General features: G+C 53.9%; 50 protein-coding genes, 1 tRNA gene and 1 pseudogene (1 of these 52 cut by a window edge). 30 read left to right on the forward strand and 22 right to left on the reverse strand.

What is annotated here, in order from left to right:
* Positions 1 to 1480: the 5' portion of a two-component system sensor histidine kinase AtoS gene (gene atoS / locus KE671_RS19270; protein ID WP_206164185.1), read on the reverse strand. Its footprint begins 347 nt before the window's first position; only the first 1480 of its 1827 coding nucleotides appear in the window; it begins with the start codon at positions 1478 to 1480; its stop codon lies beyond the left edge, outside the window.
* Between the two features lie 172 nt (positions 1481 to 1652).
* On the opposite strand from atoS, the gene rcsC reads away from it, so the two are divergent.
* Positions 1653 to 4499 (forward strand): two-component system sensor histidine kinase RcsC, encoded by a 2847-nt coding sequence (gene rcsC, locus KE671_RS19275; protein ID WP_206164186.1) that lies wholly within the window; start codon positions 1653 to 1655, stop codon positions 4497 to 4499.
* Between the two features lie 112 nt (positions 4500 to 4611).
* On the opposite strand, the gene rcsB is transcribed toward rcsC, so the two are convergent.
* The gene (rcsB, locus tag KE671_RS19280; RefSeq protein WP_001061917.1) at positions 4612 to 5262 is read right to left on the reverse strand and encodes a response regulator transcription factor RcsB; all 651 of its coding nucleotides are present in this window, start codon (positions 5260 to 5262) and stop codon (positions 4612 to 4614) included.
* A 15-nt stretch (positions 5263 to 5277) separates the two neighbouring features.
* The gene (rcsD, locus tag KE671_RS19285) at positions 5278 to 7947 is read right to left on the reverse strand and encodes a phosphotransferase RcsD (RefSeq protein WP_206164187.1); all 2670 of its coding nucleotides are present in this window, start codon (positions 7945 to 7947) and stop codon (positions 5278 to 5280) included.
* Positions 7948 to 8687: 740 nt separating this feature from the next.
* Between rcsD and KE671_RS19290 the strand changes: the two genes are divergently transcribed.
* The 6 genes from KE671_RS19290 (at position 8688) to mgtE (ending at position 16081) form a co-directional block, all read left to right on the forward strand.
* Positions 8688 to 9818: a porin OmpC gene (locus KE671_RS19290; RefSeq protein ID WP_206164188.1), complete on the forward strand. Its 1131-nt coding sequence runs from the start codon at positions 8688 to 8690 to the stop codon at positions 9816 to 9818.
* Positions 9819 to 9932: 114 nt separating this feature from the next.
* The gene (apbE, locus tag KE671_RS19295) at positions 9933 to 10988 is read left to right on the forward strand and encodes an FAD:protein FMN transferase ApbE (RefSeq protein ID WP_206164189.1); all 1056 of its coding nucleotides are present in this window, start codon (positions 9933 to 9935) and stop codon (positions 10986 to 10988) included.
* A gap of 83 nt (positions 10989 to 11071) precedes the next feature.
* Positions 11072 to 12136 (forward strand): bifunctional DNA-binding transcriptional regulator/O6-methylguanine-DNA methyltransferase Ada, encoded by a 1065-nt coding sequence (ada, locus tag KE671_RS19300; protein WP_206164190.1) that lies wholly within the window; start codon positions 11072 to 11074, stop codon positions 12134 to 12136.
* Positions 12136 to 12786 carry a DNA oxidative demethylase AlkB gene (alkB, locus tag KE671_RS19305; protein WP_206164191.1) on the forward strand — a complete coding sequence of 217 codons (651 nt, stop codon included), beginning with the start codon at positions 12136 to 12138 and terminating at the stop codon, positions 12784 to 12786. Before ada ends, alkB begins: the two co-directional genes overlap by 1 nt.
* A 75-nt stretch (positions 12787 to 12861) precedes the next feature.
* Positions 12862 to 14505 (forward strand): multidrug ABC transporter permease/ATP-binding protein, encoded by a 1644-nt coding sequence (locus KE671_RS19310; protein WP_206164192.1) that lies wholly within the window; start codon positions 12862 to 12864, stop codon positions 14503 to 14505.
* Positions 14506 to 14644: 139 nt separating this feature from the next.
* Positions 14645 to 16081 carry a magnesium transporter gene (gene mgtE, locus KE671_RS19315; RefSeq protein ID WP_206164193.1) on the forward strand — a complete coding sequence of 479 codons (1437 nt, stop codon included), beginning with the start codon at positions 14645 to 14647 and terminating at the stop codon, positions 16079 to 16081.
* Here the strand turns inward: mgtE and KE671_RS19320 are convergent.
* Positions 16044 to 17291 carry a SulP family inorganic anion transporter gene (locus KE671_RS19320; protein WP_206164194.1) on the reverse strand — a complete coding sequence of 416 codons (1248 nt, stop codon included), beginning with the start codon at positions 17289 to 17291 and terminating at the stop codon, positions 16044 to 16046. The genes mgtE and KE671_RS19320 overlap by 38 nt on opposite strands.
* Before the next feature lie 276 nt (positions 17292 to 17567).
* Between KE671_RS19320 and mqo the strand changes: the two genes are divergently transcribed.
* Positions 17568 to 19229 (forward strand): malate dehydrogenase (quinone), encoded by a 1662-nt coding sequence (mqo, locus tag KE671_RS19325; RefSeq protein WP_206164195.1) that lies wholly within the window; start codon positions 17568 to 17570, stop codon positions 19227 to 19229.
* Positions 19230 to 19322: 93 nt separating this feature from the next.
* Here the strand turns inward: mqo and eco are convergent, their stop codons facing one another.
* The gene (eco, locus tag KE671_RS19330) at positions 19323 to 19820 is read right to left on the reverse strand and encodes a serine protease inhibitor ecotin (protein WP_206164196.1); all 498 of its coding nucleotides are present in this window, start codon (positions 19818 to 19820) and stop codon (positions 19323 to 19325) included.
* 409 nt (positions 19821 to 20229) lie between these two features.
* On the opposite strand from eco, the gene napF reads away from it, so the two are divergent.
* The 15 genes from napF to KE671_RS19405 all read left to right on the forward strand — a co-directional run bounded on the left by napF (position 20230) and on the right by KE671_RS19405 (position 32438).
* Positions 20230 to 20721 carry a ferredoxin-type protein NapF gene (napF, locus tag KE671_RS19335; protein ID WP_206164197.1) on the forward strand — a complete coding sequence of 164 codons (492 nt, stop codon included), beginning with the start codon at positions 20230 to 20232 and terminating at the stop codon, positions 20719 to 20721.
* Positions 20711 to 20974, forward strand: coding sequence for a chaperone NapD (gene napD, locus KE671_RS19340; RefSeq protein ID WP_206164198.1), 264 nt, complete (start codon positions 20711 to 20713; stop codon positions 20972 to 20974). Before napF ends, napD begins: the two co-directional genes overlap by 11 nt.
* Positions 20971 to 23457, forward strand: coding sequence for a nitrate reductase catalytic subunit NapA (gene napA, locus KE671_RS19345; RefSeq protein ID WP_206164199.1), 2487 nt, complete (start codon positions 20971 to 20973; stop codon positions 23455 to 23457). The genes napD and napA overlap by 4 nt, the downstream gene beginning before the upstream one ends.
* A gap of 6 nt (positions 23458 to 23463) precedes the next feature.
* Positions 23464 to 24159, forward strand: a complete 696-nt coding sequence (gene napG, locus KE671_RS19350) for a ferredoxin-type protein NapG (protein WP_042317906.1) — start codon at positions 23464 to 23466, stop codon at positions 24157 to 24159.
* Positions 24146 to 25009 carry a quinol dehydrogenase ferredoxin subunit NapH gene (napH, locus tag KE671_RS19355; protein WP_206164200.1) on the forward strand — a complete coding sequence of 288 codons (864 nt, stop codon included), beginning with the start codon at positions 24146 to 24148 and terminating at the stop codon, positions 25007 to 25009. Before napG ends, napH begins: the two co-directional genes overlap by 14 nt.
* A complete protein-coding gene (gene napB / locus KE671_RS19360) occupies positions 25006 to 25455 on the forward strand; it encodes a nitrate reductase cytochrome c-type subunit (protein WP_061074749.1) in 450 nt (149 codons plus the stop codon). Before napH ends, napB begins: the two co-directional genes overlap by 4 nt.
* A 9-nt stretch (positions 25456 to 25464) precedes the next feature.
* Positions 25465 to 26067, forward strand: coding sequence for a cytochrome c-type protein NapC (gene napC, locus KE671_RS19365; protein ID WP_206164201.1), 603 nt, complete (start codon positions 25465 to 25467; stop codon positions 26065 to 26067).
* Positions 26068 to 26090: 23 nt separating this feature from the next.
* Positions 26091 to 26711, forward strand: a complete 621-nt coding sequence (gene ccmA / locus KE671_RS19370) for a cytochrome c biogenesis heme-transporting ATPase CcmA (RefSeq protein WP_206164202.1) — start codon at positions 26091 to 26093, stop codon at positions 26709 to 26711.
* Positions 26708 to 27367 (forward strand): heme exporter protein CcmB, encoded by a 660-nt coding sequence (gene ccmB / locus KE671_RS19375; RefSeq protein ID WP_042317911.1) that lies wholly within the window; start codon positions 26708 to 26710, stop codon positions 27365 to 27367. The genes ccmA and ccmB overlap by 4 nt, the downstream gene beginning before the upstream one ends.
* 105 nt (positions 27368 to 27472) lie before the next feature.
* Positions 27473 to 28210 (forward strand): heme ABC transporter permease, encoded by a 738-nt coding sequence (locus KE671_RS19380; protein ID WP_206164203.1) that lies wholly within the window; start codon positions 27473 to 27475, stop codon positions 28208 to 28210.
* Entirely contained in the window at positions 28207 to 28419 is a 213-nt protein-coding gene (ccmD, locus tag KE671_RS19385; protein ID WP_206164204.1) for a heme exporter protein CcmD, read from the forward strand. Before KE671_RS19380 ends, ccmD begins: the two co-directional genes overlap by 4 nt.
* On the forward strand, positions 28416 to 28895 hold the full coding sequence (gene ccmE, locus KE671_RS19390) for a cytochrome c maturation protein CcmE (RefSeq protein ID WP_061074747.1): 480 nt from the start codon (positions 28416 to 28418) through the stop codon (positions 28893 to 28895). Before ccmD ends, ccmE begins: the two co-directional genes overlap by 4 nt.
* Positions 28892 to 30835, forward strand: coding sequence for a heme lyase CcmF/NrfE family subunit (locus KE671_RS19395; protein WP_206164205.1), 1944 nt, complete (start codon positions 28892 to 28894; stop codon positions 30833 to 30835). The genes ccmE and KE671_RS19395 overlap by 4 nt, the downstream gene beginning before the upstream one ends.
* Positions 30832 to 31389: a thiol:disulfide interchange protein DsbE gene (dsbE, locus tag KE671_RS19400; RefSeq protein ID WP_206164206.1), complete on the forward strand. Its 558-nt coding sequence runs from the start codon at positions 30832 to 30834 to the stop codon at positions 31387 to 31389. The genes KE671_RS19395 and dsbE overlap by 4 nt, the downstream gene beginning before the upstream one ends.
* Entirely contained in the window at positions 31386 to 32438 is a 1053-nt protein-coding gene (locus KE671_RS19405) for a cytochrome c-type biogenesis protein CcmH (protein ID WP_206164207.1), read from the forward strand. The genes dsbE and KE671_RS19405 overlap by 4 nt, the downstream gene beginning before the upstream one ends.
* A 41-nt stretch (positions 32439 to 32479) precedes the next feature.
* Here KE671_RS19405 and narP read toward each other — a convergent pair whose 3' ends face one another.
* Positions 32480 to 33127, reverse strand: coding sequence for a nitrate/nitrite response regulator protein NarP (narP, locus tag KE671_RS19410; protein WP_206164208.1), 648 nt, complete (start codon positions 33125 to 33127; stop codon positions 32480 to 32482).
* Positions 33128 to 33298: 171 nt separating this feature from the next.
* Positions 33299 to 34297, reverse strand: a complete 999-nt coding sequence (locus KE671_RS19415; protein ID WP_283093125.1) for a DUF6056 family protein — start codon at positions 34295 to 34297, stop codon at positions 33299 to 33301.
* An 87-nt stretch (positions 34298 to 34384) separates the two neighbouring features.
* On the opposite strand from KE671_RS19415, the gene KE671_RS19420 reads away from it, so the two are divergent.
* Together KE671_RS19420 and KE671_RS19425 are read left to right on the forward strand one after the other, a co-directional pair.
* Positions 34385 to 34906: an anti-virulence regulator CigR family protein gene (locus KE671_RS19420; protein ID WP_206164210.1), complete on the forward strand. Its 522-nt coding sequence runs from the start codon at positions 34385 to 34387 to the stop codon at positions 34904 to 34906.
* Between the two features lie 98 nt (positions 34907 to 35004).
* A pseudogene (locus KE671_RS19425) lies at positions 35005 to 35286 on the forward strand (transposase domain-containing protein); the annotation flags it as partial.
* 310 nt (positions 35287 to 35596) lie between these two features.
* Here the strand turns inward: KE671_RS19425 and KE671_RS19430 are convergent.
* From KE671_RS19430 to KE671_RS19440, 3 genes are all read right to left on the reverse strand, one after another.
* Positions 35597 to 35673 (reverse strand) — tRNA-Pro (locus tag KE671_RS19430).
* A 73-nt stretch (positions 35674 to 35746) separates the two neighbouring features.
* Entirely contained in the window at positions 35747 to 37507 is a 1761-nt protein-coding gene (yejM, locus tag KE671_RS19435) for an LPS biosynthesis-modulating metalloenzyme YejM (protein WP_206164211.1), read from the reverse strand.
* Positions 37508 to 37538: 31 nt separating this feature from the next.
* The gene (locus KE671_RS19440) at positions 37539 to 37766 is read right to left on the reverse strand and encodes a YejL family protein (protein WP_042317936.1); all 228 of its coding nucleotides are present in this window, start codon (positions 37764 to 37766) and stop codon (positions 37539 to 37541) included.
* 180 nt (positions 37767 to 37946) lie between these two features.
* On the opposite strand from KE671_RS19440, the gene yejK reads away from it, so the two are divergent.
* Positions 37947 to 38954 carry a nucleoid-associated protein YejK gene (yejK, locus tag KE671_RS19445; protein ID WP_206164212.1) on the forward strand — a complete coding sequence of 336 codons (1008 nt, stop codon included), beginning with the start codon at positions 37947 to 37949 and terminating at the stop codon, positions 38952 to 38954.
* A gap of 51 nt (positions 38955 to 39005) precedes the next feature.
* On the opposite strand, the gene rplY is transcribed toward yejK, so the two are convergent.
* Together rplY and KE671_RS19455 are read right to left on the reverse strand one after the other, a co-directional pair.
* Positions 39006 to 39290 (reverse strand): 50S ribosomal protein L25, encoded by a 285-nt coding sequence (rplY, locus tag KE671_RS19450; protein WP_206164213.1) that lies wholly within the window; start codon positions 39288 to 39290, stop codon positions 39006 to 39008.
* 124 nt (positions 39291 to 39414) lie between these two features.
* Positions 39415 to 41175, reverse strand: a complete 1761-nt coding sequence (locus tag KE671_RS19455) for a DEAD/DEAH box helicase (RefSeq protein WP_206164214.1) — start codon at positions 41173 to 41175, stop codon at positions 39415 to 39417.
* A 151-nt stretch (positions 41176 to 41326) separates the two neighbouring features.
* Here KE671_RS19455 and rsuA point away from each other — a divergent pair, with 151 nt between their 5' ends.
* The 3 genes from rsuA to KE671_RS19470 all read left to right on the forward strand — a co-directional run bounded on the left by rsuA (position 41327) and on the right by KE671_RS19470 (position 43930).
* The gene (rsuA, locus tag KE671_RS19460; RefSeq protein ID WP_206164215.1) at positions 41327 to 42034 is read left to right on the forward strand and encodes a 16S rRNA pseudouridine(516) synthase RsuA; all 708 of its coding nucleotides are present in this window, start codon (positions 41327 to 41329) and stop codon (positions 42032 to 42034) included.
* Between the two features lie 15 nt (positions 42035 to 42049).
* Entirely contained in the window at positions 42050 to 43243 is a 1194-nt protein-coding gene (locus KE671_RS19465; RefSeq protein ID WP_206164216.1) for a Bcr/CflA family multidrug efflux MFS transporter, read from the forward strand.
* Positions 43244 to 43585: 342 nt separating this feature from the next.
* Positions 43586 to 43930, forward strand: a complete 345-nt coding sequence (locus KE671_RS19470) for a YejG family protein (protein WP_043000099.1) — start codon at positions 43586 to 43588, stop codon at positions 43928 to 43930.
* Positions 43931 to 43933: 3 nt separating this feature from the next.
* Here the strand turns inward: KE671_RS19470 and yejF are convergent, their stop codons facing one another.
* The 9 genes from yejF to KE671_RS19515 form a co-directional block, all read right to left on the reverse strand.
* On the reverse strand, positions 43934 to 45523 hold the full coding sequence (gene yejF, locus KE671_RS19475; protein WP_206164217.1) for a microcin C ABC transporter ATP-binding protein YejF: 1590 nt from the start codon (positions 45521 to 45523) through the stop codon (positions 43934 to 43936).
* 1 nt (position 45524) lies between these two features.
* The gene (locus tag KE671_RS19480; protein ID WP_206164218.1) at positions 45525 to 46550 is read right to left on the reverse strand and encodes an ABC transporter permease; all 1026 of its coding nucleotides are present in this window, start codon (positions 46548 to 46550) and stop codon (positions 45525 to 45527) included.
* Complete coding sequence (locus KE671_RS19485) at positions 46550 to 47644, reverse strand: microcin C ABC transporter permease YejB (RefSeq protein ID WP_206164219.1); 1095 nt, start codon at positions 47642 to 47644, stop codon at positions 46550 to 46552. The genes KE671_RS19480 and KE671_RS19485 overlap by 1 nt, the downstream gene beginning before the upstream one ends.
* A complete protein-coding gene (locus tag KE671_RS19490) occupies positions 47645 to 49459 on the reverse strand; it encodes an extracellular solute-binding protein (RefSeq protein ID WP_206164386.1) in 1815 nt (604 codons plus the stop codon).
* Between the two features lie 102 nt (positions 49460 to 49561).
* Positions 49562 to 51118 carry a cyclic di-GMP phosphodiesterase gene (locus KE671_RS19495; protein WP_206164220.1) on the reverse strand — a complete coding sequence of 519 codons (1557 nt, stop codon included), beginning with the start codon at positions 51116 to 51118 and terminating at the stop codon, positions 49562 to 49564.
* A 187-nt stretch (positions 51119 to 51305) separates the two neighbouring features.
* A complete protein-coding gene (gene mepS, locus KE671_RS19500; RefSeq protein WP_206164221.1) occupies positions 51306 to 51875 on the reverse strand; it encodes a bifunctional murein DD-endopeptidase/murein LD-carboxypeptidase in 570 nt (189 codons plus the stop codon).
* 412 nt (positions 51876 to 52287) lie between these two features.
* The gene (locus KE671_RS19505) at positions 52288 to 53001 is read right to left on the reverse strand and encodes a phosphatase PAP2 family protein (RefSeq protein WP_206164222.1); all 714 of its coding nucleotides are present in this window, start codon (positions 52999 to 53001) and stop codon (positions 52288 to 52290) included.
* Between the two features lie 38 nt (positions 53002 to 53039).
* On the reverse strand, positions 53040 to 54026 hold the full coding sequence (locus tag KE671_RS19510; protein WP_206164223.1) for a CobW family GTP-binding protein: 987 nt from the start codon (positions 54024 to 54026) through the stop codon (positions 53040 to 53042).
* 116 nt (positions 54027 to 54142) lie between these two features.
* Positions 54143 to 55609 carry a mannitol dehydrogenase family protein gene (locus KE671_RS19515; RefSeq protein WP_206164224.1) on the reverse strand — a complete coding sequence of 489 codons (1467 nt, stop codon included), beginning with the start codon at positions 55607 to 55609 and terminating at the stop codon, positions 54143 to 54145.
* A 205-nt stretch (positions 55610 to 55814) separates the two neighbouring features.
* On the opposite strand from KE671_RS19515, the gene uxuA reads away from it, so the two are divergent.
* Positions 55815 to 57005, forward strand: a complete 1191-nt coding sequence (gene uxuA / locus KE671_RS19520) for a mannonate dehydratase (protein WP_206164225.1) — start codon at positions 55815 to 55817, stop codon at positions 57003 to 57005.
* 59 nt (positions 57006 to 57064) lie between these two features.
* Here the strand turns inward: uxuA and yeiP are convergent, their stop codons facing one another.
* Positions 57065 to 57637, reverse strand: coding sequence for an elongation factor P-like protein YeiP (gene yeiP, locus KE671_RS19525; RefSeq protein WP_206164226.1), 573 nt, complete (start codon positions 57635 to 57637; stop codon positions 57065 to 57067).
* Positions 57638 to 57671 lie beyond the last annotated feature (34 nt).

Here is a 57671-nt window from a genome sequence, read left to right on the forward strand (position 1 = left end):
CGATGGCAGGCAATCCCTTATCCTGTTCAACGTTGAACGCGATCCGTGCCTGGACGCCGGAGGTTTGGACCAGAATCAGCGTCTCTTCAATCAGCGAATTAAGCAGCACTTGCTGCCACTGGCTTTGCCGTGGACGGGAGAAATCCAGCAACTGCTGAATGACTCTGTTAATGGAATCAATTTCTTTCAGTACCACGGACAGATATTCCTGATGTACCGGCAGGCTGGTTTGCTGACGGATGATCTGCACATAGCCGCGGATGGCGGTAAGTGGATTACGCACCTCATGCGCCACCCCGGCCATCAGTTCACCCAGCGTGGCGAGTCTCTCGGTTTGCGCCAGACGACGCTGCGTCTCTTTGCGCGCGGTCAGGTCGGAAAAAATCACCAGCGCGCCGATCAGTTCACCGTCAGGGTTATGGATCCGGCTGGTGGTGACGCTGAGTTCAATGGTGCGGTCACGCGCCGGGAAACTGACTTCCTGCGCAAGATGCTCCGTACCGTGCGCCAGGGTATCGAGAACCGGGCTGGCAAAATGAGGGTCGGAGAAGAGGGTGGCATAAGGCCGACCAACCAGTTCATTGAGCGTGTAGCCGGTAATCATTTCTGCGGCAGGGTTCATGGTCGTCACATCGCCCTGCCTGTCGATGGCGATCACGCCGTCAGCGGCGTTTTCAATAATCAGGTCGTTAAGGGTTTTGGTTTCACGTAGCGTTTGCGCCAGCGCATTCACGCTGCGGCTGATTTGCCCTAGTTCGCCAGGGAGATTGGGAAGCTGCGCCGGCGTTTTGTGTGCCAGCGTTGACAGACCGTCCGTGATGATGTCGATATTGGCGCTAAGGCGCCGTGAAAACAGTACGATCAACAGCAGACTACAGAGCAGACCCGCCGCCAGTACCGCAATGATGCGCACGTCCATCCTCCAGGCCTGACGCTGGATGTCTTCCGTTAATTCATTCGCCCAGATGTAGCCCAGCACGTCGCCATCCCGGGTGATGGGGATCATTGAGTTGAGAATATCGCCGCGCACCTGGCGACCGGAAAAAACCACCGGGGCATTGCTGCGCATCACTTCGCGTCCGGGGTGATCGGCAGCAATCGTCACGCCAACGTTATTTTGATACTGCGCGGAAGGGGCGTAGGTGACAATCGCATCCAGCGCTTTGTTATAGTAGCCCGCGCCAATACCCGGGAATGCCTGAGTGATCCGCTCGGTGATAGGGCCGAGTTCAGCATTCAGCGCGCGAATACGCTCATCCCTTGGCAGCGTTGTAAAATGGCTAAATCGATCGCCCAGCGCCTGGTCGAGCAGGTGTACGACGGCAGATAATTTTTTCTCTTTTTCAGATAAGACTGCTGACCGTCCTTCCGTTTCTACGATATAACCAATCGACAGCGTCGGCACGATGACCATCAGGATCGCCATCAGGATCATCTGATTGCGTAAGCGTCGCGGGTATAACCCTCTCAAAAAGCGCATGCTGGCATCCCTGTAGCCCTGTACAACAAATAATGATTATCGATGGTTGCGGCAATGGTTTCTCAGCGGTGTATCATATTCCCGCAAACGCAGGCGCGGGCATTGCGACGCCGCGCATTTACCGCTACCTTAACCACACTCCATTTATCGCCTGAGGCGGAGCTTCGCCCTTTTGAAATACCTTGCATCCTTTCGCACAACCCTGAAAATCTCGCGCTACCTGTTCAGAGCGTTGGCGCTGTTGATTTGGCTGCTCATTGCCTTTGCCTCGGTGTTCTACATCGTAAACGCCCTGCATCAACGGGAGTCTGAGATCCGCCAGGAGTTTAACCTCAGTTCCGATCAGGCTCAGCGTTACATTCAGCGCACGTCTGATGTGATGAAAGAGCTTAAGTACATCGCTGAGAATCGCCTGACGGCGGAGAACGGCGTGTTGTCTTCGCGGTCGCGTGACGATAAAACCGAGGTGCCGACCTTTCAGCCGCTGTTTACCGATTCCGACTGTGCGGCAATGGGTACCGCCTGGCGCGGATCGCTTGAGTCGCTGGCGTGGTTCATGCGCTACTGGCGTGACAACTTTTCCGCTGCGTACGATCTGAATCGCGTTTTTCTCATCGGCAGCGATAACCTCTGTATGGCCAATTTCGGCCTGCGCGATATGCCCGTTGAGCGTGATAACGCGCTGAAAACGCTGCACGAACGGATTATGAAGTACCGCAATGCGCCGAAGGATGAGTCCGGGAACAATCTCTACTGGGTTGGCCAGGGGCCACGTCCGGGGATCGGTTATTTCTACGCGTTGACCCCGGTCTATCTGGCAAACCGCCTGCAGGCGCTGCTGGGGGTGGAGCAGTCCATTCGGATGGAAAACTTCTTTACGCCGGGCAGCCTGCCGATGGGGGTGACGATTCTGGATGAAAATGGGCATGCGCTGATTTCACTGACCGGGCCGGAAGGCACCATCAAGGCGGAACCCCGCTGGATGCAGGAGCGCTCCTGGTTTGGCTATACGCCAGGCTTTCGTGAGCTGGTGCTGAAGAAAAACCTGCCGCCGTCTTCGCTGAGCATTGTCTATTCCGTTCCGGTCGATCTGGTGCTGGAACGGATCCGGATGCTGATTCTGAATGCCATTCTGTTGAACGTGCTGGTGGGGGCGGCGCTGTTTACCCTCGCGCGGATGTATGAAAGACGGATCTTTATCCCGGCGGAAAGCGACGCCCAACGGCTGGAAGAGCATGAACAATTTAACCGTAAGATTGTCGCGTCCGCACCGGTCGGGATCTGTATTCTGCGCACCGTTGACGGTATTAACATCCTCAGTAACGAGCTGGCGCACACCTACCTGAACATGCTCACCCATGAAGATCGACAGCGGCTGACGCAAATCATCTGCGGACAGCAGGTGAATTTTGTCGATGTGCTGACCAGTAATAATACCAATTTGCAGATTAGCTTCGTCCATTCCCGCTATCGCAATGAAAACGTGGCGATCTGCGTGCTGGTGGATGTCTCCGCCCGCGTCAAAATGGAGGAGTCATTGCAGGAGATGGCGCAGGCAGCGGAGCAGGCGAGCCAGTCGAAATCGATGTTCCTCGCGACCGTCAGCCATGAGCTGCGCACGCCGCTGTATGGCATCATCGGTAACCTCGATCTCCTGCAAACCAAAGAATTGCCAAAAGGGGTTGATCGGCTGGTGACGGCGATGAATAACTCCTCCAGTCTGCTGCTGAAAATCATCAGTGACATTCTCGACTTCTCGAAAATTGAATCGGAGCAGTTGAAAATTGAACCGCGTGAATTCTCACCGCGTGAAGTGATGAGCCACATTACGGCGAACTATCTGCCGCTGGTAGTGCGTAAGCAGATCGGACTGTACTGCTTTATCGAACCGAATGTGCCGGTTGCGCTTAATGGCGATCCAATGCGCCTGCAGCAGGTGATTTCTAACCTGTTGAGCAATGCGATTAAATTCACCGATATTGGCTGTATTATGCTGCATGTCAGCCGTGACGATGATTATCTCAGCATTCGGGTGCGGGATACCGGCGTCGGGATCCCGGCGAAAGAGGTGGTGCGTCTGTTCGACCCATTCTTCCAGGTCGGTACGGGCGTGCAGCGTAATTTCCAGGGCACGGGACTGGGACTGGCGATTTGCGAAAAGCTAATCAGCATGATGGATGGCGACATCTCGGTCGATTCCGAACCGGGGATGGGGAGCCAGTTTACGGTGCGTATTCCGCTGTACGGTGCGCAGTATCCGGAGAAAAAAGGGCTCGATGGACTGGCCAGAACACGCTGCTGGCTGGCGGTGCGCAATGCTTCTTTGTGCCAGTTTATAGAGAACAGCCTGACGCGTAACGGTGTCGAGGTGATGCGTTATGAAGGCCAGACGCCAGCGAGTGATGATGTATTGATCACTGACGATGCGCTGGAACAGCCGTGGCAGGGGCGTGCGGCGGTGATTTTCTGTCGACGCCATATTGGCATTCCGCTGGAAAGAGTGCCGGGCGAGTGGATACACAGCGTGGCATCGCCGCATGAACTGCCGGCGCTGCTGGCGCGGATCTACCGTATTGAGCTGGACGATGAGGAGCTCTCCTGCGCGTTACCGGCTCCGGAAAAAGCGGCGGCCACCAATGATGACATGATGATCCTGGTGGTTGACGATCATCCAATTAACCGCCGCCTGCTGGCCGATCAGTTGGGATCGCTGGGGTATCAGTGCAAAACCGCCAATGACGGCGTGGATGCCCTGAACGTGCTAAGCAAAAACCATATCGATATCGTGCTGAGCGACGTTAACATGCCGAATATGGACGGCTATCGTCTGACGCAGCGTATACGTCAGTTGGGGCTGACGTTACCGGTAGTGGGGGTGACGGCCAACGCGTTAGCCGAAGAGAAGCAGCGCTGTCTGGAGTCGGGGATGGACAGCTGTCTGTCGAAGCCGGTCACGCTGGACGTTATCAGGCAGACGCTGGCGGTGTATGCGGAGCGGGTCAGAAAAACGCGAGGTTAAAAATGCCGGATGGCGGCTTTGCCTCATCCGGCCTACAGAACGGGGATGTTTTCCGTAATGCGTAGGCCTGATAAGCGGAGCGCCATCAGGCATGTTGCAACTGAAAGAGGAATTAGTCTTTGTCTGCCGGACTCAGGGTCACGGAAGAGAGATAGTTCAGCAGTGCAATATCATTCTCAACGCCCAGTTTCATCATTGCTGATTTCTTCTGGCTGCTGATGGTTTTAATACTGCGATTCAGCTTCTTGGCGATTTCAGTCACCAGGAAACCTTCGGCAAACAGACGCAGCACTTCACTCTCTTTCGGAGAGAGACGTTTATCGCCATAGCCACCCGCGCTGATTTTTTCCAGCAGGCGAGAGACGCTTTCCGGAGTGAACTTCTTGCCTTTCTGTAGCGCAGCAAGCGCTTTCGGCAGGTCTGTTGGCGCGCCCTGTTTCAGGACAATTCCTTCGATATCAAGATCAAGCACCGCGCTGAGGATTGCCGGGTTATTGTTCATGGTCAGAACAATGATCGACAGGCTCGGGAAATGACGCTTGATGTATTTGATCAGAGTGATCCCATCACCGTACTTATCGCCCGGCATAGAGAGATCGGTAATCAACACGTGCGCATCTAATTTTGGCAGGTTGTTGATCAGTGCTGTGGAGTCTTCAAATTCGCCGACAACATTCACCCACTCGATTTGCTCAAGTGATTTGCGAATACCGAACAGTACAATCGGATGGTCATCGGCAATAATTACGTTCATATTGTTCATGTAAAGGCTACCTTGCTACAGCAAGCTCTTGACGTAGGTGTCAATGTCGCTGATGTATTTTTCTATTCCTGGAGCATCTTTCTCACGAATCAGATGTTCCAGCGTTTCACATAACTGCTTGCCGGGTACCAGATTTAGCATGGCAAACACGCCTTTCAGGCGGTGAGCCGTTTGGGCTAGCGCAGCAAAATCGCTGATTGCAGCCTCAGTATACAACCTCTTAACATCATCCGGTACTGTGTCTACAAATAGAGCGTAATAACCGCTGGCATGAAGTTCGGCGTTTTCATCACCTCCCAGAGGAGATTCCGGGATCGCTTCTTGCGCCAGTTGCTCTTCAATTAGTTGTAGTACAGCTTCCTGCATAGCGTTGCTCATATTAAAGTTGACGCGAAGCTGGCCTGGGCCAATTTTCCGCACGCCTGACTCATCATCGCTTAAAAGCAAGCCGGAGGCAGTAAGATTAGACGGATTATCAGTTAAAAAGAGATCATATTCTTGACTTATGAGTCTCTCATCCGGGGTGATGCAGGTTGCTCCCCAGTTTTCCAACTGGCGAAGCACGATGTTACGAACCTCGTTAGAGGTCACGTCGATCATCACGCTGACATCATCCAGCAGACGCTCTTCGTCTTCTTTATGCTGGTCGAGCGGCGTCATTTTAACATGGACTGTATAGCGTGTACCCAGCGCATCTCGCGCTTTTATGTTCAAATGGCCGCCAAGTTTACGCGCCAACTGATCGCATAGCCAAAAGGCCAGCGGATTGGCTTTGCCGTAACGATCTTTCTGCGTCTCGCTGATGAACGGGAAATGCAGATTGTCGATTTCGCTCAACGTCACCCCTTCGCCAGTATCCAGAATACGGAACGTCAGGCGTTCGGCCACCGATTCATCCTGATCCACCTCGAGCGTGATTTTGCCAATCTGGGTGGTCGTTACTGCGTACTGCATCAACAGCAGCAAGATCCGTCGCAGTGCATCGCGATCGCCACGCCGCTCGTCGTTTGCCTTAAGATGGTTGTTGATGAGCAGTTGCAACCCTTTACGCTTCATGGCGGGCAGCACTTGCGGGACGACTTCATCAATCAGCGACTGAACCGAGAAGAGGGTAGGTTCACTCTTCCAGGTGTCACTTTCCAGCATATTTGCCAGTTGAATTTCATCAATCATACGGACCATCACGTCAGCATGGTTCGCCAGTTGCTGGGCATCAGGCGTTTGCAACTGGGCAACCTCCGCCGCCAGCGTTTTGACCGGCGCTTTTAACGCCTCGCCGATGTTTTGCATAAAGGCAACGCGGCCCTGCTGATTTTTTTCGTATAACCGCTGTGCCTGTTTGAGCTTTTTGTTCACCAGTACTTCACGATCCTGGTCGCGTATGATGAAGATTTGTGTACGCGGTGCGACCTGGCTGCGGAACAGGCGTATCTCATACAGCTCGTTATTGACGGTCGCCTGGATCACGCCCTGATGCTGTTCCGCCATGCTGGTGATGTTTTGCAGATTCAGATGTGGCAACAGATGGTCGGCAATTTTGTTGCTCATCACCGTGCGGTTTGCCTCCTGATCATGCACCAGCAGGCCCAGCGGCAGCAGGGAGACAATCTCTTCGTTAATCGCGCGCAGAATCCGTAGCTCATTATTGGCTGCGGTATTCGGCGCGACTTCCGTTGTGCGTCCCGGCTGGTTACGGAAGGTGGTATAGCCAAATAGCGCGAGGGCCAGCAGGCCGATGTTGAGTAACAGCGGTAACAGGATGTTTTGCAGCGTATCGAGCAGCAGGGTGCCAAACGGCACCTGCCAGACCAGGCGCATTCCCGTCGAGTTTAGCGCCGACGAGATTTCAATTTTCGAACTGTTAAAGCTGATGCTTACGCTGTCGGGTGATTCTTTATCTGCATTGCGTGTACTGACCGGTGTCGTGTCAGGTTCAAGGCGGAAGCTATCCAGCGGCATGCCGGGAGGAATGAGGTCATTGATGGGCAGATCAAAGGCGACAACGGTCGCCAGATGTCCCGGCTGGTTAAAGGTGGTTCGCAGCGTAAAATAGTGGCCATTTTGCCATGCCAGTCGACGCAGTGATGAGAAGCTTTCCCGTTCGTCCAGCGCATTGGCCTGCTGGAGCATCTCCGCCCGACGGGAATCGACAATGCTGCCGATGGTCGACTCTTTAAATCCCGAAGAGAGATCTTTTAACGGCAACGTCGAGATGAGCGTCAGGCTGTTATCCTGCCCGTTGAGATAATACATGGACCACGGCACCGTTTCCGCGCCCCACAGCGTGTCGAGGTAGGACGAGATGCGCTGCGTCATTTCCAGCGTTGAGCTGTCATGCGAGCCAAAGATCAGCGCTTCGGTTTTGCGCCGCGGTTTTTCAAGATAGTAAACGTCCTGTTTCAGGCGCGTTTCCTGCAATCCCTCGCTGCTCGACGGATTCGTGGTCGCGGCGATATTGTCATAGATTTGCCAGGTTGCGTATCGCCAGGTATCGATACGTTTGTGGATTGCATGCGTGATATCGACGATTTGATAGCTCTTATCTTTCAACCAGGCGTTAACCGCGCTTTGCACCATCACGCCCATCGTCACCAGCAACACAATGATCAGCAATAAAAAGAAACGGGTAATGCTTCCCGGCAGGAGGGAAAATCGGGACGTAGCCGTTGTATCAGACTGACTCATTCGTGGTTATGACCTGTAAAACAACGCAGAAGGTGAAAGGGCAGTATAAAGGGTACGGTGCGAATTTCCACACTCTCTACTCATTGATGTACTGCATTTTTTGCCAAAAAAATACATCAGTTAAATGATCTAAAAGTGTACAGACTCACCAGGGGCGTACAAATATTGCCCGTTCACGGGGAAGAAATAGCACGAAATAACAAGAAATCGGTTTCTGATATCAGTCAGTGACTGAATGAAGGTAAATAGTTAATAGTTGTTATTATTTTTATACGGTAGCACGTAAAGAGAAAAGTAAGTGTAAAGAAGGGTAAAAAAAAACCGGACGCATCGCATCCGGTTGAAATAGGGGTAAACAGACATTCAGAAATGAATGACGGTAATAAATAAAGTTAATGATGATAGCGAGAGATATTTTAGTGATGTGCGACGTTTTTGTTTTGTCATTCAGTGCTATGAAAAATATTTACATAACAGGCTGTTTTTGTTGCTATTTTTATATTTCTTGAGTGATCGTGCTTATTTTTGGTCTTTTAGTGGCAAAAAAAAAGTTCCCTCTTGTTTACATTTTGAAACACCTATATAGATAAATGAAACATCTTAAAAGTTTTAGTATCATATTCGTGTTGGATTATTCTGCAATTTTGAGGAGAATGAACTTGCCGACTGGTTAATGAGGGTTAATCAGTATGCAGTGGCATAAAAAAGCAAATAAAGGCATATAACAGAGGGTTAATAACATGAAAGTTAAAGTACTGTCCCTCCTGGTACCAGCACTGCTGGTAGCAGGCGCAGCAAATGCGGCTGAAATTTATAACAAAGACGGCAACAAATTAGACCTGTTCGGTAAAGTCGACGGTCTGCATTATTTCTCCGATGATAAAAGCGCTGATGGCGATCAGACCTATATGCGTATCGGCTTCAAAGGCGAAACTCAGGTAAACGATCAGATCACCGGTTACGGCCAGTGGGAGTATCAGATCCAGGGTAACGCGCCTGAATCCGAAAACAACTCCTGGACTCGTGTCGCATTCGCCGGTCTGAAATTCGGCGATGCAGGTTCTTTCGACTACGGTCGTAACTACGGCGTAGTCTATGACGTAACGTCCTGGACCGACGTCCTGCCTGAATTCGGTGGCGACACCTACGGTTCTGACAACTTCATGCAGCAGCGTGGTAATGGCTTCGCGACTTACCGTAACACTGATTTCTTCGGTCTGGTTGATGGCCTGAACTTTGCCCTGCAGTATCAGGGTAAAAACGGCAGCCCGTCTGGTGAAGGTGATGATGGCATCGCTTACACCGGCGTGACTAACAACGGTCGTGAAGCGCTGCGTCAGAACGGTGACGGTGTTGGTGGTTCTGTAACCTATGACATCGGCGAAGGCTTCGGTCTGGGTGCGGCAGTGAGCAGCTCCAAACGTACTGATGAGCAGAACAGAGCAATCTACCTGGGTAACGGCGATCGCGCTGAAACCTACACCGGCGGTCTGAAATACGACGCTAACAACCTTTATCTGGCGGCACAGTACACCCAGACCTATAACGCAACGCGCGTAGGCGGCGAAGGTTGGGCAAACAAAGCGCAGAACTTCGAAGTGGTTGCTCAGTACCAGTTCGACTTCGGTCTGCGTCCATCCGTTGCTTACCTGCAGTCCAAAGGTAAAAACCTGGGGACTCTCAACGGTCGTAACTACGACGATGAAGATCTGCTGAAATATGTTGATGTTGGCGCAACCTACTACTTCAACAAAAACATGTCCACCTACGTTGATTACAAAATCAACCTGCTGGACGACAACAGCTTCACTCGTGATGCTGGTATCAGCACCGACGACATCGTTGCACTGGGTCTGGTTTACCAGTTCTAAGTTTGCTTAATGTCGATAAAAGGCCCTGCGGGGCCTTTTTTTGTGTGGCTTTACGGCGTACAACCGTCGGTTTTTGGTGTACTCTTGCGCCTATTCGCAGGAGGATAATCACGTATGGAAATGAATATTGCGCGGGTGGCCTTACTGGCTGCGACTCTCTTTTTTACCGGATGCGATAACACGCCGGATGCGGCGCAAACGACGACGCTCTCTCCCGTGGTACTTGAAGGTAAAACCATGGGCACCTTTTGGCGCGTGAGTGTTGTTGGTATTGATGCAGCGCGGGCAGAGACGTTACGTAGCCGAATTCAGGCGCAGCTGGATGCCGACGATCAATTACTCTCGACGTATAAAAAAGATTCAGCGCTGATGCGCTTTAATCAGTCGAAAAGTCTCTCTCCCTGGCCGGTCAGCGAGGCGATGGCGGATATCGTTACGTCAGCGCTGCGTATTGGGCAAAAAACGCAGGGAGCGATGGATATCACCGTTGGGCCGTTAGTGAATCTGTGGGGATTTGGTCCTGATAAACAGCCGGTCCAGATCCCAACACAGGCGCAAATCGATGCGGCAAGAGCTAACAGCGGGTTGCAGCATCTGACGGTAATCAACCAGGCAAAACAGCAGTACCTGCAAAAAGATCTGCCAGATTTGTTTGTCGATCTCTCCACCGTCGGCGAAGGTTACGCCGCCGATCATCTGGCGCACTTGATGGAGCAGGAAGGGATTGCCCGCTATCTGGTTTCTGTTGGCGGGGCGCTGAACAGTCGCGGGATGAATGCTGAAGGGCATCCGTGGCGGGTGGCGATCCAGAAGCCTACCGACCGTGAAAACGCGGTTCAGGCGGTGGTGGATATTAACGGGCACGGTATCAGTACCTCCGGCAGCTATCGAAACTATTACGAGCTGAACGGCAAGCGCCTCACTCATGTTATCGATCCACAGACCGGGCGCCCTATTGAGCACAATCTGGTATCCGTGACGGTAATTGCGCCCACGGCGCTGGAAGCGGACGGCTGGGATACGGGGTTGATGGTGCTCGGCACGGAGAAAGCCAAAGAGGTCGTGCGCCGGGAAGGGCTGGCGGTGTACATGATCAGCAAAGAGGGGGAGGGATTCAAAACCTGGATGTCTCCGCAGTTTGAAAGCTTCCTCATTCGCGAACAAAATTAAAAAGCAAGATTGCGGGTTTTCGTGTGATGGGTTTCGGACACACTACCGCTAAGCAGGCACTATGCTTAACGAAGGAGTCCAGTATGAAAAATTCTCTACGGGTCAATGACGATCGGCGCTGGCAGTCGGTGTTAGAACGAGATCCTGATGCCGACGGACAGTTTGTCTTTGCAGTGCAGACGACCGGTATCTTTTGTCGACCTTCCTGTACGGCAAAACATGCGCTGCGTAAAAATGTTCGCTTCTTTCCCGATGCGCAGGCCGCGTTGCTGGCCGGGTTTCGCCCGTGCAAACGTTGTCAGCCGGATAAAGCCAACGCCCGGCAGTATCAGTTGGATAAAATTACGCATGCCTGTCAGCTTCTGGAGCAAGAGAGCTCCATCACGCTTGATGCGCTGGCTGAACAGGTGGCGATGAGTCCATATCATCTGCATCGCGTGTTTAAAGCCACGACCGGAATGACGCCAAAAGCCTGGCAGCAGGCCTATCGCGCCCGCCGCCTGCGTGATGCCCTTAGCCACGGTGAAAGCGTGACTCAGGCGATTTTGAATGCCGGATTCCCGGACAGCAGCAGCTACTACCGCCATGCCGATTCAACGCTTGGGATGACCGCGAAGCAGTTCCGTCGCGGTGGTGACAAGTTGGCTGTGCGCTATGCGTTGACCGATTGCTCACTCGGACGCTGTCTGGTGGCGGAAAGTGAGCGAGGGATTTGCGCTATTTCATTAGGGGATGACGATGCGGCGCTGATTACCGAGCTGCATACGCGCTTTCCCGCAGCCGTTGAGGAGCCTGCGAACAGCGATTTTCAACAGCGTATTCGCGATGTCATTGCCAGTATTGACGGGCGCAACGTACCGCTTTCGCTGCCGCTGGATATCCAGGGGACTGCGTTTCAACAGCAGGTCTGGCAGGCGCTGCGCTCAATCCCCTGTGGCGAGACCGTCAGCTATCAGCAACTGGCAGAGACCATAGGCAAACCGAACGCAGTTCGCGCTGTCGCCAGCGCCTGTGGCGCGAATAAACTGGCGATCGTCATTCCCTGTCACCGCGTTGTACGGGGCGATGGTTCGCTTTCCGGCTATCGCTGGGGCGTATCGCGCAAGGCTCAAATCCTGCGACGTGAATCGCCAGAAAAGGGGTCATAATGCTCGATCTGTTTCTCGATTCGCAGCCCTGGCAGGAACCGCTGGCACCCGGCGCCGTTATTTTGCGTCGCTTTGCCTTCAGCGTGGCGTCACAGTTGGTGCAGGAGATTGAGGCGGTCGCCCGTCGGTCGCCGTTTCGCCAGATGATCACTCCGGGGGGTTACACCATGTCGGTGGCGATGACCAACTGTGGACGGCTGGGCTGGACGACCGACAGACATGGCTATCTTTATTCGCCGATCGATCCGCTGACGGGGCTCTCCTGGCCGGATTTTCCGCCGTCCTTTTTGCGTTTGTGTCAGCAGGCGGCAACGGCGGCAGGTTATGCGGATTATCAACCGGACGCCTGCCTGATCAACCGCTATGCGCCAGGTGCAAAACTTTCGCTGCATCAGGACAAAGACGAGCCGGATCTGCGGGCGCCGATTGTCTCAGTCTCGCTGGGACTGCCGGCTGTCTTTCAGTTTGGTGGACTGAAACGTAGCGATCCGCTGACGCGCGTCCTGTTGGAACACGGTGATGTGGTGGTCTGGGGCGGCGAATCGCGCCTGTTTTATCACGGTATTCAACCGCTGAAGGCCGGGTACCATCCGGCAACCGCCGACTGTCGATACAACCTGACTTTTCGCCAGGCGAGTAAAAAAGAATAAAAATAAGAATTATTATTGCTGAACGCGTTGAGACGTTTAAACTGCGGGCTGTTATTCCTTGTCCGGGTTGTATAAATGGAACTACTTCTTCTTGTCTGGCGGCAGTATCGCTGGCCATTTATTAGCGTGATGGCGCTCAGTCTCGTCAGCGCGGCGCTGGGGATTGGCCTGATCGCTTTCATCAATCAGCGTCTTATTGAGACTGCGGATCCCTCTGTGCTGGTCTTACCGGAATTTCTGGGCTTATTGTTACTGCTGATGGCGGTGACGCTGGGGTCACAACTGGCGCTTACCACGCTGGGACACCACTTTGTCTTTCGTCTGCGCAGTGAATTCATCAAGCGTATTCTTGATACGCAGGTGGAACGTATTGAACAACTGGGCAGCGCCTCTCTGCTGGCCGGGTTGACCAGCGACGTGCGCAACATCACCATCGCTTTTGTTCGTCTGCCTGAGCTGGTGCAGGGGATCATTCTGACCGTCGGTTCCGCGGCGTATCTGGCGATGCTGTCGACCCAAATGCTGCTTGTGACGGCAATCTGGATGGTGATCACCCTCTGGGGTGGATTTATGCTGGTGTCGCGGGTTTACCGACATATGGCGACGCTGCGAGAAACCGAGGATAAGCTGTATAACGATTATCAGACGGTGCTGGAAGGGCGCAAAGAGCTGACGCTTAACCGCGAGCGGGCGGAGCATATCTTCAATAACCTCTATATTCCGGATGCCAAAGCGTATCGTCACCACATTATTCGCGCCGATACCTTCCATCTCAGCGCTGTGAACTGGTCGAACATCATGATGCTTGGCGCGATTGGCCTGGTGTTCTGGATGGCAAACAGCCTTGGCTGGGCCGATACCAACGTTGCGGCGACCTACTCGTTAACATTGCTGTTCCTGCGCACGCCGCTGCTGTCGGCTGTTGGGGCATTACCGACCCTGCTGACGGCGCAGGTCGCTTTCAACAAGCTGAATAAATTTGCGCTGGCACCGTTTAACGCAGCGTTTCCTCGTCCACAGACGTTCCCGGAATGGAAAACGCTCGAACTGCGTAACGTCATGTTCCACTATCAGAACAATGCGTTCTCCGTGGGGCCGGTGAATCTGACGATTAACCGCGGTGAGCTGCTGTTCTTAATCGGCGGTAACGGCAGTGGTAAATCGACGCTGGCGATGCTGCTGACGGGACTATATCAGCCGCAATCCGGAGAGATCCTGCTGGACGGTAAGCCTGTCTGTGCCGAAAAGCCGGAAGATTATCGCAAGCTCTTTTCGGCGGTATTTACCGACGTCTGGCTGTTTGACCGACTGCTGGGACCGGAAGGCAAACCGGCCGATCCTGCACTGGTTGAAAAGTGGCTTGAGCACCTGAAAATGGCGCACAAGCTGGAACTGAGCGATGGTCGGATCCTGAATCTGAAACTGTCGAAGGGGCAGAAAAAGCGCGTGGCGCTGTTGTTGGCGCTGGCGGAAGATCGCGACATTATCCTGCTCGATGAGTGGGCGGCCGATCAGGATCCGCACTTCCGTCGCGAGTTTTACCAGGTCTTGTTGCCGCTGATGCAGGAGATGGGGAAAACCATTTTCGCCATCAGTCACGACGACCACTATTTTATTCACGCCGATCGTTTGCTGGAAATGCGTAACGGACAACTGAGTGAACTGGTGGGCGATGAGCGTGACGCCGCGTCACGCGATGCGGTCGCGCGAACGGCCTGATCTCTCTGACCGTTGCCCCGATGGCGCAAGGCTTTTCGGGGCAACGGCTGTTTTTTAACCCTCTGACGCCCACGTTTATTGTTATTTACATAACCTCGCGCCATGCTTAATGGCATCTCATATCATGGATTTATGATTAATGTTCGCAAAACACAAAAACAGCGCAAGGCTGCGCGATGAAGAGCGTGCGCGGCTGATCTGGCTGCTCACCACCGATAAGGCCATTGTTTCCACCCTGTTGGGCAAGCTCACCCTGGCTGAGCAATATGATGTCGGAACGCTATCCGACGATATTGCTGAGGTAGGTGCGCTGGTCGCCCATCTTCCGCCGCCTGACCTAGCCGATACGCTCGAAGCGCTCCCGTCGGAGGAGCGTCACGCCCTCTGGCGGCTGATCGAAAACGAAAAGCGCGGTTACGTCCTGCTCGAAGCCTCAGAAAACGTCTGGGATGACCTGATCGATGAAATGACCGACCGGGAGCTGCTCGAGGCGCTGCAATATCTCGACATCGATGAACAGATTTACCTGGTTCAGCACCTGCCGCGTAACCTCACAGGCCGGTTACTGGCGACGCTGCCACCCGAAGAACGGGCCCGCGTGCGTCAGGTTATGCATTACGAAAAGAATCGCGTCGGCGCGATCATGGAATTCGAGGTCATTACCGTTCGCCCGGACGTGACGCTGGAGGTGGTACAGCGCTATCTGCGTCGTCTGGGCAAGATGCCGGAAAACACCGATAAACTGTTCGTCACCCGGCGCGACAAAACGCTGGTCGGGGAGCTTACCCTGACCTGTATTTTGCTCAATGACGTGCAGCGTAAAGTCAGCGAGGTGATGGATGACGATCCGCTGACCTTCGCCCCGGAAGACAAAGCGGAAAACGCGGCGCGTACCTTCGAACGTGACAACCTGGTCAGCGCCGCGGTGGTTGATCCTTCCGGCAAACTGATGGGGCGCTTGACGATCGACGAGATAGTCGATGTGGTGTACGAAGAGACGGATACCGATCTGCGTCGGATGGGCGGGTTGAGTGCGGAAGAGGACGTCTTTGCGCCCGTTCCCAAAGCGGTGAAAACGCGCTGGGCGTGGCTGGCGATCAATCTGTGTACGGCGTTTATCGCCTCCCGTGTGATTGATGGCTTTGAGCACACCATTTCACAACTGGTGGCATTAGCGTCGCTGATGCCCATTGTTGCCGGGATCGGCGGAAATACCGGCAATCAGACCATCACCATGATTGTCCGGGCGCTGGCGTTACAAAACATCCAGCCGGGCAACCTGACGTTTCTTATTCTTCGTGAAATGGGGGTGGCATTGGTCAATGGCCTCGTCTGGGGCGGGATTATGGGTGGGATCACCTGGTGGCTGTACGACGACATGGCGCTCGGCGGGGTGATGACCCTGGCAATGATGCTGAACCTGTTAATGGCGGCGCTTATGGGGGTGATCATCCCGATGACGATGGTGAAGCTCGGGCGCGACCCGGCGGTCGGCTCGAGCGTGATGATCACCGCGATTACCGATACCGGCGGATTCTTTATTTTTCTGGGGCTGGCGACGCTGTTTCTGATGTAACGCGTCGTTTACGCTTCACGACGCGGGGCAGTAATCCCATTGCCACCACGCCGGTAACCACGCCAATCGCCAGGTTGCCGGTGGAGACCGTTGCGCCAACGGTAATGACCATTACCAGCGTTTCCACCACGGGCAGCGTCGTCAGGGTGGCGGGCTGGATACTGTGCCAACTGAACGTTTTTACCGCCACAACCACCATGATCCCGGCCAGAACCGACATCGGGATTTTCGCCATTACCTCGCTCAGCGCGGTCACCAGCAGCAGTAAAACCAGCCCGGCGGCGATCGTCGACACGCGACTGCGGCCTTTCCCCATCTCCACGTTCACGATGGTCTGCCCGATCATTGCACAGCCGGCAATACCGCCGTAAAAGCCCGCCAGAATGTTGGCGAACCCCAGACCCGCGCTTTCACGATTTTTATTCGACGGCGTAGCCGTCAGGTCGTCAACCAGCTTTGCCGTTAACAGCGATTCCATCAGGCCCACGAAGGCGATACTCAGCGCACAGGGCCAGATAATTGCCAGCGTGTGCAGATTCAGCGGTACCATCAGTTGCGTCAGTCCGGGTAGCCCGCCGCGCATTGCGCCTTCATCGCCGACGGTCGGCAGCAATTGCCCGGTGGTCGTGGTAAACAGCGTCAGCAAGACAATGGCAATCAGCGGCGCAGGTATGCTTTTAATCACCCGCGGCACCCACAGCACAATCAGCAGCGTTAAGGCAAACAGCCCCCAGATGAGCGGACTTTTGCTCCAGAAATGGGGTACCTGGGCGAAGAAAATCAGAATACCGAGGGCGTTCACAAAGCCGGTCATGACGGCGGCGGGAATAAAACGCATCAGCCGCGCCATCCCGGTAACGCCAAACAGAATCTGGATAAAACCGGCTAACACGACCGCCGGCAGAATGTACTGTACGCCATGCTGGTGCACCATCGGGCCAATGACCAGCGCAACGGAACCGGCTGCCGCCGTGACCATCGCCGGGCGACCGCCCATGAAAGACATGACCAGACAAAGCACCACTGAGGCGATCAGGCTGACTTTCGGGTCAACGCCGGCAATCACTGAAAAGGAGATCACTTCCGGAATCAGCGCCAGCGCGGTGATCACCCCTGCCAGCGTTTCGCGTGCCAGCAGACGGGGGGCGCGAAGGACGCCACTGACAGTGTGTTCTTCTGCCAGGGCAGGAGATGAAGGGCTTACAGACATATTTACTCTCAGGTCGGAAAAGGCCTGATAACAGCAGACCGACAGGCGTCCGTGCGATGAATAACAAAGCGCCGCATAGTACCTTTCTGGAGCGTCTGTTTCCAGAAAATATTGCGAATAACCCTATAAACATTCAACGTATTTTTAACGTTTTTAAAATCTTAATATAATTTATAAACAATATTTAAATATTATTACTGAAGTGTTAACGTTGGTGCCGCTCGATTTTCACCTGCAAAAAGCAAAAAACGATACTAAAAGTAAGGCATTAACCATATGAAAAAAGTGACTGCCATGCTCTTCTCGATGGCCGTAGGGCTGAATGCTGTCTCGATGGCGGCAAAAGCGAAAGCGACGGAAGAGCAGGAAACGGATGTACTGTTGATCGGCGGCGGCATCATGAGCGCTACATTGGGAACGTATTTACAGGAACTGGAACCCGACTGGTCGATGACCATGGTGGAGCGCCTGGATGGTGTAGCGCAAGAGAGTTCAAACGGCTGGAACAACGCTGGTACAGGACACTCCGCGCTGATGGAGTTGAACTATACGCCGAAGAAAGCCGACGGGAGCATCAGTACCGAAAAGGCAGTCGAAATTAACGAAGCTTTCCAGATTTCCCGCCAGTTCTGGGCGCATCAGGTTAAGAGTGGCGTGATGCATGATCCGCGCACCTTCATCACCACCGTTCCGCATATGAGCTTTGTCTGGGGAGATGAGAACGTTAACTTCCTGCGCGCTCGCTATGCGGCACTGCAACAGAGCACGTTGTTCCGTGGCATGCGCTATTCTGAAGATCACGCGCAAATCAAAGAGTGGGCGCCGTTGGTGATGGAAGGCCGCGATCCGAATCAGAAAGTCGCCGCTACGCGTACCGAAATGGGAACCGACGTGAACTACGGTGAAATCACGCGTCAGTTGATAGCATCGTTGCAGAAAAAGCCGAACTTTGCGCTGGAGTTGAGTACTGAAGTTCGCGGTTTTAAACGTAACGACGATAACACCTGGACGGTGACCGTCGTCGATCTGAAAAACGGCGAAGCGGAACATACAATCAAAGCCAAATTCGTCTTTATCGGGGCGGGTGGCGCAGCGCTGAAGCTGTTGCAGGAAACCGGTATTCCAGAAGCCAAAGAGTATGCGGGCTTCCCGGTTGGTGGTCAGTTCCTGGTTGCCGAAAACCCGGACGTGGTGAATCGCCATCTGGCGAAAGTGTATGGTCAGGCTTCCGTGGGCGCACCGCCGATGTCGGTTCCGCATATCGATACCCGTATTCTGGACGGCAAACGCGTGGTGCTGTTTGGACCGTTCGCCACCTTCTCCACCAAATTCCTCAAAAACGGTTCGTTGTGGGATCTGCTGAGTTCAACCACGCCTTCCAACTTCATGCCGATGGTCAATGTCGGGATGGATAACTTCGATCTGGTGAAATACCTGATTAGCCAGGTGATGCTGAGCGATGATGACCGCTTCGATGCGCTGAAAGAATACTATCCGCAGGCGAAAAAAGCGGACTGGCGTTTATGGCAGGCGGGTCAGCGCGTCCAGATCATTAAACGTGATGAAGACAAAGGGGGCGTACTGCGTCTGGGAACGGAAGTGGTGAGCGATAAAGAAGGGACGGTTGCTGCGCTGTTGGGCGCCTCACCGGGCGCATCCACTGCGGCACCGATCATGCTCCATCTGATGGAAACCGTCTTTAAAGATAAAGTGAGCACGCCGCAATGGCAGGCAAAGCTGAAAACGATTATTCCCTCTTACGGCACAAAACTGAACGGCAACGTTGAAGCAACGCAGCAGGAACTGCAATACACCAGCGAGGTGTTGGGGCTGAAATATGACAAGCCGCAGGTGGCGGATACGCTGCCCTCTCCGCAACTGAAACCTCAGGCGCAAGCGCAGCCCGCGCGTAAAGAAGTCGCTGATATCGCACTGTAACCGCATTGCCGAATGGCACTGCGCTTATCCGGCCTACATCAAGTTCTGTAGGCCGGATAAGGCGGGATGCTGCCATCCGGAAGCATTAGCGACTTAACGCGTTACCGCGTTTTGCACCTTATCTTCCGCTTTCCAGATGCGGAATTTCACATCAACATTCGCCGGGGTATACACCACGATCGGCAGCTTGCTGTTGTAACGCAGCATACCGTCAGCACCCAGATACGCGGTCACAAATTTCTGCTCTTTTTTGCCGTCCGGGCAGGCCATCATGGTCGATACCGGAGAGGTGACTTTGTCAAAAACGTAATAGTCATAGCCCCAGCCTTCCAGCGTTTTGCTTTCCAGTTCTCCCCCCAGACGATGCTGGTTGCAGTCGACCTCCAGCGTCTGGCCGATCATCAGTTCCACTTTCAGAGTAGATTCTTCTTCCTGATGGGGTAACTGAATAACCTGACGTTTCATTCCTTTTTCCGCCTGCGGATAAGGGGCGATTTTTTCCAGCGGTTGCGGGTTAGCCTCAGCGGATGCTGCCCACGCAGAGGTGCTGGCGAAGGCAGCGAATAAAACGGCAGGGACCATTGTCTTCATTTTTGAGTTCACAGGTTTTCCTTTTTTATCTTATGAACGATTTCACGGGAGATTAACATACTCACCAGTATTATTGATTTGTATTTACGTATTTTTAAAGTTCATGAACTATCATTATGTTGATAATGTAGTTATTTATTCTGAAATTATAATCCGGGTTGGGTGATTGCCCTGCTGATGATTTCGATATGTAAAAAAATACATAACCCTTTGATATGTGCGGAGAAGCACATTCTGACAAGCTTCATTAACACTCTTTTGATCCAACCACTGGTTTTACCCCAATTGGGGTATGCACCTGGAACCCATCCTTTACTATCTTACCGATCATAATAATGACTTAGTAGTAACGCGGTTTTTATTGTCGTTCACCCAGCCGGGGGAGCGTCGTTTATGGAAGGGCGATGCCATGGTTGATCTATCCCGTCGAGGCATACTGACTGGCAGTTGGCGTAACGCCAACCGTGGGATCCGTCCGCCATGGAGCATGGAAGCCTCTCAGTTTCTGTCCCAGTGCACCCGTTGCGACGCCTGTATTCAGGCTTGTGAACACGATGTTTTGCAGCGTGGCCCGGGTGGCTATCCGAGCGTTAATTTCCAACAAAACGAATGCACCTTCTGCTACGCCTGTGCGCAGGCTTGCCCCGAATCTCTCTTTTCTCCGCGCCACACCAGGGCATGGGATCTGAATTTTACCATTGGGCAAGCATGTCTGGCGTATCAGTCCGTAGAGTGCCGCCGCTGTCAGGATAGCTGTGAAACGCAGGCGATTATTTTTCGCCCAACGCTATCCGGCATTTATCAGCCACTACTCGATAACCAGAACTGTAACGGATGCGGCGCGTGTGTCGCCAGTTGCCCGGTGTCAGCCATTACCGCGGAGTATAACCATGCACATTAACTGGCAGGTCTGCAGCCTGATTGTTCAGGCCAAAGGCGAACATGTACGGGATATCAGCACGCAGTTAAACGCATTGCCGGGCTGCGAAGTGGCCGTAAGCGACGAGCAAAGCGGTCAGATGATTGCCGTGGTTGAAGCAGAACACAGCGAAACGCTGATGCAAACAATTGAGTCGGTACGCAACGTTGCGGGCGTGCTGGCGGTGTCGCTGGTTTACCACCAGCAGGAAGAACAAGGTGAGGAAACACCATGAAACTCAGTCGTCGTAGCTTTATGAAAGCTAACGCCGTTGCGGCCGCTGCGGCGGCTGCCGGGCTAAGCGTGCCGGGCGTTGCCCGTGCAGTTGTCGGGCAACAGGAAGCCATTAAGTGGGACAAAGCCCCGTGCCGTTTTTGTGGTACCGGCTGTGGCGTTCTGGTCGGAACTCAACAGGGGCGCATTGTCGCCTGTCAGGGCGATCCGGAGGCTCCGGTAAACCGTGGTCTGAACTGTATCAAGGGCTATTTCCTGCCCAAAATTATGTACGGAGAAGACCGTTTAACGCAGCCGATGCTACGTATGAGAGACGGTAAATACAGCAAAGACGGCGAATTTACGCCGATCAGCTGGGATCAGGCTTTCGATGTGATGGAAGAGAAGTTTAAAACCTCACTGAAAGAAAAAGGCCCGGAGTCTGTCGGCATGTTTGGTTCCGGTCAGTGGACCATCTGGGAAGGGTACGCCGCCTCCAAACTGTTTAAAGCCGGTTTCCGTTCAAACAACCTCGATCCGAACGCGCGTCACTGCATGGCGTCAGCGGTGGTGGGCTTTATGCGCACTTTTGGTATGGACGAACCGATGGGGTGCTACGACGATATCGAGCATACCGATGCGTTTGTCCTGTGGGGCGCCAACATGGCGGAAATGCACCCGATCCTCTGGTCGCGCATTACCAACCGTCGTCTTTCCGATCCGAATGTAAACGTCTCCGTATTGTCCACCTTCCAGCATCGTAGCTTTGAGCTGGCGGACAACGGGATGGTCTTTACGCCGCAGTCTGATCTGGTGATCCTCAACTACATCGCAAACTACATCATTCAGAACAACGCGATTAACCAGGACTTCTTCAGCAAGCACGTCAACGTCCGCAAAGGGGCAACGGATATCGGCTATGGCCTGCGTCCGACGCATCCGCTGGAAAAAGCCGCGAAAAATCCAGGTTCTGATGCCTCTGAGCCGATGAGCTTTGAAGATTACAAAGCGTTTGTGGCTGAGTACACGCTGGACAAAACCGCTGAAATGACCGGCGTGCCGAAAGATCAACTGGAGCAACTGGCCAAGCTGTATGCCGACCCGAACAAGAAAGTCATCTCCTACTGGACGATGGGCTTCAATCAGCATACGCGCGGCGTATGGGCCAACAACCTGATCTACAACATCCACCTGCTGACTGGCAAAATCGCACAGCCAGGCTGTGGACCGTTCTCGCTGACCGGCCAGCCTTCTGCCTGCGGTACCGCGCGTGAAGTGGGAACCTTTGCTCACCGTCTGCCGGCGGACATGGTGGTCACCAACGAAAAACACCGTGAGATCTGTGAAAAACACTGGAATATCCCGGCCGGGACCATTCCGGCGAAAATCGGTCTCCACGCGGTTGCCCAGGACCGGGCGCTGAAAGACGGTAAGCTGAATGTCTACTGGACGATGTGTACCAACAACATGCAGGCCGGTCCGAACATCAATGAAGATCGTCTGCCGGGCTGGCGCGATCCGCGCAACTTTATCATTGTTTCCGATCCCTACCCGACCGTCAGCGCGCTGTCCGCGGACCTGATCCTGCCAACCGCAATGTGGGTGGAGAAAGAAGGGGCTTACGGTAACGCCGAGCGTCGTACCCAGTTCTGGCGTCAACAGATTAAAGCGCCAGGCGAATCGAAATCCGACCTGTGGCAGTTGGTTCAGTTCTCACGTCGTTTCAAAACGGAAGAGGTCTGGCCCGAAGAACTGCTGGCACAGAAACCGGAACTGCGCGGCAAAACGCTGTACGACGTGCTGTTTGCGACCCCTGCGGTGAGCAAGTTCCCGCTGACGGAGTTGAAAGAGGATCAGCTTAACGATGAATCCCGCGATTTGGGCTTCTATCTGCAAAAAGGGCTGTTTGAAGAGTATGCCTGGTTTGGTCGCGGACACGGTCACGATCTCGCCCCGTTCGATGACTACCACAAGGCGCGTGGTCTGCGCTGGCCGGTGGTTGATGGAAAAGAGACGCAGTGGCGATACAGCGAAGGCAACGATCCGTACGTTAAAGCGGGCGAGGGCTACAAGTTCTACGGTAAGCCAGACGGTAAAGCGGTGATCTTTGCGCTGCCGTTTGAACCGGCGGCAGAATCGCCGGATGCCGAGTACGACCTGTGGCTTTCTACGGGACGTGTGCTCGAGCACTGGCATACCGGCAGTATGACGCGCCGCGTACCTGAACTGCACCGTGCGTTCCCGGAAGGGGTTCTGTTTATTCATCCGCTGGATGCGAAAAAACGGGACATGCGCCGTGGTGACAAGGTCAAAGTGATCTCACGTCGTGGAGAGGTGATTTCCATTGTTGAAACCCGTGGACGTAATCGTCCGCCTGAAGGGCTTGTATACATGGCGTTCTTCGATGCCGCACAGTTGGTCAATAACCTGACGCTGGATGCGACGGATCCGCTCTCTAAAGAGACGGATTTCAAGAAGTGCGCTGTGAAACTGGCGAAGGTGTAACACGCCATGTCCCGGTCAGCGAAACCCCAAAATGGCCGCCGCCGCTTTCTGCGCGATGTTGTTCGCACTGCGGGTGGACTGGCTGCCGTTGGCGTGGCGCTGGGGTTACAGCAGCAGACCGCACGTGCTACGGGCGTGCGGTTGCGCCCGCCTGGCGCCGTGAACGAGAACGCCTTTGCCAGCGCCTGTGTGCGCTGCGGGCAGTGTGTTCAGGCATGTCCGTATGACACCTTAAAACTGGCAACCCTCGCGTCAGGGTTGTCGGCGGGTACGCCGTATTTTGTTGCCCGCGATATTCCTTGCGAAATGTGTGAAGACATTCCGTGCGCCAAAGTGTGCCCCAGCGGGGCGCTGGACCGGGAGATTGCCTCCATTGACGATTCGCGGATGGGGCTGGCGGTTCTGTTGGATCAGGAAAACTGCCTGAACTTCCAGGGATTACGCTGTGACGTCTGTTATCGCGAATGCCCAAAAATCGATGAGGCCATCACGCTGGAACTGGATCGCAACATGCGAACCGGCAAACATGCGCGATTTATCCCGACCGTTCACAGCGACGCCTGCACGGGTTGTGGGAAATGTGAAAAAGTCTGCGTGCTGGAACAGCCGGCAATAAAAGTATTGCCGTTGGCGCTGGCGAAAGGGGAGTTGGGTCACCATTACCGCTTCGGCTGGCTGGAGGGGAACGATGGCAAATCGTAAACGTGATGCCGGACGCGAAGCGCAGGCGAAAAAAGGCGTCTGGCGGAGTCATCGCTGGCTGATTTTCCGCCGTCTCAGCCAGTTTATCGTACTGGGGATGTTTCTGAGTGGCCCGTGGTTTGGCGTGTGGATCCTGCACGGGAACTACAGCAGCAGCCTGCTGCTGGATACGATCCCGCTGACGGATCCGTTGATTACCCTGCAAAGCCTGGCGAGCGGTCATCTGCCCGCCGCGGTAGGGCTTATGGGCGCGGCGATTATTACGGCGCTTTATGCCCTGGCAGGAAAGCGATTGTTTTGCAGTTGGGTCTGCCCGCTAAACCCGATTACCGATTTTGCGGCCTGGCTACGCAGAAGGTTTGACCTGAATCAGTCCGCAACCATTCCACGTCATATACGGTACGTACTTCTGGTTGTCGTGCTGGTGGGTTCAGCGCTGACCGGAACGCTGCTGTGGGAATGGATTAACCCTGTTTCACTGCTGGGACGTAGCCTGGTGATGGGATTCGGTAGCGGCGCACTGCTGATTATCGCTCTGTTTTTATTTGATTTGCTGGTCGTTGAACACGGCTGGTGCGGGCATCTTTGTCCTTTAGGCGCACTGTATGGCGTGCTGGGTAGCCAGGGCGTATTAACCGTTGCGGCAAAAGACCGAGAGAAATGTAACCGCTGTATGGACTGTTTTCATGTTTGCCCGGAACCGCATGTATTACGTGCCCCGGTGCTGGATGAGCAAAGCCCGGTGCAGGTTACCAGCCGCGATTGCATGGCCTGCGGTCGCTGTGTGGATGTCTGTTCTGAGGACGTATTTACAATAACTACACGATGGAGTTCGGGAGCGAAATCATGAAAAGCCATGACCTGAAGAAAGCGCTGTGTCAATGGACAGCCCTGCTGGCCCTGGTGGTGAGCGGTGCGGTTTGGGCGGCAAACGGAGTGGATCTGAGCCAGTCACCGGAAGTATCAGGGACACAGGAAGGGGCGATTCGCATGCACAAAGAGCAAGAGCGTATGCCGCTGAACTACGTGAATCAGCCGCCGATGATTCCCCATAGCGTCGATGGTTACCAGGTGACCACCAACACCAACCGCTGCCTGCAATGCCATGGCGTTGAAAGCTATCGCACCACCGGTGCGCCGCGTATTAGTCCGACGCACTTCATGGACAGCGACGGCAAAGTGCTGGCTGAAGTCGCGCCGCGTCGTTACTTCTGCCTGCAGTGCCATGTGCCGCAGACTGACGCCCCGCCGATTGTGGGTAATAGCTTTACCCCATCGAAAGGTTACGGGAAATAAGAGGTCATTATGGAAAATGCTAACCGTAAACCAGGCCGGATTAAGCGCCTCTGGCAATGGTGGCGTCGCCCCAGTCGTCTGGCGTTGGGTACATTGCTGTTAATCGGGTTCGTCGGCGGGATTATTTTCTGGGGTGGATTTAACACCGGGATGGAAAAGGCCAACACCGAAGAGTTCTGCATAAGCTGCCACGAAATGCGCAATACCGTGTATCAGGAATACATGGAAACTGTGCACTATAACAACCGTAGCGGCGTGCGTGCGACCTGTCCTGACTGCCACGTACCGCATGAGTTTGTGCCGAAAATGATCCGCAAGATCAAGGCCAGTAAAGAACTTTACGCAAAAGCGTTGGGACTTATTGATACACCGCAGAAGTTCGAAGCGCATCGTCTGACGATGGCGCAGAATGAATGGCGGAGAATGAAAGATAACAATTCTCAGGAGTGTCGTAATTGTCACAACTTTGAGTTCATGGACTTAACGGCCCAGAAGGGTGTCGCCGCAAAAATGCACGATCAGGCGGTGAAAGACGGGCAAACCTGTATTGACTGCCATAAGGGGATTGCGCACAAGCTCCCCGATATGCGTGATGTCAAACCGGGCTTCTGATGGGATGATAATGAGTGGGTAGTATGCTTGAAGCCAGAAAGCTCCTCTGTGAGCGGGATGAACGAGTCCTGTTTAGCGATTTGTCGTTCCAGGTCAACGCAGGGGAGTGGATACAGGTCACCGGCGGCAACGGCGCAGGGAAAACCACCCTGTTGCGGTTGCTGACAGGACTCTCTCGTCCTGATGCCGGGGAGGTGTGCTGGCAGGAGCAACCGCTACATCGTGTGCGGGACAGCTACCATCAAAATCTGTTGTGGATTGGACATCAGCCGGGGATCAAAACCCGGCTGACGGCGTTGGAGAACCTGCGTTTTTTCCATCAGGACGGTGATATCGCGAAATGTCTCGCGGCGCTGGCGCAGGCGGGCCTTGCCGGATATGAAGATATCCCTGTTAACCAACTTTCTGCCGGGCAGCAGCGCCGGGTAGCGTTGGCGCGTCTCTGGCTCACCCACGCCACGCTCTGGATCCTCGACGAACCCTTTACCGCCATTGATGTGAACGGTGTTGAACGCCTGACGCAGCGGATGGCGCAACATACCGAAGAGGGGGGGATTGTCATCCTCACCACCCACCAGCCGATGAACGTCGCCACAGACCGCATTCGGCGGATTGCGCTGACTCACAAGAGGGCAGGGCAATGATGTGGCGTATCTTCCGTCTCGAACTGCGCGTTGCTTTTCGCCATAGCGCGGAAATTGCCAATCCGCTGTGGTTCTTCCTGATAGTCATTACGCTGTTCCCGCTGAGCATTGGGCCGGAACCGCAGTTATTAGCACGCATTGCGCCGGGCATTATTTGGGTTGCTGCGCTGCTGGCCTCGCTGCTGGCGCTGGAGCGACTGTTTCGCGATGACCTGCAGGATGGCAGCCTTGAGCAACTGATGTTGCTGCCGATCCCACTGCCAATGGTGGTGCTGGCAAAAGTGATGGCCCACTGGATGGTCACCGGTCTGCCGCTATTGATCCTCTCTCCGCTGGTGGCGTTGCTGCTGGGGATGGACATCTACGGCTGGAAAATTATGGCGCTGACCTTACTGTTGGGAACGCCGACGCTGAGCTTTCTCGGCGCGCCGGGGGTGGGGTTAACGGTCGGGTTAAAGCGTGGCGGCGTATTGCTGAGCGTGCTGGTGCTGCCGTTGACCATCCCGTTATTGATTTTTGCGACCGCCGCGATGGATGCGGCATCCATGCATCTTCCTGTGGATGGATACATGGCGATTTTAGGCGCGTTACTGGCGGGTAGCGCGACGTTGAGTCCTTTTGCGACGGCGGCAGCGTTACGCATTAGTTTGCAGTAATACGTTGTCTGATGGCGCTGCGCATGCACTTTGTAGGCCGGATAAGGCGTCAGCCGCCATCCGGCATGACGATATCTTTATTCGTTTGAGTCTGGTGACTGAATTATGTGGAAAACACTTCATCAACTGGCGATGCCGCCGCGGCTATATCAGATTTGCGGCTGGTTTGTCCCATGGCTGGCGATTGCCAGTGCTGTGGTGCTGGCAGCAGGGTGGATCTGGGGATTCGGTTTTGCCCCCGCGGATTACCAGCAGGGGCAGAGCTATCGCATTATCTACCTGCATGTGCCGGCGGCGATCTGGTCAATGGGGATTTATGCCTCGATGGCGGTGGCGGCATTTATCGGCCTGGTCTGGCAGATGAAAATGGCGAACCTGGCGCTGGCCGCGATGGCGCCGATTGGCGCGGTGTTTACGTTTATTGCGCTGGTCACCGGCTCGGCGTGGGGTAAACCGATGTGGGGCACCTGGTGGGTATGGGATGCCCGACTCACCTCTGAGCTGGTGCTGCTGTTTCTCTATGTTGGTGCGATTGCCCTGTGGCATGCCTTTGACGACCGTAAGATGGCGGGGCGTGCGGCGGGGATCCTGGTACTCATTGGCGTGGTAAACCTGCCGATTATTCACTATTCCGTGGAGTGGTGGAACACGCTGCATCAGGGCTCGACCCGCATGCAGCAAAGCATCGACCCGGCGATGCGCACGCCGCTGCGGCTGGCGATTATCGGCTATCTGCTGCTGTTTATCACGCTGTCGCTGATGCGGATGCGGAACCTGATTCTGATGATGGAAAAACGTCGCCCGTGGGTAAGTGAACTGATTTTAAAAAGAGGCCGCCAATGACCCCTGCATTTGCATCCTGGAGTGATTTTTTTGCGATGGGCGGCTACGCCTTTTACGTCTGGCTGGCCGTGGCGCTGAGCGTCATTCCGCTGGCGGTACTGGTTATTCATACCGTGACGCAGCATCGCGCGATTTTGCGTGATGTCTCCCGACAACGGGCGCGGGAAGCCCGCCTGCGTGCAGCGCAGACACAACGGGAGGCGGCGTGAATATTCGACGTAAAAACCGTTTATGGATTGCCTGCGGCGTGCTCGTCGGATTAGCGCTGACGATTACGCTGGTGCTTTACGCACTGCGTGCCAATATCGACCTGTTCTATACGCCAGGCGAGATTCTCTACGGCAAGCGCGAAACGCAGCAAATGCCGGAAGTGGGTCAGCGACTGCGGGTGGGCGGGATGGTGATGCCCGGCAGCGTGAAGCGCGATCCCAACTCGCTGAAGGTGAATTTCAGCATCTATGACGCCGAAGGCGTTGTGGATGTGACCTACGAAGGTATTCTGCCAGACCTGTTCCGTGAAGGGCAGGGCGTGGTAGTGCAGGGGGAACTCGGCGAGAAAAACCATATTCAGGCGAAAGAAGTTCTCGCCAAGCATGATGAGAACTATACGCCACCGGAAGTGGAAAAAGCGATGCAGGAAAACCACCGCCGTCCGGAGAGCGTCTATAAGGATAAAACATCATGATGCCTGAAATTGGCAATGCGCTGTTATGCCTGGCACTGGGCGTTGCGTTGTTACTCTCAGTCTATCCGCTGTGGGGCGTGGCGCGTGGCGACGCGCGGATGATGGCGTCAGCAAGACCGTTTTCGTGGTTGCTGTTCATCCTTGTTATGGGTGCCTTTCTGGTGCTGGTCAACGCCTTTGTGGTGAATGATTTCACGGTGGTGTATGTCGCCAGTAACTCCAACACGCAACTGCCGGTCTGGTATCGCGTCGCCGCTACCTGGGGGGCGCATGAGGGTTCGCTGCTGCTGTGGGTGTTGCTGATGAGCGGCTGGACCTTTGCCGTCGCGCTGTTCTCGCAGCGGATGCCGCTGGATATCGTCGCCCGCGTGCTCGCGGTGATGGGGATGGTCAGCGTCGGTTTCCTGTTATTCATTCTGTTTACCTCTAACCCGTTTGCCCGCACGCTGCCGGATTTCCCGATAGAAGGGCGCGATCTCAATCCGTTGTTGCAGGATCCTGGGCTGATCTTCCATCCACCGCTGCTGTATATGGGCTATGTCGGTTTCTCGGTCGCGTTCGCGTTCGCTATCGCGGCGCTGATGAGCGGTCGCCTGGACAGCACTTTCGCCCGTTTTTCCCGTCCGTGGACGCTGGCTGCGTGGGTTTTCCTGACGCTGGGGATCGTGCTGGGTTCGGCATGGGCTTATTACGAACTGGGCTGGGGCGGCTGGTGGTTCTGGGATCCGGTGGAAAACGCCTCGTTTATGCCGTGGCTGGTGGGAACCGCGCTGATGCACTCGCTGGCGGTCACTGAACAGCGCGGCAGTTTCAAGGCGTGGACGCTGCTGCTCTCCATCTGCGCGTTCTCGCTCTGTCTGTTGGGGACGTTCCTTGTGCGCTCGGGCGTGCTGGTGTCAGTGCATGCGTTTGCTTCCGACCCGTCTCGCGGGATGTTCATACTGGCCTTCATGGTGCTGGTGATCGGCGGTTCGCTGCTGCTGTTTGCTACGCGAGGGCATAAGGTCCGTTCCCGGGTGAATAACGCCCTCTGGTCGCGCGAATCACTGCTACTCGGTAACAATGTGCTGCTGATTGCCGCCATGCTGGTGGTACTGCTCGGAACGCTGCTGCCGCTGGTGCATAAGCAGCTCGGGTTGGGCAGTATCTCCATCGGCGAACCGTTCTTTAATACCATGTTTACCTGGCTGATGGCGCCGTTTGCCCTGCTGCTGGGCATAGGCCCGCTGGTCCGCTGGGGACGCGATCGACCGCGTAAACTGCAACGTCTGCTGGTTATCGCGCTGATCAGCACCTTTGTCCTCTCTCTGCTGCTGCCATGGCTGTTTGAGAGCAAAATTGTCGCCATGACGGTGGTCGGACTGGCCATGGCCTGCTGGGTGTTTGTGCTGGCGATGGCGGAGCTTGCACAGCGAATTTCACGTGGCATGAAAACGACGCTCAGCTACTGGGGAATGGTGGCCGGTCACGTCGGTCTGGCGGTGACCATTGTCGGGATCGCCTTCAGCCAGAACTACAGCGTCGAGCGCGATGTTCGCATGAAAGCCGGTGATAGCGTCGATATTCATGAGTATCGTTTCACCTTCCGTGAAGTGAAGGATATCACCGGACCAAACTATCGTGGTGGCGTGGCGATTATCGGCGTAACCCGTGACGGCAAGGCGGAAGCGACGCTGCATGCCGAAAAACGGTTCTACAACAGCACCAGCTCGATGATGACGGAAGCGGCGATTGACGGCGGGATCACCCGCGATCTGTACGCCGCGCTCGGTGAAGAGCTGGATAACGGCGCGTGGGCTGTCCGTCTGTATTACAAACCGTTTATTCGCTGGATCTGGGCGGGGGGGATATTGATGGCGCTGGGGGGGCTGTTATGTCTGTTTGACCCGCGTTATCGCAAACGCGTACAACCGCAAAAATCGGCGTCGGAGGCGGTATGAAGCGCAACGTACTTTTGATTCCCTTTGTGATTTTTCTCGTGATTGCCGCGGCGCTGCTGTGGCAACTGGCGCGTAATGCAGAAGGCGACACGCCGACTAATCTGGAGTCGGCGCTGATTGGTAAACCGGTACCGACCTTCCGGCTTGAGTCGCTGGAGAACCCCGGTAAGCACTATGAAGCGGACGTGCTGACTCAGGGCAAACCGGTCTTACTCAACGTCTGGGCAACGTGGTGTCCCACCTGTCGTGCTGAACATCAGTATCTGAACCAGCTGTCGGCGCAGGGAATTCGCGTAGTGGGGCTGAATTACAAAGACGATCGCCAGAAGGCCATCGTCTGGCTGAAAGAGTTGGGCAATCCCTACGCGCTGAGCCTGTTTGACGGCGATGGGATGTTGGGCCTGGATCTTGGCGTCTATGGCGCGCCGGAAACCTTCCTGATTGATGGCAAAGGTATTATTCGCTATCGCCATGCCGGGGATCTGAACGCCCGCGTCTGGGAGAGTGAAATCCAGCCGCTGTGGGAGAAATACAGCAAGGAGGCCGCGCAATGAGAATTCTGCTGAGTGTGCTGATGCTGCTGTTTTCTGCTAACGCGCTGGCTACCATTGATGTCATGCAGTTTAAGGATGAAACCCAGGAGCAACAGTTCCGCCAGTTGACTGAACAACTGCGCTGTCCGAAATGCCAGAACAACAGCATTGCGGATTCTAATTCGATGATTGCGACCGACCTGCGGCAGAAGGTTTATGAATTGATGCAGGAAGGGAAAAGCCAGAAAGAGATCGTTGACTATATGGTGGCGCGCTACGGTAACTTCGTCACCTATGATCCACCGCTGACACCGCTGACTGTCCTGCTGTGGGTGCTTCCCGTGGCGGCCATTGGCGTGGGAGGCTGGATCATCGTTGCCCGTTCGCGTCGGCGGGTACGCCTGAAACAGGAGGTGTTTCCGGATGAGATGGCGTTACCGGAGGGTAAACGAGCCGGGCTGGCGGTTTATCTGCCGGGGATTGTGATTGCCGTCATCGTGGGGGCCGTCAGTTATTACCACACCGGGAGCTATAAGCAGGTGGAAATCTGGCAACTGGCGACGGCGCAAAGCCCGGCGCTGCTGGAGCGCGCGCTGGATCCGAAAGCACAGCCTCTGGATGAGGAAGAGATGACGCGTCTGGCGCTAGGGCTGCGTACCCGTCTGCAAAGTGATGCGACGAACGTGGAGGGCTGGATCATGCTGGGGCGTATCGGTATGGTGCTCGGCAATGCCAGTACCGCTACCGAAGCGTATGCCAACGCTTATCGACTCGACCCGAAGAATAGCGATGCCGCGCTGGGCTATGCCGAGGCGCTGACCCGCTCTTCCGATCCTGATGATAATCGTCGTGGAGGGGAGCTTCTGCGGGAACTGGTTCGTCGCGATCACGCCAATGTGCGGGTTCTGAGCATGTACGCCTTCAACGCCTTTGAGCAGGAGCGTTTTGGCGACGCGGTTGCCGCCTGGGAGATGATGCTGAAGATGCTGCCGGAGAACGATACGCGTCGTGCGGTGATTGAGCGCAGTATTGCGCAGGCGATGCAGCACTTATCACCTAAGAGTGAGTAACAACAAGGCCGGATTGAATGTTCCGGCCTTGTGTCGCTGAATTACTGTAGGCCGCGGGTTTGTAAAAACAAAATCGTGGCGGCCACGCGTGAGCGCACGTTGAGCTTGCGCAGCAGGTTGCGAATATGCACCTTCACGGTTTGTTCAGATATGTTGAGGACTGAGGCAATCTGTTTGTTGGACAGTCCTTGTGCCAGCTCATGCAGAACATCCAGCTCCCGCTCGGTCAGCATGCTGAACGGATCGTCCTCTTCACCAAACATTTCGCGTTCGCGCAGATAATCACTGACGCGTTCGCTGAAAACCTGACCGCCATTGGCGCCTTTGCGAATGGCGTCCAGCAGCACTTCCGGATCGCTGTCTTTCAACAGATAGCCATCTGCGCCCGCGTCAATCAGGGCGTAGATGTCGCTGGCCGAATCCGAAACGGTAAGAATGATAATCTGCGCTGTGATCCCATCGCGGCGCAGGGCGTTCAACGTATCCAGACCGCTCAGTCCTTTCATATTCAGATCAAGCAGAATTAAATCCAGATCGAGACGGTTTGCCAGATCAATCGCCGTTGCACCATCGCCCGCTTCGGCAACCACCTCAAATGTTGGATCCAGCTCCAGTAACTGGCGGATACCCCGACGCATTAGAGGGTGGTCATCTACCACCAGCACCTGAAAAGGCGTTGCTTCAGGCATAGTTATCTCCCGAGATTTTATTAGAATCATTATTGTTATTCGATCGCGAATCGTCCAGATTCACCGCACCGATAAGTGGGTGAAATATTACCCCATATTACGCGTGGGTAAGAAGTAAAACCTGTCGGGAAAAGGGAGCGAGCCTCTCATCGCGATGAGAGGCTCTTGCATTCAGGGCAGCAGTGCGACGTGCGTCACTTCTGCTTTTGGTATGGCGCTGAAATACCAGTATTCATCGTTAATTTTCGCGGCGGTAAAGCGTGCAAGCGGGAGCGACGTGACGGACGATTGGGTCTTCACTTCCACGGTACCGACTAACGAATGCTTACTCACCAGCATTAAATCGCCGCGGTTATTAAACCAGGCTGTGGTATCGCCGCCGAGCGCTTGTTGCTTGCCGTTTGCCAACACGGAGTAATCGAAGTTAACTTTTTCCTTTTCCACATGCTCTGCGCCAAAATAGTGGCCATAAACCAGCGGATCGTGAAAGAAACCGAAATGCCCACCGCTGTTTTGCATTTTCAGGAAGTGGAAGTCAGGCACCGTAAAGTCCTTATGGCCCTGGCTAAGTTGGCTTTTAACGATATTCACACGAACAAAATCCTGCTCATAAACGCGCGTATAAGCGGCGTACATTAAGGCGTATGACCAGAGGAATACCGCCGCCATCAGGCCCGTAACGGCATAGACCCCCTTCATCACACGCGGTCCGGCTACCGTGACAACTTCCCGGGCAAGAAACGAGAGGGCAAGCAGGAAGAATAAAAAGGTGGACAGCATAACCCGGTCAGGATACGACGGGGAGGCCACCATAATTAAAGAGGTCCCCAGCCCCACCAACAGCATTAACCCGACCATGCCGAGATTCGCACTTTTAACGCGATGTCCTTGTCGTTTCGCCACGAACAGAAGTATTGCCAGCAAGACCAGCACGACATACGAAATCCAGACCAGCGCCAGGTGGTTAAAGAAGCGCTCGCTCAGATGAATCGTGATTCTTTCAACGAGCGATTTATTGTACCAGACGGTATGGGCACCCTGGGCGCGAATAAAATTGCCTGGCGAGAAAATCAAAATACTGGCGCCCACCAGTGCAGACAAAAAATACGCGATCTTGTTCGTGTAGACACGTTTCGCTTGCCAGTAATCTGTATTTACGACTGGCTGAATGTTCCAAAATAAGAAAACATGAGATTGTTAAGGGGGTTGCTTTTTCTTATGTTTAAGGCGTCAAGTTAACCTAAGGGAACAATTATCATGTCAAAACGTCGCACTCTCAAAACTGCTCTTGCGGCGGTTATATCACTTGCTGTGCTTGCTGCTCCTATTTATGCAAACCCGGGTAATGGTAATGGCGGAGGTGGACATGGTAACAGCGGCGGCGGTGGTAATCATGGCAATAGTGGCAGCCACGGAAACAATGGCAACCATGGGGATAAAGCTCAGGGAAACGGTAAGTCAGGTGAAGAACATGGAAATCGTAAAAATTACGGTAAACCTGACCATGTAGACTCAGATATCAGCTTCTCTCGTGCACGTTCTTTAGCAGTGAACTACGGGTTGGTTGGCTATCAGGCTTTGCCTCCGGGTATTGCGAAGAATTTAGTGCGTGGCAAGCCGTTACCTCCGGGTATTGCGAAGAAAACGCTTCCAGCATCGATGATAAACGACCTGCCATATTATCCTGGTTATGAATGGCGAGCAGTCGGTGACGATTTGGTATTAGTCGCATTAAGTACGGCTATTGTTGCTTCAGTAATTAACGGTGTATTTGACTAAATAATCTACGATAAACGAGCCGTACAGGGTTAGTTACTGTCATCATAAAGACCAACTTCGGCATTATAACGGCTTCCACGACATGTGGCCGTCTTCTTGTGCCACTTATCAATGACCTGCTCGATTTCAGCGATCATCTTCTCATGCCGCCTTCAGTGGAGAAGTTTGCGGAACGTCTTCCTGCTGAGTGGATACAACACTGCCTGATGTTCTCTGAGCACGTAACCGTTCTCCGTCGTCGACTGCCGGGAGATATGGTTATCTGGATGGTCGTGGCAATTGCCATTTTCCGTAATTAGCCGATTACTGATGTGGTCCGTCGACTGAACCTGTGTGCAGATGGTGATCTCGGCATGAACTTACTGGCCCGCAGTAGGGTTATCTGCATTAACTAATTGATGTCATCGCCGACTGACCTGTGAACCATCTGGGTGATCTGCTGCCGTGGCGAGTTACTTTGCACGCCTGCGCAACTTCACTTAGTCAATACAGTTCTCGTTGTATGCTTATACTTTTCCAGTAATTGGAGTGATCACTTACAGCATCAATGATGCACGATCCGGAGAGTTTGATAGCGGCCTGTCATTTAATATGACGGTGGTTTCATCCACATTTCACCCCAGTTTCACCCCGTATAAATTTCAGGCATAAAAAAACCAGCCGTAAAAGGCTGGTTCTTAAGGGGAATTTTGGTCGGCACGAGAGGATTTGAACCTCCGACCCCCGACACCCCATGACGGTGCGCTACCAGGCTGCGCTACGTGCCGACTCGTGGGAGGTAATACTACCGCTTTCCGCACCGAATGCAAGGGGACATCCGGCTAACTGATTAATAATAAATCAGTTAGCGATGAAACGCTTCTCGTCAGTCAGCACCTGTAACAGCAGGCTCAACTGCGGCTTCTGATCTTTAATCTTCTCGCCGCGTAAATCGTAAGTCTGGTACTTGCCGTTGTTGTTCAGCACTAGCGTCATTTCAGGCGTCGTGATCGCAAGCGTACTGAGATCGGCCGCCGTTACCCAATAGTGGCGACGATTGGCATTGAACAGATCCTGCCCCTGCGAATACTCATTGGCAGGTGTGCTGACATGGAGCAGACGCTGCATCAGCGTGGTCATGACATCTGTATGATCGGTCAGGCTGTTGATCCGCTGCGCGGGAGTCCCCGGCCAGTGAATGATGAGCGGAACCTGCAGGTGGCCGCGCGACCAGGCGAAGTTTTTCTCTTCATCGCTCAGCGCGACGCCACGACCGGCGGTGATTATGACTACCGTGTTGTCCAGTTTCCCGGACTCGCGCAGCGCGCCAAGCACACGGTTGATCTGTTTATCAACATCTCCCGCCGCGCGGGCGTAGCGGCGAACGAAGTTAGTCTGGTTGCTGTCGTCAACGTTGGTGCCGTTAAACGAAACCCACGAGAACCAGCGATTATCTTCCTGTGCGTAACGGCCCAGCCAGTTAATCCACTGGCTGGCAGTCTGCTCGTCGGACTGCGTCTGTACGCTCGGCATCGAGAAGTCAGACAACAGCGCCTGGCGGTACAACGGGCTGGTAAAGCCGTCGGAAGAGAACAGTCCCAACTGATAACCTTGCTGATTCAGCGCCGAAATCAGCGCAGCCGGCGTTCGGGTGGACAGAATACCGTCCATATAGCTCGGCGACACGCCGTAGAACAGGCCAAAAATACCGTTATCGGTAGAATTGCCGGAACTCATATGTCGCGTGAAGGCTATGTTCTGCTCGGCGAATGTGGCGAGGGCAGGCATCTGTTTTTCATAACGCGAATAGTTCAGGCCATCGACCGTGATCAGCAGGACGTTTTGCCCGGTACCCATATCACGGTAGCGTAATTCGCTCAGTGGATATTGCACGGACACCGCTTCCGGATTTCCCTGTTCGACCAGACGGCGCTGATACTCCTGCGCATCCAACAGGCCATGTTTTTCCAGAAACCGGCGCGCGGTCATCGGATAGGAGAGCGGCAGGTTGGCGCGCTGCATGGTGATCGGGCGATAGAAATTGGCATCCGCCCAGATATAGACCACATGTGAGGCAATAAATGAAACAAAGAAGAAGGCGGCAAGCGGCTTGGCGAAGTGGCGACGACGCGTCAGGCTGCGCAGTTTTTGCCAGCTCCAGGTCGCAAACAGCATTTCTATCAGCAAGATAACCGGCACGCTGATAAACATCAGCTGCCAGTCGCGCGCCATCTCGTTCTGGTCGGGATTTATCACCAGTTCCCACACGATGGGGTTAAGATGCAGGTGGAAACGGGTAAACACTTCGCTGTCGATCAGCAGAAGCGTCATTCCGGCCGTCGCCAGAATGGCTGACAGGAAACGCATCAGCCTCTGGGACATCACAATGAACGTCAGCGGGAACAGAATCAGCAGGTAGGTGGCAAACACCAGAAAGCTGAAGTGACCGACAATACTCAGATAAGAGTAAACACGACCGGCCAGCGTTGTCGGCCAGTCGGCGACAAACAGGTAACGACTGCCGAGCACGATAGCCAGCAGTATGTTGAACAGTGCAAACCAGTGCCCCCAGCTAACCATCTGGGAGACTTTCTCACGGTAGCGCTGACGATGAGTTACCATAACGTGTCGTTCGTTTCCCCGAAGTCGGCTTTTAGTGCGCTTTGTCGTCGTTAACCGAGGACTGCAACGCGCGGGCAAAAGAGTTCGCAATCGCCTGGCGCTGAGCCGGGGCAATGCTGGTATTAATAAGGTTGGTGACCATGTTTCCCAGCACCATCAGGGAAAGGTCAGTCGGGGCCTTATGTTTTTCCAGTACGTTGAGCATCTCGGTGAGCAGTTGTTCAACGTGTTCGTCACTATAGCGGGAGATTTGTGGCATAAATCGAAATCAGTTTATTCATGAAAGGGCAACATATTACCGTAGCAACAGTTTTTTTTCCGCTTTTTTATCCTCAATAATTCGCGTTATCGTGCGGCAGGCAAAACGGCGCTGTAACTTCTGTTGCGTCGCCTCGCCGGTGGTGGTTGAATACCGCCCGGTCTTTAAGGAGAGTTTATCATGAGTCTGGATATCAACCAGATTGCCCTGCACCAGCTTATCAAGCGTGATGAGCAAAACCTTGAGCTGGTCCTGCGCGATTCATTACTGGAACCGACAAACACCGTTGTCGATATGATGGCTGAACTGCATCGGGTCTATAGTGCGAAAAACAAAGCGTATGGCCTGTTCAGCGAAGAGAGTGAACTGGCGCAAGCGCTGCGCTTACAGCGCCAGGGTGAGGAAGATTTTCTCGCTTTTAGCCGTGCGGCGACCGGACGTTTGCGTGACGAGCTCGCCAAATACCCGTTTGCCGACGGTGGCATTGTGCTGTTCTGCCACTATCGCTATCTGGCGGTAGAGTATTTACTGGTGGCGGTGCTGAACAACTTAAGCAGCATGCGCGTTAATGAGAATCTGGATATCAACCCGACGCACTATCTGGATATTAACCATGCGGATATCGTCGCGCGTATCGATCTGACCGAGTGGGAAACCAACCCGGAATCCACCCGCTATCTGACCTTCCTGAAGGGGCGAGTAGGGCGCAAGGTGGCTGACTTCTTCATGGATTTCCTCGGAGCCAGCGAGGGTCTCAATGCCAAAGCGCAGAACCGCGGACTGCTACAGGCGGTCGATGATTTCACTGCCGAAGCGCAACTGGATAAGGCCGAACGGCAGAACGTGCGTCAGCAGGTATACAGCTACTGCAACGAGCAGCTTCAGGCCGGTGAAGAAATTGAGCTGGCGTCGCTGTCAAAAGAACTTTCTGGCGTCAGTGAAGTGAGCTTTAGCGAGTTTACAGCAGAGAAGGGCTATGAGCTGGAAGAGAGCTTCCCGGCCGATCGCAGCACGTTGCGTCAACTGACCAAATATGCCGGCAGCGGCGGTGGGTTAACCATTAACTTTGACGCGATGCTACTGGGCGAGCGCATCTTCTGGGATCCGGCCACGGATACGTTGACCATTAAAGGTACGCCGCCGAACCTGCGCGATCAGCTTCAGCGTCGTACGTCAGGTGGAAACTAAACACCATAAAAAAACCCCGCCGGAGCGGGGTTTTCTTCAACTTGTTGGCGATTACGCGCGAACGAAGTCGATGTGAGTCAGCTTCGGCTTGAACGCGTGACGCTGTACAGCCTGAGCTTTAACTTTAACTTCTTTACCGTCAACAACAATGGTCAGAACGTCGCTATAGAAACCTTCTTTAGCTTGCATGTTCATAACCAGATCGTGGTCCAGTTCGATAGCAATCGGGGCTTCTTTGCCACCATAGATGATCGCCGGGAACTTGTTAGCGGCACGCAGGCGGCGGCTCGCACCCTTACCCTGCTCTTTACGTACTTCAGCGTTGATAGTAAACATTTAAATCTCTCTTTAATAATTCCTGCTACAGGCGACCCAGCAACAGGTAAGTGATCTGCTTTGCGTATGCAAAAGCGGGCGAGATTCTATACTCAAACGTCCGTTACATCAATCAAAAGTACGATTATCCGCGTAATTCATGTGCCCGGCGGAAGCGGCCCTCGTAATCGAACACTTTTTCCCGGACCTGCCAGTACTTACCTTTCATCCGCGCCACCACAAAGTCAGGATGGCGTAGCAATGGCTGTTGCGCGAGGATATCTGCCGCCGTGATCCAGCGTAGCGGTACGCCTGGCGTACGGGTGTGCGGGCGGATAAACAGTTGTTCAAACGCCGTACGCTGAGCGGGGGTTTGTAGGCGAAAGCGCTCGCTGACGTCCGCGCCATCTTCGTCGTAGTAGGTGATTTTTAACCATTCGCCTTTCTCGTCATGGCCGTGCTGCAACGTCATGCCGCTACAGCGGAGCACCAGCGCGTCTTTCAGCTTCAGCGCCGCTTTCAGCATGTCGTCCGGATCGACGAGGATCGTATCGCATTCCCGGCAACGACGGGCGGCAATGTCGTTTTCGGCATTACACTGCGGGCAATTTTTAAAGCGGAAGCGAAAATCGCACTGCTCACGGTGCCCCCCATCATCTTCAAACCAGCCCTGACAGCGGCGGCCGAAATGTTCTATCAGGGTACCGTCAGCGGTGGTTTTGCCCCAGAAGGTGTTAGCGAAACCGCAGGCCGGGCAGAAAATCTGGACCGGCACGTTATCACTTTTGCCTTTCGGACTGCCCACTTCCGGGGAATAGAGATCGTGTGGATTACCGGCGTAATCGAGAATCAAACAGTCCGTTTTTCCCGGCGCGAGGCGCAGACCGCGCCCCACAATTTGTTGGTACAGACTGACCGACTCGGTGGGGCGCAGGATAGCGATAAGATCGACGTGCGGGGCATCGAAACCCGTGGTTAAGACAGAAACGTTGACCAGATAACGAAAACGCTGTTCTTTAAACGCCGCTATCAGCTCATCGCGTTCAGGACCCGGCGTGTCGCCGGTAATCAGCGCGGAATTCTCTTTGGGCAGCAGCCCGGCAATCTCTTTGGCATGCTCGACGGTGGCGGCAAAAATCATCACCCCCTTGCGGGTCCGGGCGAATTCAACAATCTGGCTGATGATGTGCGGCGTGATGCGCTGCTGTTTTTTCAGCTCGCGGTTCAGATCGGCTTCGCTAAACAAACCGTTACTTTGCGCCTGCAGGCGGCTGAAATCGTATTGCACCACCGGCATGTCGAGGCGTTCCGGCGGAGTGAGGTAGCCATGCTTAATCATATAGCGCAGCGGCAGTTCGTAAATGCAGTCGCGAAATAGCGCCTTGTCGTCACCGCGTACCATGCCGTGGTAGTGGAAATGATAGATCCAGCCTTTGCCCAGACGAAAAGGGGTTGCGGTCAGCCCCAGCAGGCGAATATGGGGATTGGAATTGCTCAGATGGGTGAGGATCTGCTGGTATTGACTCTCTTCGTCATCGCCGATGCGATGGCATTCATCAACAATCAGCAGCGAAAACTCGCTCTGAAAGGCGTCCAGATTGCGGGCCACGGACTGAACGCTGCCGAATACCACTTTACCGTGGCTCTCTTTGCGTTTGAGTCCGGCGGCAAAAATGTCGGCTTCCAGTCCCAGCGCGCAGTATTTGGCATGGTTTTGCGCCACCAGCTCTTTCACGTGCGCCAGCACCAACACACGGCCCCTGGCGACGCGCGCCAGTTCGGCAATCACCAGGCTTTTACCGGCGCCGGTAGGCAGCACAATCACCGCAGGCGTGCGATGGCGACGGAAATGGTTAAGCGTGGCATCCACGGCTTCTTGCTGGTAGGGGCGAAGTGTAAAAATCATGGTCTCACAATACGTAACGAACTCGGGTATAGTATGCCATGAATCGTTTTCCCTTGAGGGATGTTGTTAGCCCGCTATACTGGGCAGATAACGGCTCCACTTTTCGGGCAACGCGCCCGATTCCCGTATTTTTACAGGCAAAATCACACTCATGCGACTTGATAAATTTATCGCTCAGCAACTCGGCGTCAGCCGCGCTATTGCCGGGCGTGAGATCCGCGGTAGCCGTGTCACCGTGGATGGTGAAATCATCCGGAACACCGCGTTCAAACTGCTGCCAGAACACGACGTAGAATATGATGGCAACACGCTGGTCCAGCAAAACGGCCCACGTTACTTTATGCTTAATAAACCTCAGGGCTATGTGTGTTCGACCGATGACCCGGATCATCCGACGATCCTGTATTTCCTGGATGAGCCAGTGGCGCACAAATTACACGCTGCGGGTCGCCTGGATATCGACACCACCGGCCTGGTACTGATGACTGACGATGGGCAGTGGTCGCACCGCATCACCTCTCCGCGTCACCATTGTGAGAAAACGTATCTGGTCACGCTGGAGTCGCCTGTCGCTGAAGATACTGCAGCCCAGTTTGCGAAAGGTGTCCAGTTGCATAATGAGAAAGATCTCACCAAACCAGCAGTGCTTGAGGTGATCACCCCCACCCAGGTGCGTCTGACCATCAGCGAAGGGCGCTATCATCAGGTGAAACGGATGTTTGCCGCCGTGGGTAACCACGTTGTCGAACTGCACCGCGAGCGGATTGGCGCCATTACCCTTGATGCTGACCTTGAACCAGGGGAATACCGTCCTCTGACCGAAGAAGAAATTGCCAGCGTCGGCAACCCTTCCCGCTAAATTCAGGAGTTTTTTGTGACGAATACCCGGCAGCAATCGTCGTTTGCCATCGTGTTTATTCTCGGTCTGTTGGCCATGCTGATGCCGCTGTCGATCGATATGTACCTTCCGGCGTTGCCGGTAATCGCCGGGCAGTTTGGTGTACCGGCGGGCAGTGCGCAGATGACGCTCAGTACTTATATTCTGGGCTTTGCCGTGGGGCAACTGCTGTACGGACCGATGGCGGACAGTCTCGGGCGAAAACCGGTGATCCTCGGCGGTACGCTGGTGTTCGCTGCTGCTGCGGTAGCATGTGCGCTGGCGCAGACTATCGACCAACTGATTGTGATGCGATTCTTTCACGGTCTGGCGGCGGCCGCCGCCAGCGTGGTGATCAATGCGCTGATGCGCGATATGTATCCGAGAGAAGAGTTCTCACGGATGATGTCGTTTGTCATGCTGGTCACGACGATCGCTCCGTTGCTGGCGCCGATTATCGGGGGCTGGGTGCTGGTGTGGTTGAGCTGGCACTATATCTTCTGGATCCTGGCGATTGCCGCGGTTCTGGCCTCGGTCATGATCGCAGCGCTTATTAAAGAGACATTGCCAGTTGAAAAACGCCAGCCATTTCATATTCGCACGACGATAGGTAACTTTGCTTCGCTGTTTCGCCATAAGCGGGTGCTGAGCTATATGCTGGCGAGCGGCTTTAGCTTTGCCGGGATGTTCTCATTTCTCAGCGCCGGACCTTTCGTGTATATCGAAATCAACCACGTATCGCCGCAGGATTTTGGCTACTATTTCGCCCTGAACATTGTCTTTTTGTTCATTATGACGATTTTTAACAGTCGCTTCGTGCGCCGGATCGGGGCGCTGAACATGTTCCGTACCGGATTGTGGATCCAACTGGCAATGGCGGTTTGGATGGTGCTGAGCGCGCTGTTTGGCGTCGGTTTCTGGGCGCTGGTGCTGGGGGTGGCAGTCTTTGTCGGCTGCGTGTCGATGATCTCTTCCAATGCGATGGCGGTGATCCTCGATGAGTTCCCGCACATGGCGGGAACGGCCTCATCACTGGCAGGCACCTTCCGCTTTGGCATTGGCGCACTCGTTGGCGCGTTACTCTCTCTGGCAACGTTTAACTCAGCCTGGCCGATGATTTGGTCTATTGCCTTCTGTGCAAGCTGTTCAATTTTGTTCTATCTCTATGCGAGCCGCCCGAAAAAACGGTGATCAAATACACAACATGGAAGCCGTTTGGCTTCTTTTGTTGATGTATGTCAACGACAATTCCATCATTTCCCCGATATATGTTTATTTTATGTAAAATCAATTTATGTAAAAAGTCACATCATTGTAGTTAAAAAGGTTGAGTTAGATCGCAGAAACGGGTACATATAGCCCGCGCTCCTGTCCCGACTGGAAACATCTATTTTAATAAAGGCCATACCGACCATACTGGCTACGCGGGATAAGGAATGCCACGTTATGCAACCGTTTAAGGACGGATTGTCAATGATGTGTTAATATGGATGTAAATAAATTGTGAAGTGATTGTACTTCCGGGGAAAGAAAGTGACAACATTACAGCTCTCAATCGTTCATCGCTTACCACAGAACTATCGTTGGTCAGCGGGTTTCGCAGGTTCGAAAGTTGAACCGATTCCGCAAAATGGCCAAAGCGTCGAAAACAGTCTGGTAGCGCTTAAACTGCTAAGTCCGGATGGTGATAGCGCCTGGCCGGTGATGCATAAACTCAGTCAGGCGCTCAGTGATATCGAAGTGCCATGTTCCGTACTGGAATGTGAAGGCGAACCATGCCTGTTTGTGAATCGCCAGGACGAATTTGCCGCGACCTGTCGTCTGAAAAATTTTGGTGTGGCCATTGCCGAACCGTTTTCTAACAACAATCCATTTTGAGCGTCAGCTTAGTGTGAGAAGTTGACGCGTATACGCCTGTTGCGGTGCGCTAAAGACGTGCTCGCATTGCCCCTGCTCGATAACCTCTCCCTGTCTCAGTACAATCACCTGATGGCATAACGCGCGTACTACATGCAGATCGTGGCTTATGAAGATATAGGCCAGGCGATGCTTTTGCTGTAGCGATTTCAGCAGCGCGAGAATTTGCGCCTGCACGGTTCTGTCGAGAGACGACGTGGGCTCATCAAGAATAATCAATGACGGCTTCAGGATCAGCGCTCTGGCAATGGCGATCCGCTGACGCTGCCCGCCGGAAAACTCCGCCGGATAGCGGTGGCGCGTGTCGGCATCCAGACCCACCTCCGCCATCGCCGCCATGACTTGCTGTTCACGCTGTTCGGCTGAGAGCGCTGGCTGGTGAACGCGCAACCCCTCTTCAATGATTTGCAGTACGCTCAGCCGCGGATTTAGCGAGGAGTTGGGATCCTGAAAGACCACCTGAATACGATGGCGCACGGGCAACAGCTGTCGACGCTTAAGATACTGTAACTGTTGGCCGTCAAACTCTATGCTGCCCTGGGAGCCGATAAGCCGCAGGAGTGCCAGACCGGTGGTACTTTTCCCCGAACCTGATTCGCCAACCAGCCCCAGCGTTTCACCCGGTTGCAGACTGAAACTGATGCCTTTTACCACCTCATTGTTCGCCACCACACGCTTAAGGATACCCTTGCGAATGGGGAAGGCGACGCGTAAATCCTCGACCCTGAGAAGGGGGGACCGCCCCTCCGGCAAAGGTACTGGATCGCCTGCCGGTTCGCTGTTGAGCAACTTCTGCGTGTAGGGATGCGCAGGTGCATGGAGAAGGGGAGTTGCCCGGTTTTGCTCAACGCATTGCCCGTTTTGCATCACCGCTACGCTGTCGGCGAGTTTTCTGACAATACTGAGGTTATGGGTGATGAACAGCATCCCCATATTCAGTTCGCGCTGCAGTTCGCGCAGTAGTTGCAGGATCTGCGCCTGGACTGAGACATCCAGCGCGGTAGTCGGTTCATCGGCGATGAGCAGTTCGGGGCGCGTTAACAACGCCATCGCAATCATCACCCGCTGACGTTCGCCACCGGATAGCTGGTGCGGATAATCGCCCAGCCGGGTTGCCGCCTGCCGAATACCTACTCGATCGAGACAGCTTACTATCTCGGCGCGTGCCGCTTCCCGGCGCATACCGCGGTGCAGTGAAAGCACTTCATAGAGCTGTTTTTCGAGGTGATGGAGCGGGTTCAGCGACACCATTGGCTCCTGGAAAATCATGGCAATCTTGTTGCCGCGCACGCTGCGCAGGGTCTGCTCACTGGCGTGTAGTAAGGATTCGCCATGAAAACGGATATCGCCGTCGAGATAGACGGCGGGCGGGGTGGGTAACAGGCGCAGAATCGATAGCGCAGTAACGCTCTTGCCGGAACCGGATTCTCCTACCAGCGCCAGCGTTTCGCCAGCCTCCACGCGCAACGATACCGCGTTAACCACCGTGCGGACGGTCTCCTGCTTGCGAAATCCCAGCGTCAGATTGTCAATGGCGAGCAAAGGTTGCGTCATGTTACACCGCCTTGTTGGGATCGAATGCGTCACGGACGGCCTCACCGATGAAGATCAGTAGCGAGAGTAAAATGGCCACGGACAGGAAAGCAGTAATGCCCAGCCATGGTGCTTGTAGATTATTTTTGCCCTGAAGGAGCAACTCGCCCAGTGAAGGAGAGCCTAACGGCAGACCGAAACCGAGGAAATCCAGCGACGTCAGAGTGGTGATCGAACTGCACAAAATAAACGGTAGGAAGGTCAGGGCGGCGACCATCGCGTTGGGGAGCATGTGACGAATAATGATACTGCGGTCGCTGACGCCGAGTGCCTGGGCAGCCCGGATATAGTCGAAGTTCCGCGTGCGTAAGAACTCCGCGCGCACCACGCCCACCAGACTCATCCAGCCAAACAGCACCGTAATTGCCAGCAACCACCAGAAGCTGGGCTGTACGACGCTGGAGAGCAAAATGATCAGGAACAATGTCGGCATACCCGACCAGACCTCGATAAATCGCTGGCCCCATAGATCTACTTTGCCGCCGTAATAGCCTTGTAGCGCTCCAGCCAGCACGCCCATGACGCTTGAACATAAGGTCAGCATCAGGCCGAAAAGAATGGAAATACGCGTGCCGTAAAGCACTCGCGCCAGCACGTCGCCGCCGTTGGCATCAGTACCCAGCCAGTTTTGCGCCGAAGGAGGCGAGGGAAAGGGTTTGTCAGTCGCAAAGTTAATGCTGTTCGCCCCAAAGCGCACCGGTGCCCAGAGGACCCAACCGCGGCTTTCCAGTTGTTGTTTCAGCCACGGGTCCTGGTAATCCGCCCTTGTCGCCAGCGGGCCGCCAAAATCGCTCTCACTGTAGTTTTTGACCAGCGGGAAATACCAGCTTCCGTCGTAGCGCACCAGCAGTGGTTTATCGTTAGCAATCAATTCAGAACACAGACTCAGGCCAAACAGGACGAGAAAAATCCACAGCGACCAGAAGCCGCGACGATTATGGCGAAAACGCGCCCAGCGGGCCTGATTGACGGGGCTTAAATGGGCCATTAACGTCCCTCAAAATCAATACGCGGATCGACCAACGTATAGCTGATATCACTGAGAATATTCAGCAGCAGGCCGATCAGGGTGAAGATATACAGCGTGCCAAACATCACCGGGTAGTCGCGTGACACCGTTGCTTCATAACCCAACAGCCCCAGACCGTTGAGTGAAAACATCACTTCAATTAGCAGTGAGCCGGTGAAAAACATGCTGATGAAGGTGGCAGGAAAACCGGCGATCACCAACAGCATGGCGTTACGAAAAACATGCTTCCACAGGATGTTCCTTTCACTTACCCCTTTGGCGCGGGCGGTGACGACATACTGCTTACGGACTTCATCGAGAAAGGAATTTTTGGTTAGCATGGTCAGCGCGGCAAATCCGCCAATGACCGTCGCCAGGACCGGTAAGGCGATGTGCCACAAATAGTCGGTGACCTTCTGATACCAGGGCAGCGTGTCAAAATTCGCTGAAACCAGGCCACGCAGCGGGAAGAGGTCGTAATAGCTGCCGCCGGCAAAAAAGACAATCAACAATATTGCGAACAGAAACGCCGGGATAGCGTAGCCGATGATAATAAACGCGCTGCTCCAGACGTCAAACCGACTGCCGTTATAGACGGCCTTGCGGATCCCCAAAGGAATCGACACCAGATAGATGATGAGCGTACTCCACAGCCCCAGGGTGATCGACACCGGTAAACTCTCTTTGATGAGCGTCAGTACCGAGGCGCTACGAAACAGACTGTCGCCGAAATCGAAGCGGATATAGTTCCACAGCATGGTGAAATAGCGCTCGTGCAGTGGCTTATCAAAACCGTAGCGTTGGGTGATTTCGGCAATCACTTCCGGATCGAGGCCGCGTCCTCCGCGATAGTTACTGTCGCTGATATTTCCCACCCCGGTTCGGGCATGGCTGGCGCGAACGCCTTCGCTCCCGGCGCCGGGCAGCGCGCTCGTCTGACCAAATTCGATGGCGGCAATCGCCTGATCGACCGGGCCGCCGGGGGCAATTTGCACGATAAAAAAGTTGATGGTGATGATCGCCCAGAGCGTCGGGATAACCAGCAACAGACGACGAATCAGATACGCGCCCATTTATTCTCCCTGTCGTCTGGCGGCAGGGAGCTTCGCTGCCCGGTTGACGTCATACCACCAGTTATCCAGGCCAATGGTATAAATTGGACGAATGCCCGGACGGGAAAATTTGTCCCACCAGGCCAGTCGATCTTCCGCCATGTACCACATCGGCAACATGTAGTAATTCCAGGTCAGCACGCGGTCCAGCGCACGCCCAAGCGGCAGCAGTTTATTTTTATCACCCTGTGCCGCGATAATTTGTGCGATCAGTTTGTCAACCACCGGACTTTTCACGCCGGGGGCATTATAGCTTGAGTCGATGTATTCAGACGCCCAGGAGATTTGCAGATCGGAACTGGGCCACGGCATCGCCCGCCATAAGGTCGGCATCATGTCGTAATCCCGGCTGCGCAGGCGATTGGTGAGTTGCGAGTTATCCACCTGACGGATGGTCATCATAATCCCCAGACGCTGGAGATTATGCTGGAAGGGCAGGACCCACTGGCTGTTACTGGCGGCGGAAATGAGCAGTTCAAAGTTCAGCGGTTTGCCGGTGGCCGTGTTAATCCGTTGCTGACCTTTCAGTTCCCAGCCCGCGTCTTTCAGTAACTTATCGGCTTTTAACAGGTTTTCCCGATCGTAACCGTCACCTGTTGACACCGGAGGCTGATAAATCTGGCTGAAGACTTCCGGCGGTAGATCCTTTTTCATCGGCGCCAGCAGTACCAGTTCAGCCGCATCGGGGTAGTTTCTGGCGGCATACTCGGTGTTCTGGAAATAGCTGTTTGCCCGGCTCCAGGCGTTGTAGAACAGCGCCTTATTCATCCATTCAAAATCAAACGCCAGCGTAACGGCTTCACGGACGCGTCGGTCGTTGAAAACGGGACGCTGAATGTTGAAGGCCAGCCAGCGTGTATCCTGCGCTGATTCATTTTTCTGCTCATCTTTGATAATGTACTGATTATCAAAGTTTTTGCCGACATAGCGCGTCGCCCAGTTTTTGGCGTCGCTCTCCAGACGTAAATCAAACGCGCCGGCCTTAAAGGCCTCAAAGGCCACGTTGTCGTCGAGATAATAGTCGTAGCGAATGACATCGAAATTCCAGCGGCCGCGATTGACCGGCAGATTGGCCGCCCAGTAATCCTTCACGCGCGTATAGACAATATACTGACCCATTTTCCACTGGCTGATGCGGTAAGGGCCACTACCCAGTGGAGGCCTGGACAATGGGTCGCTGAGCTTATGATCTTTCCAGTACGCTTGTGGCATCACGGGTAATGAAAACAGACTGAGCATATCCTCTTTACCCGGCTTCGCGAGCTCCATGCGTACGGTGAGAGGGGCAATGGCTGTAACCGTCGTGCCTTTGAAGACCAGACGAAACTGTGGCACGCCTTCGGTCATAAATTTGTTGAAGGTGAAGGCGACATCTTTGGCCATGACGGGTGAGCCATCATGAAAACGGGCGCGGGGGTTGATCGTGATTTCAACCCACGAATAATCCTCCGCATAGCGTGCGCTCTCGGCGATCAGCGGATAATAGCTGCCGGGCTCGTCATCAGAGGTGGTAAACAGGGTGTCGTAAAGTTGTTCGGTCCGGGCGCCGGGGTTACCACGCAGGGCATAGCGATTGAAATTGTCGAATGTGCCGAGAGCGGCAAGGGTGATCTGACCGCCTTTGGGGGCAGCGGGATTGGCGTAATCGAAATGATCAAAATTGAACGCGTATTTAGGTTCTCCCAGTACCGCGAAGGCATAGCTCTCTTTGATCGCCTGCGCCTGGGAACTTGCGCTCATCAACATGACAAACAGCAGCAATATGCGAACGATTATCTGCAAAGGGATTCCTTGTCTTGCTTACCTGCCTGCGCAGGTTACTCTGATGCCTGAATAATAGGGCAGGTGACGTCTGTTGTGAATCCACTTGACGGGGCTTTACCATTTCAGCGCGTGTGGTTGTGAAACCCACTCGACAAATTCGTTGAGCGGCAGTGGACGGCTAATCCAGTAGCCCTGAAGGAAGCGTACACCATGTTCATGCAGCCATTTTGCCTGCTCAGGGGTTTCAACCCCTTCGGCTACCGTCATCATATCGAGGCGTTTTGCGAGGGTCAGCACCGCATCCAGTACCGGCGAGGTGACGGTTTCTGTACCAATAGCGTTAATAAAACCGCGATCGATTTTCAGATAATCCAGCGTGAAGCGTTCCAGATAAATCAGCGCACTGTGGCCGGTACCGAAGTCGTCTATCGCAATTTCAAAGCCCGCGGCGTGCAACCACTCAAATAACTGTGACGCTTCATGTTGCTGGAGCATGTCGCGTTCGGTAATTTCCAGCACGATCTGGAAGTGATTGGCCGGCATTGCAGCGACTAACTGACGAACATCATCTTTAAAACTGCTGCTGTGCAGGTGGTCAGGGGCAATGTTGATACCGTATTTGGCGCCGACAGGGAGAACCTGTTGCAGCGTAGCGGCATCACGCGCCACCAGCTTAAACAGATGCTGAGTCAGCGGCACTATCATGTGCTGAGCCTCTGCGTAATGAATAAATGCATCAGGTGGGATTTCACCTGCCGTTGGGTGTTTCCAGCGTAGCAACACTTCCAGCCCGGTGACCTTTAGCGACTGCGTATCCACGACGGGCTGATAGACGACATAGAACTGATCGCGTTTAATCCCGGTGAGTATCTCTTTTCCGGGTCGTAAGCGAATGCTCATAACGTAGTAGCAGAGCAAACCCGCAATGATGCCCCCCATCCCGCCGAGAAGCAGGGCATACCATAAGTCAGGCCAGGCCCAGTTGGTTGCGTATAGCCTGATCGTGACCGGAACACCGCTAATTTTTGCTTCGCGCTCCGGTGAAGCGTCGAGCTCATCAACGGTGAGCAGGTGGTCTGAAAAGGTCGACAACACGGTGTTGCCGACGATGATGGCAATCCCGTCAAAATCTTCCTGCCGGGCGGTATACAGCAAATACGGCGTAAGGTTGATATTCAGGGAAGTGAAAACGCCGCTATTCACCATCAGGGGATTACGGTACCAAACCACCATCGCCGGTTTATTGGGCATCATCGGCGTACCCGGGATAATCGCCATATCGATATCTTTACCTATATCGAGGCTGGGGACCAGTTTTGTCAGCAGCTCATCCATGCCTCCGGTTGCCGATGAGCAAAATGCTTTCTTATCCTTAACCAGCAAAAAGGCACGAACGTTCAGGCTAAAGGCGGCACGCGAAGTGAGTTCCGCACCGACTTGTTGGCAGGTATTTAAGGTCAACGGCTGGAGGATGTCGGTAGTACTTTTGAGATCGGAAAAATAGCTAACCAGGTAATGCTGAATGTCAGAAACCAGCGTGTCGTATTTCACTTCCCGCTTATGCCACGCCATCACGAATTGTAGGCTACTGATAACAATAGCAACGACAACCCCGGTAATCAGGCAGGTAAGCACGATTTTTCGACCAGTCGTTAAGGCGTGTGTGAACATGATGCCTGGCTTTACCCTGAGATTGCGATGATGATAAATGTGATGGAATAACAAGACTATAGCCTGGATTGATTCAGCGAGTCATGCTTTTCCACAGGGGCAAAAAGGGAATCAAAAAAAAAAGCACCGCCGAAGCGATGCTTTTCGTCTGTCTCGTCAGGGTCGCCAAGGGATAGCAACCAAACGATTAACTGCGGCTCAGAACCCGACGCGCTTCGTTATAGCGCTTCTTCCAGTATGGCTCGTTCATACTGGAGATGATGACACCGCTGCTGGTAGAGGCATGAACAAACTGGTTGTTACCAATGTAGATACCAACATGACGGCCCGTTGAACCTGCACGGAACAGAACCAGATCGCCAGTACGCAAATTAGTGCGCGAAACGGATTTACCGGTTTCCTGTTGCTCGTAGGTTGAGCGTGGGAGTTCTAAACCAAACTGTTCACGGAATGTACGCTGAACAAAGCTGGAACAATCAATGCCTTTCTTGGAGTTGCCGCCGAGGCGATAACGCACGCCTTTCCAGTCAGCATACTGATCCATAATCCGCGATTTAACATCGAGATTACGCACCATACTCTCAAATTCATCCTGAGAAGCTTGCAGTGAAGAAGCGTCCTGGTTCACACCAAGCGTCTCAGAATGCGTGTTCTTTGCGGTGTTTGTGGTAGTGCTACATGCAGAAAGCAGTACCGCGACTGCTATCGCGGGGATCCCGCGCAAGATATATCTCAAGATCGGTTGAGATTTGACCATGTTGTTTGTTTTCCCTTGAAGTCCTTAACGAAAATATCGTTATAAAAAATGCCAAACGTGACGAGACTAATTACCTGCGCACAATGAGACAATTCTTTAAGCGCAAAACTGTGGCTGAACGCACAAATTTATTCGCGAAGAGAATAATTACCCAGCGAGGCAAAACGAGTTCGAGGTTACCCGATCGCTACGGGCTTGGCGAGTGATTTTATCTGAATTTTAATAAGAAAATGTGATACAGAAAGTGAATAAACGGGATTGGTCAATTTAAATGCAAAATGGCGGAAAAACAGGCATCTCATTCATTCTCAAAGGTAATGCTATGACTAAATAATGACTGTGAGATGAATAATTTATCTTAACGCATCATCAGGGTGTAAGAATAAACCCTGATGATGTTAATAATTGTGGGTTATTTGTTTAAGATTTGTTTGTTTTTTCCGGGGAGATAATTGTCAAAAAGCGCGATAAGACGATCGCTTAACGGGGTCAGGAGACACCAGGGCAAACCAATTAAGACCACGGTTAATGAACCTACGACGATATCAGTGAACCAGTGGGCACCGATCATTACTCGCGGAAAAGCAAAAACCACAACGATAATAAGGCCGATAAACCCTGCGGTTTTTCCGAAATAGCGCAGCATAAATGCGGCGAAAATAAGCAGCATCATCCCGTGATCGCCAGGAAAACTGTCTCTGGACGCATCCTTCGTCGAAATATGCAGCAATTCGCTGACGCGATAAATATTATCGAAAGTGAGCGTCGGACTTGCGCGTTTGACGGGCAGCAGCGCCTGACCTGCCTGGTTCAGAACCACGGCGGTAAGCAGCATTACCAGACCGATGATGACAATGCGGCGGCGGCCAGAAGGCGTCTCTTTCAACCAGAAACTCAACATCAGACAGCCCATTGCCAACAGGGAACAGGCGTCAAACGCCCGATTATTGGTGATGGCGACCAGCCACAGGAAGGCCTGACTCTCTATCAGCTTGTGGTTAAAGAAGTGGAAAATGCCGGCGTCAATCGGGAACCAGAATCCATGATTCACGGGCATATACCAGCTCATGAATAACGCCACACCGGCAACATTCAGCAGAAGTATCAGTGGTAACCTGATTTTCATATTTAACGTGTTCACTGTTCAATAAATCGCAGGCAACCTTACGCGCGTTCAGCTAAACGAAGCTTCAACAACGCGCTCTGCAACGTATTCCAGTCTGCCTCGGTACTGGAAATCAGTTCGATACGACTGTCCGGCGGTGCAACGTTCTGCGTTTCAATGTGCAGATCCTCTCCCTGGCGATTAATGCGCACGAGGCCTTCCGGAATACGCATCACGCCCTTCACCCGGCCAACCGGCGCCAGCCGCGCCCATTCCAGTAGTCCAATGGTGTCAAAGACCGTATCGGCGTCAAAAATCCAGCCGCAGGCCTGGTGTCCCTGACCGCTGTTCAGGCTGCGACGCCAGCGTTGTTGTGTCGGCAGGCTTAGCGCCGCCAATCCTCGCGGCTCTGGATGGTGGTGTGAATGCGCGGCGCTGGTGGGCAATTCAGCCTGATTCAGACGCGGTAAGTCGAGCAATTGTCCGTCAATCTGACCGTGATCGGCCTGCACTAACTGACGGTTGGCGCCAAACTGTTGCCACCAGGTTTGCAGCGCGTGTTCACTTTCCGCTGTCGCACGATCGGTTTTATTCGCCACGATGATATCTGCTGCAGCCAACTGGTCGCGGAAGTTCTCATTGGCGACAATTTTTTCATCGAGTAACCCGCGTGGGTCAAGAATGCACAACGTGGCGCGAAGATCGATCCAGGGCTCATACACTGGCGCAGTGAGGAGGGAAAGGATCTGTTTTGGGTGTCCCAGCCCAGTCGGTTCGATCAGCAGGCGGTCCGGTTTTCCCTGCCGCAATAGGGTATTCAGTCCAACCTGCATGGGCAGGCCGTTCACGCAGCACATGCAGCCGCCGGGGATCTCTTTAAGCAGCGCGCCGCTATCAGCAAGCAGGGCGCCGTCGATGCCGACCTCGCCGAACTCATTGACCAGTACCGCCCATTTTTCGGCGGGGTCTTTGTGCGCTAACAGGTGAAGAATGGAAGTGGTTTTTCCGCTGCCGAGGAAACCGGTGATGAGGTTAGTTTTGGTCACGCCTGCTCCAGAATGATGTGCCGTAACGGTTTTCATTAATCCTGGCGAAAAAAAGCGAAAAAGAGAAGGGCGGGGCGAACGAAGACAGGCTCCGTTCGCCTTAATGGCAGAAATTGTTAATTTTTTAACGTATCAATCACCGCCTGATGTGCACCGTGCTGGGCGATACGCTGCCAGGCTGTTTCAATCGCCTGGACAAAAACAGGATTGTGTGGGAGGTCGTCGCCAAAAATTTCCGACAAGGAGAGCAGCGCCGACACGCGCTGGTCTTCACGACTGGCGGCCACTCTGGCGTGGATTTTATCACTCAGCGGGTCGCGAACGTCGATGGTCACACCGGCATCATCGATACCGCTGACATAGCGCATCCATCCCGCCACGCCCAGTGCCAGCAACGGCCATGCGCTATCGTGCGTCAGATGAAAGCGAATACCCGCCAGCATCCGCTGCGGCAGTTTCTGACTGCCGTCCATCGCGATTTGCCAGGTTTTATGCTTCAGCGCTGGATTAGCAAAGCGTTCAATCAGGCTTTGCGCGTAGCCGGTCAAATTCACGTCAGTAATAGTGAGCGTCGGCGCCTGTTCCTCCATCATCAGTCGGTACGCGGCCTCGCGAAACGCGCTGTCCTGCATGCACTCATTAATATGCTGAAAACCGGAAAGATAACCGAGATACGCAAGAAACGAATGGCTGCCATTAAGCATCCGCAATTTCATCTCTTCCCAGGGACGCACATCGCTGACCATCTGTACGCCAGCCGCTTCCCATGCGGGACGACCGGCGACAAAGCGATCTTCAACAACCCATTGAATGAATGGTTCACAACTGATAGCACAGGGATCGGCAACGCCCAATTCGTGGGTGATTTCAGCCAGAGAGTCCTCCGTGGCGGCCGGAACAATGCGATCGACCATCGTGGCAGGAAAGCTGACGTGCTCGCGGATCCAATCAGCCAGGGCAGGAGAGCGTTTTTCCGCCATCCCAAGCACCGCGTTTTTCACCACGTGACCATTATCAGGAATATTGTCGCAGGAGAGTACAGAGAAAGGCGTCAGTCCGCGAGCCTGTCGACGTGAGAGCGCCTCCACCAGAATACCCGGGGCTGAATGAGGGTCATCAGGCGATTGCAGATCGTGAATAATACGCGGATTTGTCAGATCCAACGTACCCGTTGCCGGATCGATGCAATACCCTTTTTCGGTGATGGTCAGCGAGACAATTGCTACCTGAGGTTCGCAGAATTTTTCGATAATAGCGGCAAGCGAATCGAGTTTCGCATTCAGGCATTCGTTGACGGCACCGACGATAATAGCCTGATTACCGTCTGCGCCTTTTTCCAGCACGGTGTATAAATGATCCTGTTCGCGGAGCTGACGCATCAACGTGTCGCCGCTGAACAGGCTGATTTCACAAATCCCCCAATCTCCACCACGGACGTTCAGCACCCGATCGGTCAGTAATGCCTGATGCGCACGATGAAAGGCGCCAAAGCCGAAATGCACCATGCGCGTTTTAAGCTGCTGGCGGTCATAACATGGCGTTTGTACGCCATCCGGCAAGACTATTGAGGCAATTGTAGTCATTTATTACACACCTGATTAACCATAAATTAACAACGCCAGTGTAAAGTTATATGACAACAAATTAAATTGGTAAGCCGAATTTATCCGGGTAATGTGAGCTGGATCAATCAATCATGTCCCTTTAATTGATCATCACGCAGAAGCCTGTATGGTAGTCGTCATTCAGCTAAACTAATTTGGTATAACAACTTTGTGAGGTATAGCAATGGAACAAACCTGGCGTTGGTACGGGCCTAACGATCCGGTATCGCTTGATGATGTGCGTCAGGCTGGTGCAACGGGCGTTGTGACAGCATTGCACCATATTCCGAACGGCGAAGTATGGCCGGTCGACGAGATTAAAAAACGTCAGGCGATTCTGGCGGAAAAAGGGTTAACCTGGTCGGTCGTCGAAAGTATTCCGGTTCATGAAGAGATCAAGACCCGCTCCGGTCAGTATCAGACATGGATCGCGAATTATCAGCAGAGCATCCGCAATCTGGCGGCCTGCGGCATCGATACCGTCTGCTATAACTTTATGCCGATTCTTGACTGGACGCGTACCGACCTCGAGTACGAATTGCCGGACGGCTCGAAAGCGTTGCGCTTCGATCAGATAGCTTTCGCCGCTTTTGAACTGCATATCCTTAAGCGTGCAGGCGCGGAAGCGGACTATAGCGATGAAGAACGGCGTCAGGCTCAGGCGTATTTCACTGCCATGAGCGAGGCGGATATCGAAAAGCTGACCCGCAATATCATTGCCGGTTTGCCTGGCGCGGAAGAGGGCTACACGCTCGATCAGTTCCGTGCTCGTCTTGCCGAATATGACGGCATCAGCAAAGACGATCTGCGTGACAATATGGCGGTGTTCCTGCGTGCGATTGTACCGGTGGCGGAAGAAGTAGGCGTGCGTCTGGCGGTGCATCCTGACGATCCGCCGCGTCCGATCCTCGGGTTACCGCGTATTGTCTCCACCATTGACGACATGCAGTGGCTGAAAGAGACGGTCGACAGCATCTACAATGGTTTCACTATGTGCACAGGCTCCTACGGCGTTCGTGCGGATAACGATCTGGTGAAAATGATTGAAACCTTTGGCGATCGTATCCACTTCACCCATCTGCGCTCGACGTGCCGCGAAGCGAACCCGAAAACCTTCCACGAAGGCGCGCATCTGCAGGGAGATGTGAATATGGTGGCGGTGGTGACGGCGATTCTGACCGAAGAGCAACGCCGTAAGAAGGCGGGGGATTTGCGTCCGATTCCGATGCGTCCCGATCATGGTCATCAGATGCTGGACGATCTGCATAAGAAAACGAATCCGGGTTATTCCGCGATTGGGCGTCTGAAAGGCTTGGCGGAGGTGCGCGGTGTTGAACTGGCGCTGAAAATGACCCAGTTCCGCGACCTGCTATAAAAACAGCAACTGACAAAAAAGGACAGCTCAGGCTGTCCTTTTTTACATCCATTCAACGCTTAATCCGCACGACCCATATAGCGGCGCTCTTCGATATGAATGCGGATCTTCTCGCCGGCGCTCAGGTATTCTGGTACCAGAATGACCAGACCGGTGCTCAGCGTCGCGGGTTTGTTACGCGCACTGGCGGAAGCGCCCTTAATGCCAGGAGCCGTTTCCACGATTTCCAGATCCACCGTCTGCGGCAGTTCGAGTGCCAGCAACTGGCCGTCCCAGGTCAGTACCTGCATATCCGGCATTCCACCTTCCGGTATAAACAGTAGTTCTTCTTCGATCTGATCCCTGGTGAAGGTATAAGGCGTGTAGTCTTCTTTATCCATGAACACGTATTCGTTGCCATCGATATAGGAGAAGTCGACGCCACGGCGGCTCAGGGTCACGGTATCCACAATGTCGTCACCCTTGAAACGTTCTTCCACTTTCAGACCGGTACGGACATCGGAGAAACGCATTTTGTACAGCGTTGCCGCGCCACGGGCGGTCGGGGACTGAATATCGATATCTTTCACAATCAGCAGTTTGCCGTTGTAGTTCAGTACCATACCTTTTTTGATTTCGTTCGCTCTTGGCATCGAAAAGATCCTGTAATAGAGATTAGCTAAATTA

This window comes from Citrobacter amalonaticus, assembly GCF_018252635.1.
In the GTDB taxonomy this organism is placed as follows: domain Bacteria; phylum Pseudomonadota; class Gammaproteobacteria; order Enterobacterales; family Enterobacteriaceae; genus Citrobacter_A; species Citrobacter_A amalonaticus_E.

Excerpts from the sequence above, each read along its gene's own strand:
- rcsB (WP_001061917.1), bottom strand. The coding sequence starts at position 5,262 with ATGAACAATATGAACGTAATTATTGCCGATGACCATCCGATTGTACTG.
- rcsD (WP_206164187.1), bottom strand. The coding sequence starts at position 7,947 with ATGAGTCAGTCTGATACAACGGCTACGTCCCGATTTTCCCTCCTGCCG.
- KE671_RS19290 (WP_206164188.1), top strand. The coding sequence starts at position 8,688 with ATGAAAGTTAAAGTACTGTCCCTCCTGGTACCAGCACTGCTGGTAGCA.
- apbE (WP_206164189.1), top strand. The coding sequence starts at position 9,933 with ATGGAAATGAATATTGCGCGGGTGGCCTTACTGGCTGCGACTCTCTTT.
- ada (WP_206164190.1), top strand. The coding sequence starts at position 11,072 with ATGAAAAATTCTCTACGGGTCAATGACGATCGGCGCTGGCAGTCGGTG.
- alkB (WP_206164191.1), top strand. The coding sequence starts at position 12,136 with ATGCTCGATCTGTTTCTCGATTCGCAGCCCTGGCAGGAACCGCTGGCA.
- KE671_RS19310 (WP_206164192.1), top strand. The coding sequence starts at position 12,862 with ATGGAACTACTTCTTCTTGTCTGGCGGCAGTATCGCTGGCCATTTATT.
- mgtE (WP_206164193.1), top strand. The coding sequence starts at position 14,645 with ATGTTCGCAAAACACAAAAACAGCGCAAGGCTGCGCGATGAAGAGCGT.
- KE671_RS19320 (WP_206164194.1), bottom strand. The coding sequence starts at position 17,291 with ATGTCTGTAAGCCCTTCATCTCCTGCCCTGGCAGAAGAACACACTGTC.
- mqo (WP_206164195.1), top strand. The coding sequence starts at position 17,568 with ATGAAAAAAGTGACTGCCATGCTCTTCTCGATGGCCGTAGGGCTGAAT.
- eco (WP_206164196.1), bottom strand. The coding sequence starts at position 19,820 with ATGAAGACAATGGTCCCTGCCGTTTTATTCGCTGCCTTCGCCAGCACC.
- napF (WP_206164197.1), top strand. The coding sequence starts at position 20,230 with ATGGTTGATCTATCCCGTCGAGGCATACTGACTGGCAGTTGGCGTAAC.
- napD (WP_206164198.1), top strand. The coding sequence starts at position 20,711 with ATGCACATTAACTGGCAGGTCTGCAGCCTGATTGTTCAGGCCAAAGGC.
- napA (WP_206164199.1), top strand. The coding sequence starts at position 20,971 with ATGAAACTCAGTCGTCGTAGCTTTATGAAAGCTAACGCCGTTGCGGCC.
- napG (WP_042317906.1), top strand. The coding sequence starts at position 23,464 with ATGTCCCGGTCAGCGAAACCCCAAAATGGCCGCCGCCGCTTTCTGCGC.
- napH (WP_206164200.1), top strand. The coding sequence starts at position 24,146 with ATGGCAAATCGTAAACGTGATGCCGGACGCGAAGCGCAGGCGAAAAAA.
- napB (WP_061074749.1), top strand. The coding sequence starts at position 25,006 with ATGAAAAGCCATGACCTGAAGAAAGCGCTGTGTCAATGGACAGCCCTG.
- napC (WP_206164201.1), top strand. The coding sequence starts at position 25,465 with ATGGAAAATGCTAACCGTAAACCAGGCCGGATTAAGCGCCTCTGGCAA.
- ccmA (WP_206164202.1), top strand. The coding sequence starts at position 26,091 with ATGCTTGAAGCCAGAAAGCTCCTCTGTGAGCGGGATGAACGAGTCCTG.
- ccmB (WP_042317911.1), top strand. The coding sequence starts at position 26,708 with ATGATGTGGCGTATCTTCCGTCTCGAACTGCGCGTTGCTTTTCGCCAT.
- KE671_RS19380 (WP_206164203.1), top strand. The coding sequence starts at position 27,473 with ATGTGGAAAACACTTCATCAACTGGCGATGCCGCCGCGGCTATATCAG.
- ccmD (WP_206164204.1), top strand. The coding sequence starts at position 28,207 with ATGACCCCTGCATTTGCATCCTGGAGTGATTTTTTTGCGATGGGCGGC.
- KE671_RS19395 (WP_206164205.1), top strand. The coding sequence starts at position 28,892 with ATGATGCCTGAAATTGGCAATGCGCTGTTATGCCTGGCACTGGGCGTT.
- dsbE (WP_206164206.1), top strand. The coding sequence starts at position 30,832 with ATGAAGCGCAACGTACTTTTGATTCCCTTTGTGATTTTTCTCGTGATT.
- KE671_RS19405 (WP_206164207.1), top strand. The coding sequence starts at position 31,386 with ATGAGAATTCTGCTGAGTGTGCTGATGCTGCTGTTTTCTGCTAACGCG.
- narP (WP_206164208.1), bottom strand. The coding sequence starts at position 33,127 with ATGCCTGAAGCAACGCCTTTTCAGGTGCTGGTGGTAGATGACCACCCT.
- KE671_RS19420 (WP_206164210.1), top strand. The coding sequence starts at position 34,385 with ATGTCAAAACGTCGCACTCTCAAAACTGCTCTTGCGGCGGTTATATCA.
- yejM (WP_206164211.1), bottom strand. The coding sequence starts at position 37,507 with ATGGTAACTCATCGTCAGCGCTACCGTGAGAAAGTCTCCCAGATGGTT.
- KE671_RS19440 (WP_042317936.1), bottom strand. The coding sequence starts at position 37,766 with ATGCCACAAATCTCCCGCTATAGTGACGAACACGTTGAACAACTGCTC.
- yejK (WP_206164212.1), top strand. The coding sequence starts at position 37,947 with ATGAGTCTGGATATCAACCAGATTGCCCTGCACCAGCTTATCAAGCGT.
- rplY (WP_206164213.1), bottom strand. The coding sequence starts at position 39,290 with ATGTTTACTATCAACGCTGAAGTACGTAAAGAGCAGGGTAAGGGTGCG.
- KE671_RS19455 (WP_206164214.1), bottom strand. The coding sequence starts at position 41,175 with ATGATTTTTACACTTCGCCCCTACCAGCAAGAAGCCGTGGATGCCACG.
- rsuA (WP_206164215.1), top strand. The coding sequence starts at position 41,327 with ATGCGACTTGATAAATTTATCGCTCAGCAACTCGGCGTCAGCCGCGCT.
- yejF (WP_206164217.1), bottom strand. The coding sequence starts at position 45,523 with ATGACGCAACCTTTGCTCGCCATTGACAATCTGACGCTGGGATTTCGC.
- KE671_RS19480 (WP_206164218.1), bottom strand. The coding sequence starts at position 46,550 with ATGGCCCATTTAAGCCCCGTCAATCAGGCCCGCTGGGCGCGTTTTCGC.
- KE671_RS19485 (WP_206164219.1), bottom strand. The coding sequence starts at position 47,644 with ATGGGCGCGTATCTGATTCGTCGTCTGTTGCTGGTTATCCCGACGCTC.
- KE671_RS19495 (WP_206164220.1), bottom strand. The coding sequence starts at position 51,118 with ATGTTCACACACGCCTTAACGACTGGTCGAAAAATCGTGCTTACCTGC.
- mepS (WP_206164221.1), bottom strand. The coding sequence starts at position 51,875 with ATGGTCAAATCTCAACCGATCTTGAGATATATCTTGCGCGGGATCCCC.
- KE671_RS19505 (WP_206164222.1), bottom strand. The coding sequence starts at position 53,001 with ATGAAAATCAGGTTACCACTGATACTTCTGCTGAATGTTGCCGGTGTG.
- KE671_RS19515 (WP_206164224.1), bottom strand. The coding sequence starts at position 55,609 with ATGACTACAATTGCCTCAATAGTCTTGCCGGATGGCGTACAAACGCCA.
- uxuA (WP_206164225.1), top strand. The coding sequence starts at position 55,815 with ATGGAACAAACCTGGCGTTGGTACGGGCCTAACGATCCGGTATCGCTT.
- yeiP (WP_206164226.1), bottom strand. The coding sequence starts at position 57,637 with ATGCCAAGAGCGAACGAAATCAAAAAAGGTATGGTACTGAACTACAAC.